Annotated in this window: 52 protein-coding genes, 1 tRNA gene, 4 pseudogenes and 2 riboswitches (2 of these 59 only partly in view); of the genes and pseudogenes, 31 read left to right on the forward strand and 26 right to left on the reverse strand. The window is 64.1% G+C overall.

What is annotated here, in order from left to right; all coding sequences use genetic code 11:
- Positions 1–1,495, forward strand: partial view of an ABC transporter substrate-binding protein gene (locus WDM24_RS26265; protein ID WP_338827709.1) — the 3' portion only. It extends 116 nt beyond the left edge of the window; only the last 1,495 of its 1,611 coding nucleotides appear in the window; its start codon lies beyond the left edge, outside the window; it ends in the stop codon at positions 1,493–1,495.
- A 192-nt stretch (positions 1,496–1,687) separates the two neighbouring features.
- Here WDM24_RS26265 and WDM24_RS26270 read toward each other — a convergent pair.
- A pseudogene (locus WDM24_RS26270) lies at positions 1,688–3,696 on the reverse strand (SPFH domain-containing protein).
- Positions 3,697–4,184: 488 nt separating this feature from the next.
- Between WDM24_RS26270 and WDM24_RS26275 the strand changes: the two are divergent.
- Positions 4,185–5,405 carry an ABC transporter substrate-binding protein gene (locus WDM24_RS26275; protein WP_338827711.1) on the forward strand — a complete coding sequence of 407 codons (1,221 nt, stop codon included), beginning with the start codon at positions 4,185–4,187 and terminating at the stop codon, positions 5,403–5,405.
- On the opposite strand, the pseudogene WDM24_RS26280 reads toward WDM24_RS26275, so the two are convergent.
- From WDM24_RS26280 to WDM24_RS26310, 7 genes and pseudogenes are all read right to left on the reverse strand, one after another.
- Positions 5,402–5,539: pseudogene (locus tag WDM24_RS26280) on the reverse strand (IS5/IS1182 family transposase); the annotation flags it as partial. The gene WDM24_RS26275 and the pseudogene WDM24_RS26280 sit on opposite strands and share 4 nt — an antisense overlap.
- Before the next feature lie 28 nt (positions 5,540–5,567).
- On the reverse strand, positions 5,568–6,299 hold the full coding sequence (locus WDM24_RS26285; RefSeq protein ID WP_166297698.1) for a phosphotransferase enzyme family protein: 732 nt from the start codon (positions 6,297–6,299) through the stop codon (positions 5,568–5,570).
- A 1,013-nt stretch (positions 6,300–7,312) separates the two neighbouring features.
- A pseudogene (locus tag WDM24_RS26290) lies at positions 7,313–7,768 on the reverse strand (amidohydrolase family protein); the annotation flags it as partial.
- Positions 7,762–8,610 carry an SDR family NAD(P)-dependent oxidoreductase gene (locus tag WDM24_RS26295; protein ID WP_338690341.1) on the reverse strand — a complete coding sequence of 283 codons (849 nt, stop codon included), beginning with the start codon at positions 8,608–8,610 and terminating at the stop codon, positions 7,762–7,764. The gene WDM24_RS26295 and the pseudogene WDM24_RS26290, both read right to left, overlap by 7 nt.
- Before the next feature lie 211 nt (positions 8,611–8,821).
- Positions 8,822–9,961 carry an amidohydrolase/deacetylase family metallohydrolase gene (locus tag WDM24_RS26300; RefSeq protein ID WP_338827713.1) on the reverse strand — a complete coding sequence of 380 codons (1,140 nt, stop codon included), beginning with the start codon at positions 9,959–9,961 and terminating at the stop codon, positions 8,822–8,824.
- Positions 9,962–10,020: 59 nt separating this feature from the next.
- Positions 10,021–11,904, reverse strand: a complete 1,884-nt coding sequence (locus WDM24_RS26305) for a cyclic nucleotide-binding and patatin-like phospholipase domain-containing protein (RefSeq protein WP_338827714.1) — start codon at positions 11,902–11,904, stop codon at positions 10,021–10,023.
- 168 nt (positions 11,905–12,072) lie between these two features.
- Positions 12,073–13,224: a zinc-binding dehydrogenase gene (locus WDM24_RS26310; RefSeq protein WP_338690349.1), complete on the reverse strand. Its 1,152-nt coding sequence runs from the start codon at positions 13,222–13,224 to the stop codon at positions 12,073–12,075.
- Between the two features lie 139 nt (positions 13,225–13,363).
- Between WDM24_RS26310 and WDM24_RS26315 the strand changes: the two genes are divergently transcribed.
- A complete protein-coding gene (locus WDM24_RS26315; protein WP_338690351.1) occupies positions 13,364–13,846 on the forward strand; it encodes a hypothetical protein in 483 nt (160 codons plus the stop codon).
- A gap of 90 nt (positions 13,847–13,936) precedes the next feature.
- Here the strand turns inward: WDM24_RS26315 and WDM24_RS26320 are convergent, their stop codons facing one another.
- Positions 13,937–15,037, reverse strand: a complete 1,101-nt coding sequence (locus tag WDM24_RS26320; RefSeq protein WP_338827715.1) for a hypothetical protein — start codon at positions 15,035–15,037, stop codon at positions 13,937–13,939.
- A gap of 76 nt (positions 15,038–15,113) precedes the next feature.
- Here WDM24_RS26320 and WDM24_RS26325 point away from each other — a divergent pair, with 76 nt between their 5' ends.
- From WDM24_RS26325 to WDM24_RS26350, 6 genes are all read left to right on the forward strand, one after another.
- The gene (locus WDM24_RS26325; RefSeq protein WP_338827716.1) at positions 15,114–15,800 is read left to right on the forward strand and encodes an SGNH/GDSL hydrolase family protein; all 687 of its coding nucleotides are present in this window, start codon (positions 15,114–15,116) and stop codon (positions 15,798–15,800) included.
- 256 nt (positions 15,801–16,056) lie between these two features.
- On the forward strand, positions 16,057–16,770 hold the full coding sequence (locus WDM24_RS26330) for an acyl-CoA desaturase (protein ID WP_338827717.1): 714 nt from the start codon (positions 16,057–16,059) through the stop codon (positions 16,768–16,770).
- A 5-nt stretch (positions 16,771–16,775) separates the two neighbouring features.
- Positions 16,776–16,991, forward strand: coding sequence for a hypothetical protein (locus tag WDM24_RS26335; RefSeq protein WP_338827718.1), 216 nt, complete (start codon positions 16,776–16,778; stop codon positions 16,989–16,991).
- Between the two features lie 278 nt (positions 16,992–17,269).
- On the forward strand, positions 17,270–18,832 hold the full coding sequence (locus WDM24_RS26340; protein ID WP_338827720.1) for an FAD-dependent monooxygenase: 1,563 nt from the start codon (positions 17,270–17,272) through the stop codon (positions 18,830–18,832).
- A gap of 133 nt (positions 18,833–18,965) precedes the next feature.
- Entirely contained in the window at positions 18,966–19,583 is a 618-nt protein-coding gene (locus WDM24_RS26345) for a PilZ domain-containing protein (protein ID WP_029081516.1), read from the forward strand.
- Between the two features lie 333 nt (positions 19,584–19,916).
- The gene (locus tag WDM24_RS26350; protein WP_166297714.1) at positions 19,917–20,531 is read left to right on the forward strand and encodes a transglutaminase-like cysteine peptidase; all 615 of its coding nucleotides are present in this window, start codon (positions 19,917–19,919) and stop codon (positions 20,529–20,531) included.
- A 173-nt stretch (positions 20,532–20,704) separates the two neighbouring features.
- Here WDM24_RS26350 and WDM24_RS26355 read toward each other — a convergent pair whose 3' ends face one another.
- Both WDM24_RS26355 and WDM24_RS26360 read right to left on the reverse strand, forming a co-directional pair.
- Positions 20,705–21,091 (reverse strand): hypothetical protein, encoded by a 387-nt coding sequence (locus tag WDM24_RS26355; protein WP_338827722.1) that lies wholly within the window; start codon positions 21,089–21,091, stop codon positions 20,705–20,707.
- A 164-nt stretch (positions 21,092–21,255) separates the two neighbouring features.
- Positions 21,256–21,381 carry a hypothetical protein gene (locus tag WDM24_RS26360; RefSeq protein ID WP_283843185.1) on the reverse strand — a complete coding sequence of 42 codons (126 nt, stop codon included), beginning with the start codon at positions 21,379–21,381 and terminating at the stop codon, positions 21,256–21,258.
- A gap of 317 nt (positions 21,382–21,698) precedes the next feature.
- Here WDM24_RS26360 and WDM24_RS26365 point away from each other — a divergent pair, with 317 nt between their 5' ends.
- The 3 genes from WDM24_RS26365 (at position 21,699) to WDM24_RS26375 (ending at position 23,468) form a co-directional block, all read left to right on the forward strand.
- The gene (locus WDM24_RS26365) at positions 21,699–22,256 is read left to right on the forward strand and encodes a TetR/AcrR family transcriptional regulator (protein WP_338827724.1); all 558 of its coding nucleotides are present in this window, start codon (positions 21,699–21,701) and stop codon (positions 22,254–22,256) included.
- Between the two features lie 11 nt (positions 22,257–22,267).
- Positions 22,268–22,807: a bifunctional 3-hydroxydecanoyl-ACP dehydratase/trans-2-decenoyl-ACP isomerase gene (fabA, locus tag WDM24_RS26370; protein ID WP_414645628.1), complete on the forward strand. Its 540-nt coding sequence runs from the start codon at positions 22,268–22,270 to the stop codon at positions 22,805–22,807.
- A 169-nt stretch (positions 22,808–22,976) separates the two neighbouring features.
- On the forward strand, positions 22,977–23,468 hold the full coding sequence (locus WDM24_RS26375; protein WP_338690376.1) for a hypothetical protein: 492 nt from the start codon (positions 22,977–22,979) through the stop codon (positions 23,466–23,468).
- Positions 23,469–23,839: 371 nt separating this feature from the next.
- Here the strand turns inward: WDM24_RS26375 and WDM24_RS26380 are convergent, their stop codons facing one another.
- Positions 23,840–23,989 carry a hypothetical protein gene (locus tag WDM24_RS26380; RefSeq protein WP_166206607.1) on the reverse strand — a complete coding sequence of 50 codons (150 nt, stop codon included), beginning with the start codon at positions 23,987–23,989 and terminating at the stop codon, positions 23,840–23,842.
- 211 nt (positions 23,990–24,200) lie between these two features.
- A complete protein-coding gene (locus WDM24_RS26385; RefSeq protein WP_338827725.1) occupies positions 24,201–24,710 on the reverse strand; it encodes a hypothetical protein in 510 nt (169 codons plus the stop codon).
- Between the two features lie 174 nt (positions 24,711–24,884).
- On the opposite strand from WDM24_RS26385, the gene WDM24_RS26390 reads away from it, so the two are divergent.
- Together WDM24_RS26390 and WDM24_RS26395 are read left to right on the forward strand one after the other, a co-directional pair.
- The gene (locus WDM24_RS26390; RefSeq protein WP_338690380.1) at positions 24,885–25,097 is read left to right on the forward strand and encodes a hypothetical protein; all 213 of its coding nucleotides are present in this window, start codon (positions 24,885–24,887) and stop codon (positions 25,095–25,097) included.
- A 157-nt stretch (positions 25,098–25,254) separates the two neighbouring features.
- On the forward strand, positions 25,255–25,509 hold the full coding sequence (locus tag WDM24_RS26395) for a hypothetical protein (protein WP_338690382.1): 255 nt from the start codon (positions 25,255–25,257) through the stop codon (positions 25,507–25,509).
- 128 nt (positions 25,510–25,637) lie between these two features.
- On the opposite strand, the gene WDM24_RS26400 is transcribed toward WDM24_RS26395, so the two are convergent.
- Both WDM24_RS26400 and WDM24_RS26405 read right to left on the reverse strand, forming a co-directional pair.
- The gene (locus WDM24_RS26400) at positions 25,638–26,168 is read right to left on the reverse strand and encodes a gamma carbonic anhydrase family protein (RefSeq protein ID WP_029081524.1); all 531 of its coding nucleotides are present in this window, start codon (positions 26,166–26,168) and stop codon (positions 25,638–25,640) included.
- A gap of 190 nt (positions 26,169–26,358) precedes the next feature.
- Positions 26,359–26,688, reverse strand: coding sequence for a DUF6949 family protein (locus WDM24_RS26405; RefSeq protein ID WP_338690384.1), 330 nt, complete (start codon positions 26,686–26,688; stop codon positions 26,359–26,361).
- Between the two features lie 219 nt (positions 26,689–26,907).
- Between WDM24_RS26405 and WDM24_RS26410 the strand changes: the two genes are divergently transcribed.
- Positions 26,908–27,618 carry a hypothetical protein gene (locus tag WDM24_RS26410; protein WP_338827727.1) on the forward strand — a complete coding sequence of 237 codons (711 nt, stop codon included), beginning with the start codon at positions 26,908–26,910 and terminating at the stop codon, positions 27,616–27,618.
- Between the two features lie 95 nt (positions 27,619–27,713).
- Here WDM24_RS26410 and WDM24_RS26415 read toward each other — a convergent pair whose 3' ends face one another.
- Both WDM24_RS26415 and cysE read right to left on the reverse strand, forming a co-directional pair.
- Complete coding sequence (locus tag WDM24_RS26415) at positions 27,714–27,926, reverse strand: DUF3126 family protein (RefSeq protein WP_024582483.1); 213 nt, start codon at positions 27,924–27,926, stop codon at positions 27,714–27,716.
- Positions 27,927–28,112: 186 nt separating this feature from the next.
- Positions 28,113–28,940, reverse strand: coding sequence for a serine O-acetyltransferase (cysE, locus tag WDM24_RS26420; protein ID WP_029081529.1), 828 nt, complete (start codon positions 28,938–28,940; stop codon positions 28,113–28,115).
- Positions 28,941–29,168: 228 nt separating this feature from the next.
- Here cysE and WDM24_RS26425 point away from each other — a divergent pair.
- Positions 29,169–30,515, forward strand: a pseudogene (locus tag WDM24_RS26425) (hypothetical protein); the annotation flags it as partial.
- Between the two features lie 15 nt (positions 30,516–30,530).
- On the opposite strand, the gene WDM24_RS26430 reads toward WDM24_RS26425, so the two are convergent.
- Positions 30,531–31,283: an alpha/beta fold hydrolase gene (locus WDM24_RS26430; RefSeq protein WP_338827728.1), complete on the reverse strand. Its 753-nt coding sequence runs from the start codon at positions 31,281–31,283 to the stop codon at positions 30,531–30,533.
- 58 nt (positions 31,284–31,341) lie between these two features.
- Complete coding sequence (locus WDM24_RS26435) at positions 31,342–32,475, reverse strand: hypothetical protein (protein ID WP_338827730.1); 1,134 nt, start codon at positions 32,473–32,475, stop codon at positions 31,342–31,344.
- Between the two features lie 249 nt (positions 32,476–32,724).
- Between WDM24_RS26435 and WDM24_RS26440 the strand changes: the two genes are divergently transcribed.
- Positions 32,725–32,970, forward strand: a complete 246-nt coding sequence (locus WDM24_RS26440; protein WP_092115185.1) for a zinc-finger domain-containing protein — start codon at positions 32,725–32,727, stop codon at positions 32,968–32,970.
- Between the two features lie 7 nt (positions 32,971–32,977).
- Positions 32,978–34,180, forward strand: a complete 1,203-nt coding sequence (locus WDM24_RS26445) for an FAD-dependent monooxygenase (protein WP_338827732.1) — start codon at positions 32,978–32,980, stop codon at positions 34,178–34,180.
- A gap of 54 nt (positions 34,181–34,234) precedes the next feature.
- Here the strand turns inward: WDM24_RS26445 and WDM24_RS26450 are convergent, their stop codons facing one another.
- On the reverse strand, positions 34,235–34,672 hold the full coding sequence (locus WDM24_RS26450; RefSeq protein WP_338827733.1) for a twin-arginine translocation pathway signal: 438 nt from the start codon (positions 34,670–34,672) through the stop codon (positions 34,235–34,237).
- 224 nt (positions 34,673–34,896) lie between these two features.
- Between WDM24_RS26450 and WDM24_RS26455 the strand changes: the two genes are divergently transcribed.
- Positions 34,897–34,983 (forward strand) — tRNA-Leu (locus WDM24_RS26455).
- A gap of 92 nt (positions 34,984–35,075) precedes the next feature.
- Here WDM24_RS26455 and WDM24_RS26460 read toward each other — a convergent pair.
- Positions 35,076–35,363, reverse strand: a complete 288-nt coding sequence (locus WDM24_RS26460; RefSeq protein WP_338827734.1) for a PilZ domain-containing protein — start codon at positions 35,361–35,363, stop codon at positions 35,076–35,078.
- Between the two features lie 308 nt (positions 35,364–35,671).
- Between WDM24_RS26460 and WDM24_RS26465 the strand changes: the two genes are divergently transcribed.
- Positions 35,672–35,974, forward strand: coding sequence for a hypothetical protein (locus WDM24_RS26465; protein WP_338827735.1), 303 nt, complete (start codon positions 35,672–35,674; stop codon positions 35,972–35,974).
- A 166-nt stretch (positions 35,975–36,140) separates the two neighbouring features.
- On the opposite strand, the gene WDM24_RS26470 is transcribed toward WDM24_RS26465, so the two are convergent.
- Complete coding sequence (locus WDM24_RS26470) at positions 36,141–37,760, reverse strand: ABC transporter substrate-binding protein (RefSeq protein WP_338827737.1); 1,620 nt, start codon at positions 37,758–37,760, stop codon at positions 36,141–36,143.
- Between the two features lie 265 nt (positions 37,761–38,025).
- Between WDM24_RS26470 and WDM24_RS26475 the strand changes: the two genes are divergently transcribed.
- The 11 genes from WDM24_RS26475 to WDM24_RS26525 all read left to right on the forward strand — a co-directional run bounded on the left by WDM24_RS26475 (position 38,026) and on the right by WDM24_RS26525 (position 52,381).
- Complete coding sequence (locus tag WDM24_RS26475; RefSeq protein ID WP_338827739.1) at positions 38,026–39,156, forward strand: M20/M25/M40 family metallo-hydrolase; 1,131 nt, start codon at positions 38,026–38,028, stop codon at positions 39,154–39,156.
- A 92-nt stretch (positions 39,157–39,248) separates the two neighbouring features.
- Positions 39,249–39,355, forward strand: a riboswitch (glycine riboswitch).
- A gap of 3 nt (positions 39,356–39,358) precedes the next feature.
- A riboswitch (glycine riboswitch) is annotated at positions 39,359–39,474 on the forward strand.
- Between the two features lie 65 nt (positions 39,475–39,539).
- Positions 39,540–40,847 carry a D-amino acid dehydrogenase gene (locus tag WDM24_RS26480; protein ID WP_338827741.1) on the forward strand — a complete coding sequence of 436 codons (1,308 nt, stop codon included), beginning with the start codon at positions 39,540–39,542 and terminating at the stop codon, positions 40,845–40,847.
- 235 nt (positions 40,848–41,082) lie between these two features.
- Positions 41,083–42,381: an ArgE/DapE family deacylase gene (locus WDM24_RS26485; RefSeq protein WP_338827743.1), complete on the forward strand. Its 1,299-nt coding sequence runs from the start codon at positions 41,083–41,085 to the stop codon at positions 42,379–42,381.
- A gap of 263 nt (positions 42,382–42,644) precedes the next feature.
- Complete coding sequence (locus WDM24_RS26490) at positions 42,645–43,586, forward strand: ABC transporter permease (RefSeq protein ID WP_029081540.1); 942 nt, start codon at positions 42,645–42,647, stop codon at positions 43,584–43,586.
- 3 nt (positions 43,587–43,589) lie between these two features.
- On the forward strand, positions 43,590–44,477 hold the full coding sequence (locus WDM24_RS26495) for an ABC transporter permease (RefSeq protein ID WP_338827745.1): 888 nt from the start codon (positions 43,590–43,592) through the stop codon (positions 44,475–44,477).
- Positions 44,478–44,633: 156 nt separating this feature from the next.
- The gene (locus WDM24_RS26500) at positions 44,634–46,283 is read left to right on the forward strand and encodes an ABC transporter ATP-binding protein (RefSeq protein WP_338827746.1); all 1,650 of its coding nucleotides are present in this window, start codon (positions 44,634–44,636) and stop codon (positions 46,281–46,283) included.
- Between the two features lie 268 nt (positions 46,284–46,551).
- Positions 46,552–48,072 carry a M81 family metallopeptidase gene (locus tag WDM24_RS26505; protein ID WP_338827748.1) on the forward strand — a complete coding sequence of 507 codons (1,521 nt, stop codon included), beginning with the start codon at positions 46,552–46,554 and terminating at the stop codon, positions 48,070–48,072.
- A gap of 5 nt (positions 48,073–48,077) precedes the next feature.
- Positions 48,078–49,250 (forward strand): M20 aminoacylase family protein, encoded by a 1,173-nt coding sequence (locus WDM24_RS26510; RefSeq protein WP_166306327.1) that lies wholly within the window; start codon positions 48,078–48,080, stop codon positions 49,248–49,250.
- A complete protein-coding gene (locus WDM24_RS26515; protein ID WP_338827750.1) occupies positions 49,243–50,661 on the forward strand; it encodes an amidase in 1,419 nt (472 codons plus the stop codon). Before WDM24_RS26510 ends, WDM24_RS26515 begins: the two co-directional genes overlap by 8 nt.
- A 140-nt stretch (positions 50,662–50,801) precedes the next feature.
- Entirely contained in the window at positions 50,802–51,692 is an 891-nt protein-coding gene (locus WDM24_RS26520) for a crotonase/enoyl-CoA hydratase family protein (protein ID WP_166306321.1), read from the forward strand.
- Positions 51,689–52,381 (forward strand): esterase/lipase family protein, encoded by a 693-nt coding sequence (locus tag WDM24_RS26525; RefSeq protein WP_338690466.1) that lies wholly within the window; start codon positions 51,689–51,691, stop codon positions 52,379–52,381. The genes WDM24_RS26520 and WDM24_RS26525 overlap by 4 nt, the downstream gene beginning before the upstream one ends.
- Here the strand turns inward: WDM24_RS26525 and WDM24_RS26530 are convergent.
- From WDM24_RS26530 to WDM24_RS26545, 4 genes are all read right to left on the reverse strand, one after another.
- A complete protein-coding gene (locus WDM24_RS26530) occupies positions 52,368–54,413 on the reverse strand; it encodes a methyl-accepting chemotaxis protein (protein WP_338827753.1) in 2,046 nt (681 codons plus the stop codon). The two genes, WDM24_RS26525 and WDM24_RS26530, sit on opposite strands and share 14 nt — an antisense overlap.
- Before the next feature lie 112 nt (positions 54,414–54,525).
- Positions 54,526–55,500, reverse strand: a complete 975-nt coding sequence (locus WDM24_RS26535) for an NADPH:quinone oxidoreductase family protein (protein ID WP_338827755.1) — start codon at positions 55,498–55,500, stop codon at positions 54,526–54,528.
- Entirely contained in the window at positions 55,500–56,111 is a 612-nt protein-coding gene (locus WDM24_RS26540; protein ID WP_166306309.1) for a 2-hydroxychromene-2-carboxylate isomerase, read from the reverse strand. Before WDM24_RS26540 ends, WDM24_RS26535 begins: the two co-directional genes overlap by 1 nt.
- 173 nt (positions 56,112–56,284) lie before the next feature.
- Positions 56,285–56,541, reverse strand: the final stretch of a protein-coding gene (locus tag WDM24_RS26545; RefSeq protein ID WP_338827757.1) for a glutathione binding-like protein. Its footprint extends 448 nt past the window's final position; only the last 257 of its 705 coding nucleotides appear in the window; its start codon lies off the right edge, out of view; the stop codon is at positions 56,285–56,287.

Genomic DNA, 56,541 nt, shown 5'->3' on the forward strand with positions numbered 1-56,541 from the left:
CACCGCGGTGATGCATTCGGATTTGCGCATCATCGATCCCGGCTTCACCACCGCCTACATCACCCGCGACCATGGCTACATGGTCTACGACACGCTGCTCGGCATCGATGCGAGCTTCAAGGTCCGGCCGCAGATGGCGGAGTGGACGATCTCCGAGGACAAGCTCACCTACACCTTCACCTTGCGCGACGGACTGAAATGGCACGACGGCGCGCCTGTCACGGCGGAAGACTGCATCGCCTCGCTGAAGCGCTGGGCCACCAATGACGGCACGGGACAGAAGCTGATGGACTTCACGGCGTCGCTCGAGGCCGCCGGGCCCAGGACGATCGTGCTCAAGCTGAAGGAGCCCTATGGCCTGGTGCTGGAGAGCATCGCAAAGCCCTCCTCCTATGTCGCCTTCATGATGCCGAAGCGGCTTGCGGAGACGCCACCCGGCAAGCAGATCGCCGAACAGATCGGCTCCGGCCCGTTCAAGTTCTTGACCGCCGAATTCCAGCCGGGCGTCAAGGCGGTCTATGAGCGCAACGCCGATTACGTGCCGCGCAAGGAGAAGCCGGAATGGACCTCCGGCGGCAAGGTGGCGAAGGTCGATCGCATCGAATGGATCACGATGCCCGACGCACAGACCGCGATCAACGCGCTGCAATCCGGCGACATCGATTTCCTGGAGCAGCCCTCGATCGACATGGTGCCGGTGCTCGAGACCAATCCCGATCTGACCGTGGCCGTGCTGAACAAGTTCGGCTTCCAGATCGAAGGCCGGATGAATTTCCTGCACCCGCCGTTCGACAACCCCAAGATCCGCCGCGCCGCGTTCCTGGCGATGAACCAGAAGGACGTGCTCGACGCCACCGTCGGCAATTCCAAATATTACGAGATCTGCGGCGCCTTTTTCGCCTGCGACACGCCGCTCGCCAGCGACGCCGGCGCGGAGACGCTGATCAAGGGCAACGGCATGGCCGAGGCCAAAAAGGCGCTGGCCGCCTCGGGCTATGACGGCACGCCGGTCGTGATCATGATCCCCGGCGACGTGCAGACGTTGAAGGGACCGCCGACCGTCGCGGCGCAGCTGTTGCGCGCGGCCGGCTTCAATGTCGACGCGCAGGTGACGGACTGGCAGACCGTGGTCAGCCGGCGCGCCAGCCAGAAGCCGCCGAAGGAAGGCGGCTGGAACATGTTCTTCACCTTCACGGGCGCCACCGAAACGATGAACCCGATCGTCAACAACCAGATCGCCGCGAACGGCAAGCGTGCCTGGTTCGGCTGGCCGGAGAACGCCAAGATCGAGCAGATGCGCGACGCCTTTGCGCGCGCGACCGCCCCCGACGCGCAGAAGCAGCTCGCAGTCGACATCCAGACGGAGGCCTATAAGCAGGTGATCTATATCCCGCTCGGCCAGTTCCGGATGCCGAGCGCCTGGCGCAAATCGCTGAGCGGCGTGCTGGACGGCCCCGCGCCACCGGTGTTCTGGAACGTCGACAAGACCGAATAGGATCGGTCTGCCCGCAGACTCGCTTCGCCTCTCCCGCTCGCGGGGGAGGCCGGATCGCATCGCAGATGCGATCCGGGTGGGGGCTCTCTCCTCGATAGGACTCGTGGAGAGACCCCCACCCCGGCCCTCCCCCGCAAGCGGGAGAGGGAGCGCACTTCCTTCGCGGCTATCGTTCGCCGTACTGCCGCCGCCCTACTGGCCGTTGATCCGGCGCGCGGCCTTTGGCGCCTCGTCCTTCAGCCTCTCCAGCGCGCCGGGCATCATCTGTCCGAACATCGAGCTCAGCATCGCGGTCGGGATCAACCCCGCATTGCTGTTCTCCTGCGCGGCACCGCCCGACATCAGGAATTGCGGCACCAGCGGCTGGTTGATCCGGGTCAGCGCGTCCGCAAACTTCGCGAAGTTCTGCTCGGCCAGCCGGTACTCCGGCCCGCCATAGGCATCGACCGACAGCTTGGTCGCCTGCGCGTTGGCGGTGCCGACCGCGAGCACCCGGTCAGCCTCGCCCTGGCCTTCGAGCCGCGACTGCTCGCCGACCGCGGCCGCCGTGACCTTCCTCGTTTCAGCATCCTTCTGCGCGCGGGCGAGCGCCGCCGCGCCCTCGTTCTCGTTGACCTTGACCTGGATCAGCGACTGCGTGAGCGCCGACTGCGCCGCCGCCGTCGCCTTGGCCTCGTTGAGCGCGCGCTCCTGCACCGCGGCCTTCTCCTGCTCCTGATAGGTCTCGATCTGCTCGCGCGCGATCTGGCGCGAGCGGAGCTGGATCAGGATATTCTCGATGGTGTGGTCGCCGGTCGCAGCCCGCGGCGTGCCGATCAGGACCTCCTGGAGGTCGAGCGAATAGCCCTCGAACTTCGCCTTCATCACCCGCGCCGATTCCTCCTGGATCGCGGCGCGGTTCTGCAAGAGTTCGATCAGCGTCATCTTCTGCGCGATGTTCTTGAAGAACGCGCTGACCATCGGGTCGAGCGTCTGCTCGACCAGCTTCTTCACGTCGCCGAAGCGCTGGATGATCATCGGCGCCTTCTTGTAGTCGATATGCATCACCACCGAGAGCGGCAGCGTCGGCTCGAACGCGTCCTTGGTGATCAGCGAGATCTCCGACAGGTTCTCGTCGAGCTTCATCGAGCCGACCTCACCGCGCACCCATTTCAGGATGAAGTTGACGGTCGGGATGATCTCGATCTTGCCGGCATAGGTGTTGAAGGCGTACTTGCCGGGCAGCAACGGGTCCTTCCAGACGCCGCGGCCGCCATTGAGCACCAGCTCGCCGTGGCGATACTGCTCGCCCGAGACGTCGTCGGTGCGTGGGCCGGTGTAGAAGATCACGACGCCGACATTGCCGACCGGGATCACCGTCTTCGGCACCGCCTCGACGGTCGCGAACAGGCGGTTGATGTACCAGGTGCCCTCGACGATGACCTGCAGCTGCCGGCCGCGATAGCCGCCGCCGCTCAGGAATTTCTCGGGCTCCTGGAAGTTGTTGTGGAACGTCTCACCGTCGCGCAGAACGGTGCCGACCTCGGGCGCGATGATCTCGCCCGGAGGCAGCGACGGGCCGTCATGCACGGTGACGATGCCGACCAGATCGTGATCGGCCGCCAGCACGACAGGCGCAAAGCCCCAACGCTCGGTGATCGTGAGCTGCATACCCTCGAGCACGCCGCGTTCACGCTCGCTCAGCGCATGACCATAGACGCGCTCGTCGGTGATAACAGCGAACTGCGTGGTGTTGATCGCATAGGTGCCCTCGCGCAGCACCTTGCGCTGCGGGCCCTTCTGGCCGCCACCAAGCAGGAAGCGGCGCGCGTCCTGGAAGTCCGACTTCTCCTCGGTATCGTTGGCACCGAGCACCTGCGACGACTCCAGCGCCGCGCCGTCGCGCGCGAACACATAGGCGATCTTGCCCTGGCCGACGGTCACGAGATCCGAGCGGTGAATCCGGTACATGAAGGGAAACAGCAATGCAGGCCGCCGCGCAGCACTTCAGGCTCGTAGCCGGCCTCGCCGTTCAGTGCGATGAAGCCGTCATCGATCGAGCCCTTCAGCGACCACAACTTTTCGACGATTCCGACCTGATTGTTGGGAATGTAGCGAAACACGTTTGATACGCGCAGCAGGATCACACATGCGACCGCTGCGGCTATCCAAATGGCAGGCTGGGTTAAACCTGAACCATTAAGAAAACCGAGGAAGTCCATAGTCCATCTCCACAATTCGCAACTGGGCGGTTTGGGAGCCCAAATCTGCACCCAAGAATTGCGGTGCGGAGATGTGGTGCGCGGCCTTGTCCGCGCAAGGCGGTGAATATTGTTCTCTCGGCCAATCTTTTTTTGATGACAGGATGAACCGCCGATCGAGTCGCGTGACATCGATTGGCGCGATCAACTTGCTGCGATTGCGCACCATTCGCAGCACCTGGTCAGCCGGGAATATTTCCGCGCCGCTTCGGGCAAAACGCCTGATCACATTGCGAGACCGCATGCGCGCGCCAATGCTATGGAGTCCGTTTGCTGAACCGGCGCGTCGCGAGAACCGGCATGGAAGCACGCAGATTCTACCACGAGGGAATGCTTGCGCGGCAGCAGGCAGCCGAGAGCCGGCGCCTGGTCAACGGTCGTACCACTCCTGCCACAAGCCGATGCGCGGGACGTCCCGTCGACAACATCGACGGCCGTGGAGCCGCGTGATGCGTAAGAGCTGGTACAAACCGGCAGCCGGAGCCGCAATCATCAGCCTCAGTCTGTTCGCTGCGGCCGACCTCTGCGCCGAAGGCCGCAAATATGATCCCGGCGCCAGCGATGTCGAGATCAAGGTCGGACAGACGATGCCCTATAGCGGCCCGGTGTCGGCCTTGTCCGTCATCGGCAAGGTGCAGGCCGCCTACTTCCGGATGATCAACGACGGCGGCGGCATCAACGGCCGCCGGATCAACCTGATCTCCTATGACGATGCGGCAACGCCGGCCAAGACGGTCGAGCAGGTTCGCAAACTGGTCGAGCGCGACGAGGTCCTGTTCACGTTCCAGGGCGTCGGTAACGCCTCAAACATCGCGGTGCAGAAGTATCTCAACGACCGCCATGTCCCCCAGCTGTTCGCGGGTGGGCGCGCCACGCGGCTCGAGGATCCGGTCGGCTTTCCCTGGACCATGGGATTCGCGCCGAACCTGCGGACCGAGATCCGCGTCTATGCGCGGTTCATTCTCGACAATTATCCGAACGCCAGGATCGGCCTGCTCTACCAAAATGACGAGAGCGGCAAGGAATATCTCGCGGGGCTCAAGGACGCGCTCGGCGCGCGGGCGCCGGACATGCTTGCGTCCGAAGCCCCGTATGATGCGACGGACCCGACCATCGACTCGCAGGTGGTCCGGCTCAAGGCGGCAGCGGTCGACGTGCTGATCGACATGGCCGCGCCGAAATTCGCCGCCCAGGCCATCCGCAAAGCGGCCGAGCTCGGCTGGCAACCGCTGCATTTGCTCGGCGTCGGCTCGTCCTCGATCGACGCGGTGCTGGTGCCGGCGGGAACAGAGAATGCCAAAGGGCTGATCTCGGCGAGCTCGTTCAAGGAGGCCGCCGACCCGACCTGGGCTGACGATGCGGGCATGAAGAAATGGCGCGCGTTTATGGACTCCTATTATCCGGACGGCGACAGGAAGAGCCTGTTCACGGTCTACGGCTATAGCGCCGCCGAGCTGCTGGTGCATGTGCTGCAGCAATGCGGCGACGATGTCTCGCGCGACAACATCATGCGCCAGGCCGCCAGCCTGAAGAATGTGAAGCTCGATCTGCTGCTGCCGGGTCTTGCCATCAACACCAGCCGCACCGACTATCGCGTGATCAAGGAGTTCCGGATGATGCGCTTCAGCGGCGAACGATGGGAGCCGTTCGGGCCGATCGTCGCCGACTAGGGCGCGGACTCATTGAGGCGCAGCCATAGCCTGATTGATGCGAGTTGAACGAAGGCTGGATAGTTGGCGGCAAGCCTATCGCAACGCGTCGCCACCCGACGGCATTGTTTGATCCTGTTGAAGAATCGCTCGACATAGCGGTCGTCGAGCCGCTGCCGCTGTTCAGACCGCTCGAACTTGGGCAAGCCGCTTGATTGAGTACGCGTCGTCCCAGCAGACGGCGGCTTCCCATGCGGCCGATGCTTGCGCGGCGATGTCGTGCGCGCCGCCATCGAGACCGGCGGCGTTGTGGGGCAGCACCAGGTCGAGATCGGGGACGTCAACATGCGACTCGTCCCAGTCGATCAGCGCGACCCGATCTGCGGTCATGCGGATGTTGCGCGGGTTGGGGTCGCCGTGGACGACGCAGGTCTGACGTCCGACGAGCCGCGCCCACGCGGCTCGGCATCGAGCAACGCCCTCAGGCGGCATTGCGCCGAGGTCGATCTTCGTCCCGGTCTCGGTGTGCAGGAGGTCGGTCGACGATCGCCAGCCCGGACGCTGCGGCCACCCCGCCGTCAACCGATGCAGCCGGCGGAGAATGTCGGCCACGCGACGCCAGTCGGCCTCCGTCTCTGGCGGTCCGCCCTCCACGTATGTCATCACCACCAGACCGTCCGCGAACAGCCGGCCGTCTGTCGTCGGGATCGGCACCGGCACGGTCAGACCTTCACGGTCGAGGTGTCGGAGAAGCTCGGTCTCCCACCCGAGATCAGCGTCGCTCCTCGCACCGAGACGACCGACCGCGAGGTGCCCTCGGACGCGCACGCTCCACACGTCGTTGGCGACGCCGCCGGCGAGCGGCTCGATGCGAGCTGCGTCTTCACCCCACTGCCCGAGTGCCTCCCATCCCATTGGCGACATCAAGGGCACTCCTCGTCGAGTTGGCTGACAAACTCCGCTCGAAGACGTCTTAAAGCGCGATGAGATTGGGTTGAATCGTCACCGCGCTTTGGCTCATTGTTTAAGCATGATCTCCGCGCAAACGCGTTTCGCGTTTGTCGCGAGGGAAAGCCGCTTCGCACCTTTCCAGATCATGCTTTAGCGCGAATGTCTTGGTCGCTTGAGTTCGGCGACTCGAAACTTTCCGGCGGCGTCCAGGCTGCTGCAAACCCAGTAGGCTCTATTTCGGTAGTCGCCCAAGAACACTTTGGTCTCGACGCAGTCTACGTAAGATTTGTAGGTGAGGTTGTCTCTGCACGTTGACGAGAAAGGCCCATGTACTTGTCCGCCCGCCGACTCGCTACATCCAACCCAAGGGTCTTTGCCGTGTGGGAGGCTTGATTCACAACCACCGTTGCAATTGCTGGCGACTTTCTCCAGCCTGGCAATCCTCCCCAATATTGAATCTGGTGCAGGTGATGGCGTTCGAGCAGTTGACGATGACGTTTGAGCGGATGGCGTTCGACCGGTTGACGACGTCCGGCGAGATGCCCCTGTGTTTGCCGTCTGCTTCGGCCTGTTTGGCCTTGCTGCCTCCTTCGGCGCATCGACCGTGATGCCGGGAAGCGGGCTGGCGGAGCCTGTTGGGGTTTGCGACGCCGCCGGGCCGCACAGCAAGACAGTTGAGAAGAAAGCGACGGCTGAGTGCGCGACAAGCCTTGACGACAATCTCATGACCATGTCCTCTCGAGGAGGGACATCCCGTCCCAATTGCGTTACCACGCATACTCAACTAGCCGAAATATCCGAACTTGGCCACTGAGGGTCAAAGGAATTTCTGCCGATGGCCGCCATTGACATGGTTGCCGAGGATCATGCGGACACCTCGCTCAAAGCCGTTGCCATGTCTGATTGTATCTCACAGGCGACCGGCTTCGATGTTGTTTTCTTGAGAGCAAACGGACGCGGGTCTTTGAACAGGCGTCCTACCTTGGATGCCACCAGCGTCCGCCGATCACCACGCCTTCGGATGCGATCTTGCGATCGCCCGTCAGGTGCTCGCCGACGACGTCGACATAGTCGAACTGCCCTTCCCTGATCGAGATCAGCGTGGCGTCGCCGACGCTGCCGGGCTTGAGGCTGCCGAGCTCCGGACGCCGCAATGCCATCGCGGCATTGACGGTGGACGCCGCGATCACGTCCGGCAACGACATTCCCATGCAGAGGAACTTCGACATCGTCGTCACCTGGTCGAACGCCGGGCCGTCGATGCAGAGCTGGTGGATGTCGGAGGAGATGGTGTCGGGGTAAAAGCCGTCGGCGAGCATCGCACGCGCGGTCTTGAAGGCGAACGAGCCCTTGCCGTGGCCGATGTCGAACAGCACGCCGCGCTCGCGCGCCTCCAGCACCACCTTCTTCACCGTGCCTTGCGTGCTCAACGTTTCGGGTTGCGCCCGCGGATGTGGTCAAAGCCTTGCTTGATTGCGGCGAAGCGCGCTTCGATCATCGGCTCAAATTCGAGGTCGGTGAAGATATATGGCCAGTCGTTTTCGACGCCTTCGCGGACGAGTTCACCGACATACATGGGATCGATGCCCTGAGAGACGCGTTCCCGGATCAGATTGATCTGCTCGGCAAGTGGGCCCGAAGTCGGCAAGGCACGGACCGCCCCCTCGAAGCGCTTGGGGAGGTTGCGCCCTGAGTTCACGATTTGAGTGCGGATGAACCCGGGACACAGCACCGATACGCCAATCCCGCGGGGCGCGAGTTCACGCCGCAGGCCCTCGGACAGCGCGACTACGCCATACTTCGAAACGTTGTATGCAGTGCTCCCCCCTGAAATAAGGCCAGCGAGCGAGGCTGTGGAGACGATGTGTCCACCCTCGCCATGCTGCTCTATCAACGGCCCGAAAATCTCGATCCCCCAAATGGTCGCCATCAGGTTGACGCCCATGGTCCAATTCCACGACGCCTCGGTCCAGGTGCCATAGGGCCCACCGCCGCCGACGCCCGCGTTGTTGACGAGGATATGCACCTTGCCGTAGCGCGCAGTCGTGGCTTCGGCGGCCGCCACGAGTTCGGCTTTGAGCGAGACGTCCGCTTTCACTCCCTCGACATCAACGTTGGTGAGCCTCAGTTGCTTGAGCGCCGCGGACAGAGCCGCTTCCTCAATATCGCAAAGCATGACTTTCGCCCCCGCCTGGGCGAGAGCGGTCGCGATCCCCAATCCAATGCCCGACGCTGCACCGGTGACGAAGGCGGTCTTTCCAGCGAGTTCCTTCACGCGCATTCTCCCCCCTGCAAGCGGACACCCTTGCCCCGAAACGCCAAGTGTCAAACGTCCAAGTGTCACTGGACGCCATATGACCGCACTTTCAAGCGATTGGGAAGTGTGCAGGATGTCCGCTCTTTGCCCTTAGCCGACATTGATTGAGACCGCCTTCCATGTCGCCTTTATGAAGGTAAAGCGGACACGGGTTTTGTGAGTACGCGCCCTATCTCGGATGCCACCAGCGTCCGCCGATCACCACGCCTTCGGATGCGATCTTGCGATCGCCCGTCAGGTGCTCGCCGACGACGTCGACATAGTCGAACTGCCCTTCCCTGATCGAGATCAGCGTGGCGTCGCCGACGCTGCCGGGCTTGAGGCTGCCGAGCTCCGGACGCCGCAATGCCATCGCAGCATTGACCGTGGACGCAGCGATCACGTCCGGCAGCGACATGCCCATGCAGAGGAACTTCGACATCGTCGTCACCTGGTCGAACGCCGGGCCGTCGATGCAGAGCTGATGGATGTCGGAGGAGATGGTGTCGGGGTAAAAGCCGTTGGCTAGCATCGCGCGCGCGGTCTTGAAGGCGAACGAGCCCTTGCCATGGCCGATGTCGAACAGCACGCCGCGCTCGCGCGCCTCCAGCACTACCTTCTTCACCGTGCCCTGCGCGGTCGCGGGCGTGTTGGGGAACGGACGGAACGCATGGGTCAGCACGTCACCGGGGCGCAGGCGCGCCAGCACCTCCTCATAGCTCGGCGGCGGATGGTCGATATGCGCCATCAGCGGCATGCCGACCTGTTCCGCAACCTCCAGCGCGATCTCGAGCGGCACCAGCCCCGAAGTGCCCGAGGCGAACAGACCGACCCGCACCTTGATGCCGACGATCAGGTCGCGGTTCTCATCGGCGACGCGGGCGGCGTCGACCGGGTTCATCAGCCGCAGCTCCTCGCTCTCGCCGACCATCACCCGGTCCGAGAAGCCGAAAATGCCGGCATGCGAGACATGCAGATAGGCGAGGATGCGGACCTCGCTCGGCTGGATCACATGCTTGCGGAAGCCGGCAAAGTTGCCAGGGCCGGCGCTGCCGGTATCGACCGAGGTGGTGACGCCGGAGTTGCGGCAGAATTCCTCGGCGTCGATGCCGAGCGAGGTGCCGCCCCAATAGACATGGGTGTGCAGGTCGATGATCCCTGGGCTCACGATCAAGCCGGAGACATCACGCACCTGGGTCGCAGGATCGGCGACAAGCCGCTGACCAACCGCAGCAACCTTGCCGCCCGAGAACGCCACGTCAGTCACGGCATCGAGCTTTTGCGACGGGTCGATCACACGTCCGCCGCGCAGAATCAAATCGAAAGGCATCGTCATCTCCGGATTTCAGTCCGGCACGATGGTCGAGATCGCCTAAGCCTGCAAGCGGCTCAGCCGGCGCGGGCCTCATGGGAAAGCGGCGCGGTCACCGTCGCCTCGTCCGCGCTGTTGTCCGCACCCTCATCCGCCGCCTTGGCCGACGCGACGATGGCCGCAATAGCCGGGTTCTGCGCCGCCTCCGAGGCAGCAATGGTCTCGCGGGCCCAATGGTAGGAGGATTGGAAGATCTCCTGATGGCGGTCGAAATCGGTCACGTCGATGCCATCGGGCGTTGGCGGGCGCATCACCATGTCGAGCGGCGTGGTCGGCAATGTATCGTAGCGTTGATGGGCGACGAGGCTCCGCCACAATACGTTGACGGCGCTCGGCGCGGCCGGGAGCGATTTCCTCCGGAACGGCGTCAGCAGGGACGCAAGCAGTTCAAGACGTCCCGGCAGCTTGGCATAGTCGACGTCGAACATTTCACTGGCCGGGTCGCCGAAATGGACCACCAGATTCGGGCCGCTCTTCAGCTGATGCATTGGCGCCAGCGGAACGTTGTCGACCAGACATCCATCGACCAGCATCAAGCCGTCCCTTGTGTAAAACGGCGGCAGCAGACCGGGGATGGCGCTCGATGCGCGCACCGCCTGCCAGAGCAGGCCGGTCCGGATCAATTCGAGGCTGTGCGTCGAAAGATTGGTCGCAACCGCCGCGAACGGCCGCCAGCAGTCCTCGATCCGGCAGTGATGGCCGTACTGATCGGCAAGCGCGGAATCGAAGGCCTTGTGGTCCAGCAGTGCGTAGCGCGGCCAGGTCGGGCGGCGGAAGCTGCGGCTGGAGACGAAGATCTCATGCGTGCCGCGCTCGAGATGCTCGGCGTCGTAGTTCTTGGCAAAGCCCGCCGCCATCGCCGAACCGACGCTGGTGCCGACAAAGATATCGAACATCACGCCGCGCTCACGAAACGCCTTGTAGATTCCGACATGCGCCGTGCCGAGGCTGCCGCCGCCACCGGCGACAAATCCGACGGCGCGCCCGCAGAGAAAGCGGACCAGGCTGTCGATATCGATCATGTCCTCGAGCGCGACATGGTGGTGCATGAAGCAGGGCAGCCGCATCAGCCAGGCCGCGGTGCCGCTGACCTCGTTGCGCCTGATATCATGAACCCGAACGAGGCGTCGCGTTGACGCCGGATGCACCCCGCAGGCGAACCTTTCGATCTCCGTCAGATCAGGCGCAGGCGCATGGCCACGGCAGGCGAATACGACGAGGTCAGCCTGGCGAATGGTTTTTCGCGCCCACTCCGATGCGTCAGCTCCACCGAAATAGGCCACCAGCGGCGCGTCATACTCGATCCTGTTGAGCCAATCGGCCACTTCGGATGCGTCCAGCGGGCGGCCGGGAAACATGGCCTGAACCCGCGCGAGGTCGACGATCTCGGCACCGGCGGCGGCAAGGCTCTGACGCAAGCGCTGTTCAAAGGCCGCAGGCACCGGCTCCCGTCCGCCGGAGATCAGCGCGACGGTGCGTGCCTTCGGCGACGCCCGGGCGGGCAACAGGCGCGCGGTCTGGATGGCAAACCGCTGGGCAAGAGCGGCAAGCAGCGCCTCGACGATCTCAGGCGTTTCCTGCACGAGCGTCGCATAGGCCGCACGCGTCAACACCAGCACGCTGCTATCGCGGATCGCGATCACATTGGCCGTACGCGGGATATTCGCAAAGAAGCCGATCTCGCCGACCAGTTCGCCGGCGCGGAGCTCCGCAATCGGTTCAGGATGATCGGTCCTGTACACGGCGAGCGCGCCGTGCAGCACCAGAAACAATGCGTCCGAGGGGCCGCCCTGCTCGACCAGCAGCTGGCCACGCACGAGATCTTGTCGGGTCATTGCGCCGACGGCGATCAGCCGCTGCTCCGCGCTGAGCGTTCTGAACAGCGGGAAGTCCTCGGACACGTTTCCCCACGCAGACGTTGCACTCGGCGGCACTCGGTTCGATTGCATGCGCCGATGTTAGCCCCGGGCCGCCGTCCCGGCGAGTGATATCAGGGCCATACCGGCCTCACCCTCGCCACTATTGTTGGGGGCACTGCAACAGGATTTGCAGCACCGCATTCGCCGGGCTCACTCCACCAATTCCGGCCACGGCACGATGGTCGACTTCACCGTCTTCATGGCCATCGCGTCCGCGACCGCCTGTCCGACGCCCTCCTCGGTGAACGGATAGATCGTCTGCATGTCGAGCCAGGGATATTTGTTGCGGGTGCGGTAGAGCATGTCGACGCCGAGCGGCAGGTCGTTGCCGGTGAAGCCCCAGGAGCCGAGCACGTTGAGATCCTTGGTGCAGATGCGGTGCCACGACGTATCGATCGAGCCGGCATCGGTGAACTGGCCCATCTCGACATAGGTGCCGCCGTCGCGCAGCATCTCGATGCCTTCGGGGCCGGCGGTCGGATGGCCCGAGCAATCCATCACGAGGTCGGCGCCGAAACCGCCGACGATGTCGCGCACCGCCTTGATCCTCTCCTCCGGCGTCTTGAGCTGCTCGATATCGACGGTCGCCTCGGCGCCGAACTTGCGCGCCAGCGCCAGCCGCGGCGTCTCCGGCGCACCGATGCAGATCACGCGCCCTGCCCCCATCTCCTGCGCGGCGGCGACCGCAAGGATGCCGATCGGGCCCGAGCCCTGGATCACCACCGTGTCGCCCCAGCTGAAACCGCCGGCGCGGGTAGCGCGGTTGAAGGCGCGGATGCAGGAGGTCAACGGCTCCGAGAGCGCCCCCAGCCGCAGCGACATGTCGTTGGGCAATTTGTAGATCTTGGTGCCGGGCAGCATGTCGAGATCGACATAGACATATTCGGCCCAGCCGCCCCACATGTGCGGCGGCTTGTCGAAGCCGAGGTAGCGGCCGTAATACACCGGCGTCAGGCACTTGTTGGCGCTTTGCGGGTAGTGAATGCAGTAATAGCAGCGGCCGCACGGCATCAAGGGCGGGATCATCACCTTCGATCCCACCTGCAGCGGCTTGCTCATGAAATCCTCTGAAAACTCCGGGCCGCATTCGACGATCACGCCGCCGAGCTCATGGCCGAGCGTGAACGGCCATGGCAGCGGCTTCGGCCAGTGCCCTTTCAGGATATGCAGGTCGGTGCCGCAGACGCCGCAGGCGCCGACCTTGATTAGAGCCGCCTTTTTGCTGACATCAGGCCATGGCACGGTGCGGATCACCGGCTTGGCGCCCGGCCCCTCATGCGTGCAGACGCGAATCTGCTCCATCGGTTCGTCCTCCCTGTCCTTGTCGTTGGGCCGGGTTCGGCCGTGCCGACTTTAGGTCAGGACGATCGGGATGTCATGAAGGCAGCTTAAAGCGGCAGCCCAAAGCGGATAGGCTTGTAGCATCGCGGGGAAAGGCACGATGAATCCAGGTATCGAAGGTATCGTTGGCATGTACGTCAAGTTGGGCGAACTGGACACGCTCGAACGGATGAAGGAGCATCGGCAGGGCTTGCTGGAGCAATGCGTCGATACCGAGCATTTCAGCTTCGATGTGACGCGATCGATCTACAGGAGCGACCTCGATGTGATCGAAGCCGGCATCGAGAGCCTCTCGGGCGAGATCACCGGCCATGTCGACGCCTTCAACGAAAACAGGATCGCCGGTTGGGCCCTTTACGACCAGCACCCCGACAAGCGGGTGAAGATCGATATCTACTTCAACGGCGACCACGTTGCCGAAGTCGTCGCCGATCAGTTCCGCAATGATCTTCTCAAGCTCAACAAGGGTGACGGGCACCATGCCTTTGTGTTCGTGCCGCCAAGCGGGTCGTTTCAGCTGCCCCTGCAGCTCGAGGTCCGCGCAGCGAACCGGAAAGTCCTGAAAGCGGTGACTGTTGAATAGGAAGTGAACGCCGCGATCAATCGGCGCCGAGATCAGATGACGGTGCGGTCCGACAACTGTCGAGCCGCTTTTTCGGACACACCCCAGTCATCATTCCCAAATAACCTGCGCGAGCTTGTTTGCGCTTTTGGGCGTCCAACGGGTCATGTGCCCATTTGCCGGGCGCCTCGACCTGTAAGTGAAGAGGTCATAGCCCCTCTCCACGATGATTTCCGACGCCTCGACGAAGCCCAGATCGTCTTCCGGCGTCTTGACGCTGTGAAAGGTCGTGTCGCTTTCAATTGGGGCGCCATCGGCAACCGTCAACGCAATCGCTCCCTCTCCGTCCCGGAGGGGCTGGCAGATCGGAACCAAGCGCGCCTCAAAATTCGTTGGATGGTAAGCCCGCAGCCGCAGGTTCTTGTAAAATTTCCTGTCGCCCTCGATTTCAAGAACGCCCTTGCACGCCGCGGAATTGAGCAGCATGCCACTTAATGCACTGATGCTGCCGACCTTCAGCTCATAGGTTTTCCCGCGTTCAAGACGCACGCCTCTGAATTCGATCAGGGATGTCTTGTAATTTGCCGGGGGAGCCGCAAGCCGATCCTGCAGGTTGATCACCTCGAACCGGGCGATCGGGAACATCCTGTCCACCTCGATCATCGGCATCGCGCGAATTGCGCTGATCAGTTCCTTCAGGCTGTCGGCGATGAGTTCCGAAAGTTCCACGCCTGGATGGCTCGGATCCTTGTAGAGGCTTTCCGGACGTCTGGTTCCGTCTTCAAGAAGGTGGGTGATGCAATCCCGCACATCCAGATAGAACCATTCGTTTCGTTCAAACACCGAGATGCAGTTCGAGATCAAATGCTTGGATAGCTCCACGGTGCTGACCGGGATGCAGACGAAGATCGGCTCGCATCCATTCTTCTTGGCGCTGTGCCCGATCCATTCGATCCATTTCACCACGTCGTAAAGCCCGATCGCACCGGCCGACAGCAGCGAGTAATCGATCGCGCACATGTCAATGATGCAAAATTCCGCGTTCCGAAAGAACGAGCGGCCAGCAAAATAGGGGCCAAGCAGCGAAGGACTCGCGCCGACGCGTCCCATCGACACCACTTCAACCGGCTGATGACGATCTAAAAATTTGTTGAAGAAACCTTCCTTGAGAATGCTGTTGGATTGACCCAAAATCGCGATCCTAGTCGTCATCCCACTCCCCAACGGCTGTCAGCATATGCTCAGACTTCGACTTCGAACCATCCCGCTTGCATTGTCAATCGTTGCAATGGCCACGATCTCATCAGCGACTGCCGCGCCATTGAGCGGACCCGCATGCGATGAGGCGGACCAGCAGATCGCGTCGACGCCGACGATCCCCGACTCCGCAAATGCGCTTCGGCGCGATCTGAAGAACGTCAGCTCGCTGCCTGCCCAGGCCTCGATCGTGATGCTTGGCGACTCGCTGGTCGAAGCCTGGCCGGAAGACCTCGCTTCCTCGCTCGTTGCGGGACATCCCGTCCTGAATCTCGGGGTCGGTCGAGATCGCATCCAGAATACGCTGTGGCTACTGACCTCATTCGAACAACAGCTCAAGCGCATCCAACCTCAGTCCGTGATCCTGCTGCTTGGCACGAACAACATCTACCTGGACAAGCCGTGCGGCGTCCGGCTTGCCTTTGACCATCTGTTTGACCGCATCAGCCGGATCTGGCCAAAGGCTCATCTGGTCCAGATTCTCATCTTGCCGCGCGGCCCGAATATGACGGGCGCAAAGGAAAACATTTCAGCCGTCAACGCATCGCTCTCGTCGCGAGAGAAGTCGGTGCAGAAGTACCGCGTTCTCGATGCGTCGGCGATCGCCTGCCAGAACAGCACGCCCTGTGCCAACTACCGCGAAGACCTGCTGCACCTGACAAGGACAGGGTATGAGCAGTTGACGCAGATCGTCAGGACAAACCTCAGCAGCAACTGAGCCGCTTCACGGGCCCCGGACTTCCAAGGCGAGGCGATCTCGAGCGGGAGTATCGACGCCGGACGGGTGCAAGGAGCGCAAACCAGAGTCTCAGTCGCATGATCGAACGTCTCCGCCCCGTGAGCTGACTAAATCACGACAGGCCAGGTGAAGCCGCCGGACATGCCAATACCGGCTGCGACATGACGGACGTGCGCGGCCAATTGACAGCGACGATCGCTTCACCGCAACCTGCGACACAACCTCAGGTGATGGAATGAAGCTGCAGCCCGGCTCCGAACGAATTCTCGCGGATAGCAGCACCGACCCGCTGGACGGACAGGTGCGATGGGCGCCAGCGAAATCGCTGTGGCTCGGCACCATGACCGCGGTCGCGATCATGTTTGGACCAATGACGTTTTCGTGGAGTGCATTCGCGCTGTTCATCGTGACCAGCGCGATCACCCTGTGCTTCGGGCATTCGGTCGGCATGCACCGCCGCCTGATCCATGCGAGCTTCGACTGCCCGCTGTGGCTCGAACGGCTCTGCGTCTATCTCGGCACGCTGGTCGGCATGGCCGGCCCCTACGGCATGGTACGGCTGCATGATTTCCGCGACTGGGCGCAGCGCCAGGCCGCGTGTCACGACTACTCCTGCCATCGCGCCGGCTTCTGGCGCGATGCCTGGTGGCAGCTACATTGCACGCTGGTGCTGAAACACCCGCCGGTCTTCCGGCTCGAGCCGCGGCTCGCCAATGATCGCTTCTATGTCTTGGTCGAGCGAACCTGGATGTGGCAGCAACTGCCCTGGGCGCTGCTGTTCCTTGCGATCGGCTCATGGAGCTGGCTGGTCTGGGGGATCTGCGTCCGCGTCGCCGTCTGCGTCACCGGTCATTGGCTGATCGGTCATTACTCGCATCGCAAGGGCGGACAGACCTGGATCATCGAGGGAGTCGCGGCTCAGGGCTACAATGTCGGATCGCCGGGCTGATCAGCATGGGCGAAAGCTGGCACAACAACCACCATGCGTATCCGAGCTCCGCGAAGCTCGGGCTGCTGCCGGGTCAGATCGATCTCGGCTGGTGGCTGATCAAGACGTTCGAGGCCGCAGGACTGGCGAGCAACATCAAGACACCGGACAATCTTGCGCCGCGCCCGGGCGCGCGCCGCGTCGACGACCTGGGCACAGCTGACGCGGTCGCCGGGACATAGCGGCCGTGTATTGGTCCGCACGCCAGTTGCAGATCGATCGCCATGCCGCTATATGGCCCGTGTCGGAAAAGGCAGACTTGGTTTGGTAAGCCCAAGTCCTCTCGAAGACGAAGTCCCTTCGAAAACGAAGTCACTTCGAAAACGAAAGCTCTGGTCTTCTGCCTCGTGCATGAGATCCCCACGACGAACACCGGACGCCATCGAAGCGTCCAATGTTCGTCCGTGTGGTTCTCAACCCGACGAACCGCTCCGGTCGAACATCGACACAGGAGTAGTTCATGCACAACGGTCACCCCCTTCCCCATGATGTCGTGATCGCCGGCGCCGGCCCCGTCGGCCTGCTTCTTGCCTGTGAGCTGCGGCTCGCGGAGCTCTCGGTGCTGGTGCTGGAGCAGGCCGCGGAGGCGCGCTCGCCGTTGAAGCGGCTGCCGTTCGGCATGCGCGGCCTGTCGGCGCCCACCATCGAAGCCTTCTATCGCCGCGGGATGCTGGCCGACATCGCGCCGCCGCAGCGCGCGAAGGTTGACGCGGACAGCAACGCATCGAATGAAGCGCACCGGATGCAACAGCCGCGCCGCCCGGCCGGCCATTTCGCGGGCATCCAGTTTTACCACGACAAGATCGACAGCTCGGCGTGGCCGTTTCGCCTGCCGGGTCCGGCCAGCACCAGCATGGCGGTCGATATGGAGTCGCTCGAATCCGCGCTCGCCGCTCGCGCAACCGCGATGGGGGTAGAGATCAGGCGCGGCCTGGCCGTCGAGGCGCTCGAACAGTCGAACGACGGCGTGACCATTCGCGCCAGTGGCGAGATCTTCGACGGACGCTGGCTGGTCAGTTGTGACGGCGGCCGCAGCGCGGTGCGCAAGGCCGGCGGCTTCGCATTCGTCGGCACCGATCCCGAATTCACCGGCTATTCGGTCGAGGTCGCGATCGCCGATCCGGAAAGACTCCGCGCGGGCCGCCACTACACGCCGACGGGCATGTACACCTACGCACGGCCCGGCACGATCGCGATGGTCGAATTCGACGGCGGCGCCTTCCACCGCACCCAGGAGATCACGCTTGAGCATGTGGAGGCGGTGTTGCGTCATGTCTCCGGCACCGACGTCACCTTGACTGCGCTCCGGCTTGCCACCACCTGGACCGATCGCGCCTGTCAGGCGACGGCTTACCGAAGCGGGCGCGTGCTGCTCGCCGGCGACGCAGCGCACATCCATTCGCCGCTCGGCGGCCAAGGCCTCAACCTCGGGCTTGGCGATGCGATGAATCTCGGCTGGAAGCTCGCCGCCACGATCCGCGGCGACGCGCCGGCCGATCTGCTCGACAGCTATTTCAATGAGCGGCATCCGGTGGGCGCGCAGATTCTCGACTGGTCGCGCGCCCAGGTCGCGCTGATGCGGCCGAGCCGGAGTTCGCGCGCGCTCGAAGCCATCATCCGCGATCTGATCGAGACGCCCGACGGCACGACCTACTTTGCCGAGCGCGTGTGGGGTGTTTCGCTGCGCTACGATCTTGGCGACAGCCATCCGCTGGTCGGCCGCAGCGCGCCCGACTTCGAGCTCGCCTGCGGGAGCAGGCTCGGCGAGTGGCTCAGGAATGGGCGCGGACTGCTGCTCGACTTTGACGCGTGCGCTTCCCTGCAGGCCGTTGCAGTTCGCTGGAGCAAGCGGATCACCTATGTCGCAAGCGACGCCCGGGATCGACTGGGCTTGCGCGCGGTGCTGGTGCGCCCCGATGGCTTCGTCGCCTGGGCCACCAACGCTGCCGCTGACCTCGAGGACGCCGCTCAAGCCATGGCACGATGGTTCGGCGAAGCTGACGCGGCGCATGAACGCGCCTAAGTCCTCGGGCACGGCGCGCGTGAAACTCTCTCGCTCCGTGTCCGGGTTCCCTGCCACAACCGTAACGCCCCGTTAACCCTATCAGCCTTAGGGTCATCGGGGCTCCGAATGGACGGCGGCCGGGTTTGTTGTGATGTCGTTTGCACAGAAGAAAACTACCGTCGTCCCCGTAGCCGAGGAGCGGCGGCGCTTCCAGCGCGTCAAGGTGCACCTGCTCGGCCGCTACATGCTGCCCGACCGGCGCGAGTTTCCCTGCCAGATTATCAACATGTCCCCGGGTGGCCTCGCGCTGCTGGCGCCGGGCATCGGCAATGTCGGCGACCGCGTGATCGCCTATCTCGACCATATCGGCCGGGTCGAAGGCCGCATCACCCGTATCATCGACAACGGCTTTGCGATGACGATCGGCGCCACCGCGCGCAAGCGCGACAAGCTCGCCGCCCAGCTCACCTGGCTCGCCAACCGCGATATCCTCAATCTGCCCGAGGATCGCCGCCACGACCGTATCGTGCCGCGCAACCCGATCGCCCTGCTCACCCAGGAGGACGGCACGCGGATGACCTGCCGCATCATCGACCTTTCGTTGTCCGGTGCCGCGATTGCCGCGGAGAACCGTCCGCCGCTGAAGTCGCTCGTGATGCTCGGCAAGGTGCAGTCCCGCGTGGTGCGAAATCTCGAGGAAGGCTTCGCGCTCGAGTTCGTCCACGAGCAGTCCGCGGAAACGCTCGAAGAGAGCGTTACCGCGAGGTAAAGCGAAAAGCCGCTCAAGCCCCCCGTTTTCAGCCCGCGAAGGCGGCCTCCGGTGTACCGGTGGCCGCCTTCGCCGCGTTTGGGCTGGTGAAATCGGCGGTTAACGGCCGGCGCGTTTGGCGCAACAAACCGCACAGGCGCAGCGCGCGCCGAGTTAATGCATAAAATTTGAATCAATTGCAGTTGTTTCAAATTTTATGCGAATTCGATTCAAGTATAGATCGAATTAGCGGCGGATTTTACGAGTATTCGCGTCAAATCTACTTTGCGTACTTAGCGGCGGCGAAAAAGCTTTGTGCGAAACGTGGTCCCAACAAGAAGAACGGGGGCCACAATGTTTGGGTTCAGGGGACAGGGGAAAGGTTTGGCAGTTGCCGCCATCCTGTTTGCGACGTGCGTGTCGGCCAAGGCCGGCGACGTGGTCTACGCCAGCCTGGGTGACGTCGCGCGTTCGCCGATCGGCTGGGTCGAATTCTGCGCCGACAATCCGGGCGAATGCCGCGGCAGCGCGACGCAACCACGCGACATCGTGTTGTCGCAGACCGCCTGGCGCGACCTGGTGCGGGTCAACAAGTGGGTCAATGAGTCAATCAAGCCGATGACCGACATGGATCATTGGGGCGTGATCGAGAAATGGTCGTTGCCATCCGACGGTTACGGCGACTGCGAGGACTACGTGCTCCTGAAGCGCAAGATGCTGATGGATGCCGGCTGGCCGCGCGAGGCGCTGTTGATCACGGTTGTCCGCGACAAGAAGGGCGAAGGCCACGCGGTGCTGACGGTGAAGACCGACAAGGGCGAGTTCGTGCTCGATAACCAGAACGAGAGCATCGTCGCCTGGACGGAGACCGGCTACCGCTTCGTCAAGCGGCAATCGCAGAGCGATCCCAATGTGTGGGTCTCGCTCGGCGACAACCGCCCGGCAGTCTCAACGGCAAGCTCGCGCTGAGCAGAACAGGAATTTCGAGTTCGCGACCCGGTCACATCCCCACCCCTCCCCGTCCCAGACCGGTTCGCGCGCGCCCACCCTTCCCCCAAAGGGTGGGCGCAACCTTTTTGGGGGCTGGAAAGCCTTGACGGATGAAGGTGATCGAGGCTTGCAACGCAGGCAGGCGCGCGTCGCTACGCGAATTGCGTAACCAGCCAGGTCACATAGACGAAGTTCAGCGGTGGAAAGAACATCGCGGTGCTCTTCAAAAGCACTCCGCTGCAGGCAACAGCGCCGCCGCAATCGCCCCAACTGCTCGACAGGCAGTGACCGGCAGCGAAAAGCCCCAGCGCAAACGAGATGCTCTTCCTGCCATCCGTCGCCGTCACGGCATTATCGATGGCATCGAGCATCGGCCCGAAACCGTTCGCGACCGGCCACCAGATCGGCCAGATGAGGGTGCAAATGATCTGCTTGACGCCGATCGGGCGCTCGCGATCGCGGTAGAAGGCGCCGATCGTGAAGATGCAGCCCAATGCGTAGACAACGAAAATTGGCAACAGAACCTTGTCGGCGCCCATCGCTTCCCCCAGCGTGCTAACAGAACGTAGCAGGGCCCGCTTTGCAGAAGGCCTGCTTAAAAACCTGATCGAAAAAGGTATTAACTGGCCAATATTCTAACTCCGGGCGGGGCCTCCTGCAATCAGTAGGACCTCGGGTAACGCCCGGTTCCCGACCGCAGGCCTCAGAAGAAGCGATCGAGAAAGGACGCAGCCTCGTCCGTGATGCCGACGATCTTGTTGGTGGCCTGGCGATAGAATTTAAAGTTGAGCTCGCGGCCGACCTCATTCTCGCTGGCAAACAGGACCACGATGTCGTCTGTGGCGACGTGCCCGCCGCTTATGCATGGTTTTCTGGGCGGTGAAGCTGAACGCCTTCGCCCGTGGATCGGGGATCTCGGTCTTGATCGCAAACGCCATCGCAGGCCCTCCACCGGTTCACTGCGCCTTCAGGCATCGGAGGCTTGACATGCTGGCAGCAGCGATATTGAATTGAATTCAGTTCAGCGGATGACCAAGCGATGAGCAACCAATGAGCGCGGCGAGTAGCACGACGAGTCCTGGGACACGGGAACGGCTGCTCGCGGCGGCGCAAGAGGAGCTCATCGAGGGCCATGGGCACCTGGAGATGCAGGCCGTCGCCAGGCGGGCGCAGGTGTCGGTGGGGCTCTCCTATCATCACTTCGGCTCCAAGGCCGGCCTGATCGCCGCCGTGGTCGAGGAGTTCTACGACCGGCTGGATCAGGCGGCATTCGCCGGTGCCAGGCTGTCAGCCGAGAGCTGGGCGGACCGGGAAAGGCAGCGGATCGGGGCCTACGTCGCCTTCCACTACGATCATCCGTTTGCGCCGCTGGTCATTGGACCGCTGAGCCGCGCGTCCGAGGTCCTCGATGTCGAGACCGCCTTCACCCGCCGCCAGCTCGCAGCCGGTGCCCGGATGCTTGAAGCCGCCCGGCGCGACGGGATCGTATCCGGCGACATCGACGCTCACCTCACCATCGCGCTGATGATCGGCGGCATCCGCCAGGCGCTGATTGGCGCACTCACCGGCGAACGGCGGCCCGATCCGGCTCAGCTGACCGACGACATCTGGGCCTTCATGGCGGCCGCGCTGCGGCTGCCTGCGGAGGCTCAATCCGGGCCGTCAAACACCATGCGGCGAAGCCGCCCTAACGTTCAACAATAACCGCAATTTCAATGGCCAGCTTGTTCAACCCGCACGATTTTCACACACCGCAATCGTCCTACACAAGGCCGGATCTGCTGCGATCGAGCGAGGGCGGCTATTTCGGCCCCGGCAACGCCCAGCTGCCGGCGCCACCGATGCTGATGATGGACCGCATCACCGAAATCAGCCTCGACGGCGGCGCCTTCGGCAAGGGCCATGTCGCCGCCGAGCTCGACATTGCACCCGGCCACTGGTTCTTCGCCTGTCACTTTGCCGGCGATCCCGTGATGCCGGGATGTCTCGGTCTCGATGCGATGTGGCAGATCATCGGCTTCTGGCTCGGATGGTCGGGCTCGCCGGGCAAAGGCCGGGCGCTTGGGGTCGGCGAGGTCAAGTTCAGGGGCCACATCACGCCGGACGTCCGGCTGGTCCGCTATGAGGTCGACATCCGCCAGGTCAGGCGCGGCCGGCTGGTGCTCGGCATCGCCGATGGCCGCGTGCTTGCCGACGGCGGCTGCGTCTATGTCGCGAAGGACATGCGGGTTGGCCTCGTCGCGCCCGCGACCTGACCTGCGGCGGCAGGCCCGTCGGCCGGTCGGAAGCCGTCCCGTTTTGGGGCAGCGCGTGCAGTTGTCGGCAAATTTCGCTGTCGCCGCATGGGTCTAGCGGACCCCGGGTTTTGCCCGCGCCGCGGTTGTGCTAATCAAAATCTTTCAATTGATGTCCGGTTCTGGTCGCATGGTCGAACTTGCCCCCCGGAATTCACCAGTCGGCAGCCTGATTGGCGTGCAGCCGATCGCGATCGGCGCCGTGGCGCTTGTGCTCGTGCTGTTCGGAATTGGCTCGATCGCGCTGTGGCGCAGCTTCACCGGCAACGTGCCCGAGACCGACCGCATGGTCGCCACCCGTCTGTTGCAGGCTAGGACCGCACAGGTCTCCGAGGCCCTGGTGGAGAAGACCAAGGGAATCGAGGAGACCCAGCAGGAAGCGATCGACCAATTGCAACTGGTCCAGGACGAGCTGCAGACCATGCGCAAGCAGTTCGCGGCGCAGCAGGCCGACGCCAAGAAGCTGTCCGATCAGGTCGCCCAATTGACCGAACAGGTCGAGGGCCTGCGCCAGTCACTGGCGAGCGCACAGGCCAACGAGCCGGCCGCCGAGCCCTCCCCGCGCAAGCGCTCGAAGGCCAGCCGCAGCGCCAGCCGGAAGCGCCACCGATCGCGCGGTTGATCCCTCGCGAGGTCTCCACGGCGCTCCCCAATCGGCCGGCCCGTAAAATTCCGCGAAACCGATCAAGTGCCCGTTAGCGGGAATTAATCCTGACTTTGTGAACTGGTTCACATATCGGACTTCGAATCCGAGTCATCTTCAAATAACCGGATGGCGTGAGCCGATTTCAATATCCGGGGCTGGCAAGGTCGTTGACGGTATACTACGTCGACGGCCTTGTTCTTTTGAGGGCCTTGGAATGCGGCCCACCCTTCCCGACTATCATTGGCGCGCTCGGGACAGCTGCACCCGCGCAGCGATGCGCAAAGAAGAGCGAAACCGCGGCGCGGCGGGCTCGAGCTGATCGAAACCCCGCGTGCAGCGTTGCGGACTTAACCGATGCGTTCGCGGCGGGCGCGATCAACTCGCAGCCTCAGCCGGGCAAGCTTCGGCTCGAGCTGATGGAGCATGTAGATCAACGCAACGGCGAGACTCGACACAACGACCATGAACAGCAATGTCAGATCAGGAATGGTCAGCATCTCTATTGTCCTCTGAGGCCCGGCTCAAATCGCAGCCGGGCCTTTTGTTTTCGCGACGCGTTCACGCATCAACTGCCGAAATGCGAAGCAAGCCGCATACCAGTGCACGACCGCCAACGTAGCCCTCGCATCGCAACATCGAGGCCGCGCCAACCATTCCAAAACCATCACCATGGCAATCGAATGGACTGGCCATGCGTCAGTGGATGGCTCAGTTGCAAACCTGCACGGGGCGGATCTGCCAGCCGTACGGCGTCAGCATGCGACGACGAACGACGTAGCAGCCGCCATCACTGTAGCCATAGCCGTAGCCGTCGTCGTAGCCATAGCCCGCGTAATACGGATTGCCATAGTAGCCGTCATAGTAATCGTAAGCGCCGTACCAGAGTCCGAACCCAACCGCTGCAGCAGCGAACGGATAGCCCCAGCCGCGCCGGAATCCGCCACCGTGCCAGCCTCCGCCGTGCCAACCGCGGCCAGCCCAACCGCGGCCAGCCCAACCGCCGCCGCCGATTGCAGCCGAGCGGAAGCCGCCGCCTCCGCCCATCGCGCGGAAAGCGCCGCCATGGAAGCCGCCGAAACCGCCGCCGCCGCGGAAGCCGCCACCACCACCACCGTGGAAACCGCCGCCGCCAAAACCGCCGCGCGCCGACGCGGCGTCGGCCGTGAACAGGCCGACCGATGCCGCAGCCAACAAGGCAATCATCGTTTTACGCAACATCACCCGTTACTCCTTCTTTCCAAGGCTTTTCTTTTCAAGCCTCCTCCGCCGCGTCCTGCGCATGCTAACTCAATGTAGGACCGCAGCTTCCGCCGCGCGCTTTTGTCGCACTCACTTCTACGCGACCGTCGTTCATCGAAGACGCAGCCGTCGAAAAGCTAACAGCCGCGGCAGATGCCGTTCATCCGGCGATCGACCATCCTGTTCTCGTCGGCGATTGCCTTGTCGATGCTTTCGGTCGACGCCGATCCGGTGGTGACGCCTATACCGCTGTTCAGCCGGCCGGAGGATTGCGCCGTGCCGGCGCTGGTGGTGCCGGGCGGCGGCGACGTGACCTGCGGTGGCGTCGGGGTGGCCAACGAGGGGCTGCCGCTCCCGGTGCTTTGAGCGACGGTAACCGCTGGCGCCAGCAGAATGGCGATTGTCGCTAACGCGGCGGTGGCGGATAATTTGCGCACGGAATTCTCCCTTGCGGACATCAACGAGTCCGCAAAACCCCGGTTCCGGCAGGCGTTGGAGCAATACAGTTTGGGAGCAATGCAATTTGCGCAAGCTGATCGAGTTTGACGACGACACGTTCGACAAGCTGAAGCAGCTTGGCCGCGACCGGATGGCGACCCTGCAGGAGCTCGCGGACGAGGCCTTCGCCGACCTCTTCAAGAAGCACGGTATTCCGATCGACCTGAAGGATGCGCTGCGCAAGAGCGCAAGACTTCAGGGGGCAGCAAGACTGCAGGAGACAGCAAAGCCAGGCGGCGCAGCACCGAAGCGCGCACGCAGGCAGGGCCGGAAGCGCTGAGGGCTAAAGCGCGATGAGATTGGGTTGAATCATCATCGCGCTTCTGGTTCTTGCTTAAGCATGATCTCCACGCAAACGCTTCGCGTTTGTCGCAGGGAAAACCGCTTCGCACTTTTCCGGATCATGCCTTAGCCGATCTTCTTCAGCCCGGCTTTGTACTGCGGGCCCCTGATCGCGTAGGACTTCGCCGGCCGCGACAACGCCTCGATCTGGGCAGCGTCGAGCGTGCGCACCACGCGTGCGGGCGCACCGATGATCAGGGAGTATTCCGGAAATTCCTTGCCCTCGGTGATGACGGAGCCGGCGCCGACGACACTGCCGCGCCGGATGCGCGCGCCGTTCATCACGATCGATCCCATCCCGATCAGCACGCCGTCTTCCAGCGTGCAGCCGTGCACGATCGCGTTGTGGCCGATGGTGACGTGGTTGCCGATGGTCAGGGGGAAGCCGGGATCGACATGCAGGGTCGAATTGTCCTGGACGTTGGAGCCCTCGCCGATCTCGATCCACTCGTTGTCGCCGCGCAGCACGGCGCCGAACCAGACGCTCGCCGCGGACTTGAGGCGCACCTTGCCGATCACAACGGCATTGTCGGCGATGAAGTAGCTGCCGTCAGCGGGAAGATCGGGCCCCTGCCCGTCGAGTTCGTAGATCGCCATGAAGGTCTCCCTGGAGCGTTTTCGAGCGAAGTGGACACCGGTTCGCGTGAAGAAAACGCGTCAAAATGACAATCCGGCGCTTTCGGTTCCGATTAATCAGAACCGAAGCTCTGGTGGGGGCGACATTGGCACAGCGACTGATGTGGTTTCAAGCAACCGCAGTCATTGATCCGCGCGGATCGCGACCGGATCAGGCGAGCACGCCGGCGGCGCGCAGCGTCATCATGAAGAAGGTGCCCGACATCAGGCTCCAGAAGCCGGAGATCACGGTTGCCATCATCACGAATTCGAAACGGCGGCGCTCGATGCGGGCGCCGCGCAGCGTGTTGCGCATGATGATGAACGGTGCGGCGAAGACGAGGAACGGGACCGCGGCAAAGGTCCTCGGCGCCACGCCCTCCTGCAGCAGGCCGAAGCCGGCCGGGCGCTCGGCCATGGCCTGATAACCGCTGGCCAATGCGCCGGCGAGCGCGAAGCCAATGAAGAGCGAGAACAGGGAATTCAGGGTATCGGGCGACATCGGCACTTCCGCTACGTAACAGGCCACTCACCCTGCTTCGCAGAATTGGCGGACGGCCGCCACATCATCCTTAAGGAAAGGTTAACCGGACCACTCCGGCGCGGCGTTTGCGCATGGCCAATCAATTTGGGATTCCATTGGAATCGTACGGAAATTCCTCGCCTCGTGGCATATTCGGCAGGTGATTCGGCCACTCCCGGCCTGCTCTCAGCTTCGCCCATGACGCTTCTTTCGACGGCCCAGCATCTCGCCCGCGACACCCGCCGCAACCCGCGCGCGCATCTCGTTCCGGTCATCGCCTCGGCAGTGATCGCAGCCGGCGCGATCACGCTGGTCGCCTATCTGTTGTGGCCGACCTACACCACCGCCCCGCCGAGCGATCCGTCGCGGCTGCCGGTGAGCGTCGGCGGCACGCTGTTCAACGTGCCGACCATGGCCGTGCGCATGAAGATCCAGCGCCATTCCGGGCCGCAGGAGCGTGTCGATCTGAGCTTCCTCTATCCGTCGCTGGAGGCACCTGCCGCGCCGAAGCACTACAGTGCCGACACCGTCGAGGACAAGGTGCAGCCGATCGACCGGATCTTCGTGTCGATCGCGGCGCACCACGATTCACTCGCACCCGAGATGCGGCTACGCACGATCTATCCGCGCTATCTGGACGAGCGCGCGACGACCGATGACGGCTTGACGACGCGCGCATTCCGCGACGGCACGCCCTATGGCGGCGAGGACCTGTTCACCGCGAGCGAGCCGCAGCTGACCGCGCGCTGCACGCGCGATAGCTCGACGCCCGGCATGTGCCTGAGTGAGCAGCGCATCGAGGGCGCCGATCTGACCTTCCGCTTTCCGCGCGGCTGGCTCGCGCAATGGCGCGACATCGCCACCGCGATGAACCGCCTCTCCGCACAGATGCACAGCGCGAAGGGGTAGCCTCCTCGTCATTGCGAGCAGAGAGAAGCCCGATATCGGGCGCGCATTCGCGCGCCCCGTCGTGACAGCGTGGCAGGCAGCGAGGCCGTTCGGCCTTACTCGCTCAGATCTTCTTCCAGGATGGCCATCTGGAACTGGAACGAGCGATCATCGTCCTCGTCGTCGACGAACAGCACGCCGATGAACTCCTCGCCGATATAGACCTCGGCCGAGTCGTCCTTCTTGGGCCGCGGCACCACGCGGATCTTGGGATTGCTGAACACGCGTTTGAGATACGCGTCGAGCTTCCTGACTTCCTGAACGTCCACGGCCGTCTCCAATCGGGTCGATGATTTTCGGGGGAGTTTTAGGACGAGACGGCAAAGATCGCCAGAGCCTTTTCGGGCTTTGGCGACGTGATGTTGCGCACGCAATTCTTGTTTTGACGCGTTTTCCTGACGCGAACCGGTGCCCACTTCGCTGAAAAACGCGCCGCGGTCAGAAAACGAGTGAAATCAAAGACCGATCGCGTTGAGCATCTGGTCCATGGTGCGTGACGGCTCCGCACATCCGGCTTCGCCGACGATTTTTGCCGGCACGCCCGCAACCGTGACGTTGTGCGGCACGGGCTTGACCACGACGGAGCCTGCCGCGATGCGCGCGCAATGACCGATCTCGATATTGCCAAGGATCTTGGCGCCGGCACCGATCAGCACGCCGTGGCGGATCTTCGGATGGCGGTCCTCGTTCTCCTTGCCGGTGCCGCCGAGCGTGACGCCATGCAGGATCGAGACATCGTCCTCGATGACAGCGGTCTCGCCGCAGACGAAACCGGTGGCGTGATCGAGGAAGATGCCGCGGCCGATCCTGGCGGCCGGGTTGATGTCGGTCTGGAACACCGCCGACGAGCGGCTCTGCAGGTAGAACGCAAAATCCTTGCGGCCCTTCTGATGCAGCCAGTGCGCGAGACGATGGGTCTGCAGCGCGTGAAAGCCCTTGAAGTAGAGCAAGGGATCGATGAAGCGCGAGGTCGCGGGGTCGCGATCATAGACGGCGACGAGGTCGGCGCGGAAGGCGTTGCCGATATCGGGCGCATCGCGCAACGCCTCGTCATAGGTCTGGCGGATCAGGTCGCCCGACAGCGCCGCGTGATCGAGCCGCTCGGCGATGCGATGGACCACCGAATCTTCCAGGCGCTCATGATGCAGCACGGTCGCATAGATGAAGGATGCGAGTTCCGGCTCGCGCCGCAGGATGTCTTCCGCTTCGCCGCGGATTCGATCCCAGATCGGATCGAGCGCCGCCAGCTTTCCCCCCTGCGGATTGACCTGATGAACTGCCATGGCTGCTCTCGCAATTCGGTTGTTCTGATGTGCGTTATAGCACGATGGACCCAGCGCGTCCCGGGATGGCTCGGTACGGTAAACCTCAGCCGAACACCCCCGGGCCGACGTCTAGGGGAGTTGGTCGGGATTTTGCCGAAATCAAGCCGTGCTTCTGCAACTATTGACGGATTTCGTCGCGAGTGTGGTTTTGGGCATGGTCGGCCCCAATAAAAAGGGGGCAACATCATCAATACCCGGAGTTTACGCGCCCGCCTGACCGACGCGCGGTCGGTCTGGATCGCCACCATTGCCATCCCCCTGCTCCTGCTCGCCCCTGCCTTCTGGAACGGCTATCCGCTGCTCCAATGGGATACCAGCGGCTATCTGGCGCGCTGGTACGAGGGCTATCTGGTGCCGAGCCGGTCCACGGTGTTCGGCATCTACCTCCATGCCGGCGAGGCGTCTGGCTTCTGGCTCAACCTCGGCATCCAGACCCTGGCGACGCTGTGGATCCTGCAGCTGACGCTGCGCGTGCTCGACCTCGCCCGGCCGGTCAGGCTGATCGCGATCAGCCTCGCGCTGGTCGCAACCACCGCCCTGCCCTGGCTCGCCAGCATGCTGCTGACCGACATCTTTGCCGGCCTCGCGGTGCTCGCGCTCTTCATCCTCATCCTGCGCGGCGAACGGATTTCGGCGCTGGAGAAGGCGGTGCTGTTTGCGTTCACGGCGTTCTCGGCCGCAACGCACAGCGCGACGCTGGCCGTGCTGCTCGGCCTGTGCTGCGTCGGCTGGATGCTGCGTCCATGGCTTGGCCGGCGCATCCCGATCGCGGGCCTCGTGCAGGGCAACCTGACCGCCGTTGCCGGCGCGGCGATGCTGCTGGCGGCGAATTTCGCGCTGTCAGGGCAGCTTGCCTGGACGCCCGGCGGAGTAGGCGTCGCCTTCGGCCGCATGCTGCAGGATGGCATCGTGGCGCAATATCTGCGCGACCATTGCGCGAAAGAGAACCTGAAGCTCTGCCCCTATCGCAACGAACTGCCGCCGACCGCCGACGACTTCCTGTGGGGCCACAGCATGTTCAACACGCTCGGCCGCTTCCAGGGACTGAATGACGAGATGGGCTACATCGTGGAGCGTTCGCTGGCCGAATATCCGGGATGGCAGGCCAAGGCGGCGCTGGAAGCCACCGTCGACCAACTGATGCATGTCGCAACCGGCGAAGGCTCTTCGGGCTGGATCCCGCACACCTACGGCATCATCGAGCGCTACATTCCCGAACAGGTCGCGCCGATGCGCGCAGCGCGGCAGCAGCGCTGGCGCCTCGACTTCACCGCCATCAACCGCATCCATGTGCCGGTCGCACTGGCCTCGATGCTTGTGGTCGTGATCCTGTTCGGCCGCGGGCTGTGGCAGCAGCGGCTCGACGACCTCACGCTGCTCGCCGGCACCGTCACGCTCGCGCTGCTCGGCAATGCCGTGATCTGTGGCGTGATCTCGGGTCCGCACGACCGCTACGGCGCGCGCATGGTGTGGGTTGCGACCTTCGTCGTGCTGATCGCGGCGGCGCGCGCCTTCGCCAAAGACGATGCGGAGAACGAAGCCGACGAGCTATCTTCGCCGCGACAGGAAGTCGATGACGCCGCTCTTGTAGACCTTGTCGCCGACCGCCCGCATATGATCGCGGTTCGGGATGTCGAGCACCTCCGAACCCGGAATGATCCTGCCGAGCGCCGCCGCTGAGCCGGCGATCTCGTCCTTGCTGCCGACTGCGATCAGAACCGGCACGCGGATGCCGGCCGCCTCCTCGCGCGTCATCAGCCGGCGCGAGCCGCGCAGGCAGGCGGCGAGTGCGCGGCGGTCGGAGCGGGTCTGATCGGCAAAGGCGCGGAAGGTGCGGCCGACCGGATCGGTGACATCGTCGAGCGACGGCGCCTCCAGCGCGAGGGCTACGGTCTCGCCGGGGCCGCCGCCCTCGATCAGCCCGATGCCGATGCCTCCCAGGATCGCCGAGCGCACCCGATCGGAATTTTCGAGCGCCAGGATCGCTGTCATCCGCGAGCCCAGCGAATAGCCCATGATGTCGGCGCGCGCGATCCCAAGATGATCCATCAGCGCGATCACGTCGCTTGCCATGATCGCGATCTCGTACTGCGCGGCATTGTAGAGCTTGGCGGATTCGCCGTGGCCGCGATTGTCGAGCGCGATGACGCGCCGGCCGGCCTTGACGAGATCCGACACCCAGGTCGGATAGATCCAGTTGACGTTCTTGCTCGAGGCGAAGCCGTGCACGAGCACGATCGGCTCGCCCTCGCCTTCGTCGATATAGGCAATTTCAACGTCGCCGTGATGGAAACTCGGCATCATCCATTCCGTTGTTTTTTTGGGATTGGGTTTGGCGATCGAAAAGCCGACCGCGAGCTTAGCCTTGGGCAGCGGAACCCGCCAGCGCAACCTGAGCGGACATCTGCCGCTGCAGGCGCCGCGCCTTGCTCCGCCTGAGCCACCACGCGGTAGCCCGTTCGGTGGTCGCCTTGATCGAGGACAGGAAGCCGAACAGCGCAAGCAGCGCGCCGAACAGCCACATGGTGAGATTGAACGTGCCGGCCGCGAGCAGCAGCGCGCCGCGGCCGAGCAGCTTCAGGATCGCGCGGGTCTGGCCGCCCTTCGCCTCCGCGATGCGGGCCGCACGCGCAATCTCCTGCGGGTTCTCCGCGACCTTCAGCGTGTCCCGCGCGGCACGAATCCCGGCGGCCTCGCCGACGCGTCCGACGTCCTTGGCGACGCGCACCAGCGCCCCGGCCTTCTCGGCGCGGAACGCCGCGCGGATCGCGGTTGCGGTCTCTGCCGGGCGAAGCACCGAGCCGGAGGCGACCGCCTCGCGCAGCGCCGGCTGGTCGACGACCTCGCGGGTCGAACGCCCGGCCCATTCGATCAGCCCTTCGCTCAGCCGTCCCGCCTTGCGCGTATCTTTGACCAGCGTCAGCCCGGCGCGCAGCGGCCCGGCGCCGCCGACCGACACATAGGTCGCCGCCGTCACCGCGAGCCCGGCGGCCGCAAGCCCAAGCACCAGCTGGTCGGTGTCCTCGCCCATCACGAGATGCTTGCCCTCGCGCACGACGTCCCTGACATCGCCGAACACGAACAGGTCGCCCGCAACCGTGCCGGACAGGCTTGCGACATCGTCGGCGTTGCCGGTCACGAGGCCAGTGGCGAACCCCTTGGCGAAATGCGTGGTGGACGATTGCTCGGCGCGCGCCTCGTCGACCCGCCTTGTGAGCTCATCGCCGAGCGCGATGTCCTTCTCGGCGGCGAGCGCGACAAAGCTCGTCGCAAGGTCGGCATCCCCCGCGGCCAGTGCCGCCTCGATATTGTCCGAAATCAACGCCGGGTTGTTGCGCACCACGGAATTGATCCTGAGGTCAGCGAGCTCGGCGGGATCGTCCCGCGCGGCGAGGATCGTGCCAGCATCATGGGCATGCGGCCAAATGACCGCGCCGATGGCAGCGCTCGTTGCCAGGCCGGCCACCGCAAGACTGAGGCGAACCCCGTTCATTCCGCTTGAAACCTCAAGTTTAATTCGCCTCGTTCAGTTCGCCTTGGAAATAGTGTGCCGTTTTTGCGACACAACGGCTCCGACCAAAGAAGGGCTTCTCTGGGACGACAAGATTGTGTCGAATTTGCATGAGCAAATGAGCCGTCGGGGCTCTAGGAATCAACTGTTCCCGCCAGTATGGTGCGCGGCATTTCGCGATGCCGCATGCTGTCGATTGCGTCTGCCCATCGTTGCCACCAAGGTGAGAATATGTCCGACCACGTCGTCCCGCACTTCCATAACGATGCCGGTGTCTCGGTGATCGAAATCGGATCGCAGGAGTTCATGTGCGTGGGCGCCAACCCGCCGTTCGACCACCCGCACGTGTTCCTCGACCTCGGCAACGACAGCGAGATCATCTGCCCGTACTGCTCGACGCTTTATCGCTTCGCGTCCGACCTCGCTGCCGGCGAAGCGCGGCCGCCGGAATGCGTGCTGAAAGACAAGGTCGCCTGACCGCTCCGTGGCGCTGACGCGAACCGTCATCGTTGCAGGCGCCGGGATCGGAGGACTGACGGCGTCGCTGACACTGGCGGCACAAGGCTTTCGCGTCGTCGTGCTGGAGAAGGCCGAGCGGCTCGAGGAAGCCGGCGCCGGCATCCAGCTCTCTCCCAATGCCAGCCGCATCCTGGTCGGGCTCGGGCTCAAGGAACCGCTTGCGCGGCGCGCGGTCACGCCTGAATCCGTCAACATCCTGAGCGCGCGGGCCGGCGGCGAGATCGCGCGGATGCCGCTCGGCCAGGCGGCCGAGTTCCGCGCCGGCGCCCCCTATTGGGTGATCCACCGCGCCGACCTGCAGGCCGCACTGCAGGCCGCGGTCAGCGACCACCCCGATATTGACCTGCGGCTCGGCTGCCAGTTCGAGGATGTGACAAAGCACGCCAAGGGGCTGACGGTGGTGCAGCGCCGCGGCAACGCACGGCAGGAGGAATTGGCGGTTGCGCTGATCGGCGCCGACGGCATCTGGTCCGCCGTGCGCGGGCATTTGTTTCCGGATATACAGCCGCAATTCTCCGGCCTGATTGCCTGGCGCGGCACGCTGGAGGCAACTGCCCTGCCGCGTGAATACACCGCGCCGCGCGTCCAGCTCTGGATGGGGCCGGACGCCCATCTCGTGGCCTATCCAATCTCGGGTGGGCGCCAGATCAACGTGGTCGCGATCGTCGCAGGCACCTGGAACCGGCCGGGCTGGAGCGCGCCCGGCGACATCAACGAGATCAAGGGCGCGTTCGCCACGGCGCGCTGGCCAGCGACTGCGCGGATGCTGATCGGCGCCGTCGATGGCTGGCGCAAATGGGCGCTGTTCACCCTGCCCGACATCGGCCGCTGGAGCGAAGGCGCGGTGACGCTGCTCGGCGATGCCGCGCATGCGATGTTGCCGTTCGCCGCACAGGGCGCCGGCATGGCAATCGAGGATGCCGCCGTCCTCGCCAAGGCGCTCGGCGACTGCACCGGGGAAAACACCTCAGGCATTCCCGCCGCGCTGAAGCGCTACGCCGAGATGCGGCGCAGGCGCGTACTGAAGGTCCAGCGCCTGGCCCGGCAGCAGGGCCGCATCTATCACCTGCGCGGGCCGCTCGCGATCGCGCGCGATCTCGCGATCCGCGCCATCGGTCCAGAGCGCATGCTGGCGCGACAGGACTGGATCTACGACTGGCGCGTTTGAGCCATCAGCTGAACGCGCGCGAACAGCGATCGGCTTCGCTCGAACGCGCTGAGTTTAGTGGACGACGCCCCGCGGGGCGCGTGCCCCCTTCGCGGCTGCCGCCGGCGCGGCGGGCGCTGCGGCCGCAGCGGTCTCGTCCGGCGGGCTTTCATGGCACTTGTTGCTGCGCCAGGCCTGATCGGCAAGCTTCTGCTGGGCGTGGATCGAGATCAGCTCGTTACGATAGACCATCTCGGAGACCACGGTACCGCCGACGCCGGTCTCCGCCTTGGCCATCAGCTTCTCCTGATCGGCCGCGCGGGTCGCGAGGTTCTTGCGCTCGGTCTCAAGCTGCTTGCAATCATAAAGGTCGTATTTGGCGGGATCGGCGAACGCCGGCGACATGGTGTCGCCGATCTGTGCGCAGCCGGAAACGCCCGCGGCCGAGGCAAGCAGCACAATGACGGCCGCCGCGCGCGACAGCTTTGAGCGGCGTGGGAAACGAACAGACATTCGGCTTTCTTAATCAGACAGTGTTGAGATTGCCTAAAGCAGCCGCCGGTGTCCGGATTGAGGCTCAATCGCGGCGGCGCGCTGCTTATCCCAATGCGGGGCGGCCGAAGCAAATGGAATTGCTGGCCACTGTTTAAGTCTTTGAAACCGCACCTGTTAGCACCGGATAATGACAATTCCACTTCGCGCTCAAACGCGCTAGAAATCGGCGCGCCTGGCGCAATGCGGACGTGGCGGAACTGGTAGACGCAAGGGACTTAAAATCCCTCGATGGCAACGTCGTGTGGGTTCGACTCCCACCGCCCGCACCAGCCTTCGCTCGCGAAATGAGTAGCGTCGGCGCGACAGCCAGCCAGGCGAAGGCGATGCGGTTGCCGCGAGTTACGGCTCGGCAAGCCGAGCCTTACGCAAACCCCAGACCGATCCGCCGCTCCTTCTTCCAGATCACCCGGCAGGTGTGCCGCTGGCCGTCGACGGCGAGGACGAAGCGGTCGGGAAACCACAGCGGCGAATTGACTTCGATGCAGGCCCCCTGCGGAGAAAGATTTCGGACCGTGCAGGATATCGCTTCATTGCCGAACTCGATCGCCCCTGATTTGAGGACGCGGCGACGGGAGCCGCCACGCCGCTCATCGGTCGGCATCGGCTGTTGCCCGCCGGCTGGCGCGGGCCTGCTTTCGTCGTCGGCCATGAACCCGTCGCGGTCGGTACACAAGCTGGCGGTCAGGTTACGACGCGATTCTGACGGGAACCTTAAGACATCGCCAAACGCGTTGGCATGCCACGCGCGCGCCCGCGGCCTCGGCGGGCACGCGCGGTATCACGATGCTCGCATCACTTGATCGTGTTTCCGGGCTGTGGCGCGGCTCACAAGCCGGGATCGCGGCGTGTCGTAGTCGTGATGCGTCGTCTTGGCGCGTTGTCTTGGCGCATTGGAAATTCCGGCCGCATATTTCGCGGCCGTCGCATTTCGAAATCGATTTTGGTCGGAGATCGGTGATGGAGATTGCAAACTGCAATCGGATTGCTGGCGACAGGGCGCGCGATCAAGGCGCCTCCATTCTCGAGCATGGCGACGACGCGGCCCATTGCAGCAACGGGCTCAATGCCCAGAAATTCCGCGACGCGACGCCCAACGAGCGCGTGATCTACCGGCGATGGATTCGTGGCGCGATCATGCTGTACGGATTGCTGGCACTCGCCGCAGGAACGGCGGTCTGGATCAACGGCGCGGCGGTCGGGCCGACACAGCTCTCCAGCCTGTCGAGCGCGAGCGCCGCGAAATCGGGTCACTCACATTAGAGCGTTTTCGAGCGAAGTGGGCACCGGTTCGCGTGAAGAAAACGCGTCAAACAAGAAACTAGAGCTTCGGTTCTGATTCAATCAGAACCGAAGCTCTAGAGGCGACAGCTCAAACGAAAATGGCCGGGACAACGCCCGGCCATTCGTCGTGAGTAAGACCGCAAGCCTACTCGGACTTGTCGATATTCCAGAAGATCGGCGTCGCCGGACCGTCGAGCACACCGGTCAACGACTTCCGCCAGGCACTCGGAACCGTGTACTGGCCGAGCGGAATGTAGATCACCTGATCGTAGGCCTCGGTCTGGATGTCAGCGGCGATCTTCTTCTTTTCCTCGGCCGAGCCAGCGCGCGCGAACTTGTCGCGCAGCTCCTCGATCTTCGGATCCTCGGCCCAGCCGAACCAGCCGCCGTTCTTGCCACGGCCGGTGATCGACGCGTTGACGATCGGATCGGCGACGTCGGCTGCGACCCAGTTGGTGAAGAACATGTTCCAGCCGCCTTCCTTCGGCGACTTCTGGCTGGCGCGGCGGGTCACGACGGTCTGCCAATCGGTGGCCTGGAAATCCACCTTGAAGCCGGCATCGCGCAACTGCTGCGCCACGACGATCGGCTGGGCCTTCAGCGTGGTCACATCGCCCGGCCCCATGATCACGACGGGCGTGCCGTCATAGCCGGACGCGGCAAGCGCCTTCTTGGCTTCCGCCATGCCGCTGCCCTTCACCAGCGTTTCGGCACCGACGTCGGTCTCCAGCGGCGTGCCGCAGACGAAGAAAGCGCCGCAAATCTTCTGGTACTTGGCATTGCCGACCAGCGCGTCGAGCACGTCCTTCTGGTTCATCGCCAGGAACGCGGCGCGGCGCACCTTCGGATTGTCGAACGGCGGATAGAGGAAGTTCATGCGACCAAGGGTCTGGAAGCCGAACTTGTTCAGGACGTCGATCTTGAGATCCGGATTGGCTTCGAGCACCGGCAGCATGTCGAACGGGAGGTTCTCCATGAAATCGATGTCGCCGGACTGCAGCGCGTTCACCGCGGTCTGCGCGTCAGCCATCGTGACCCACTCGACGCGGTCGACCTTGACGACCTTGCCGCCTGCGGTCCAGCTCGCCGGCTCCTTGCGCGGCACGTAGTCCTTGTTCTTCTCGTACACCGCCTTCACGCCAGGCTGGAATTCCGCCTGCACGAATTTGAACGGTCCGGAGCCGATCTGTTCCGGGATCGGCTTGTCCGGCGGCGTCTCGGCGAGACGCTTCGGCATCATGAACGGCACGCGCGACGACGGCTTGCCGATCGATTCGAGCACGAGGCCGTAAGGCTCCTTCAGCTTCAGCGTGATGGTCTTGGCGTCGGTCGCCTCCAGGCTCGCGACGAAGTCCATCAGCTTCTGGCCCATGCCGTCGACCTTGCCCCAGCGCTGCAGCGAGGCGACGCAGTCTTCCGCGGTAACCGGCGCACCGTCATGCCACTTCAGACCGTCGCGCAGCGTGAACGTGTAGGTCAGCTTGTCGTCGGAAACCTTCCAGTCCGCCATCTGCGGCTGGATCTTGAAGTTGGAATCCGTCGCCAGCAGCGTGTCATAGACCATATAACCATGATCGCGGGTGATGTAGGCGGTGGTCATGATCGGATCGATGACACGCAGATCCGAGTGCATCACCGCGGTGATGGTCTTGCCCGCAGCCATCGCCTGCGGTGCAAATGACAATTCCTGCGGCGCGAACGACAGTGCAAGCGCCGTCAACGCAGCCGCAAGCGTGCGGTGCTTCCAACGCGAGATAGGGAACATGAAATCTCTCCTGACGTGAAACTGGTCAAAGCCGGCTTATTCGTTATGCATGAGGTTCGTTATTTAGGCGAACTAACATGCTGTATGGCTTGTGAAATCGAGACTTGCACCAAGCGCAATGCGCGTCAATCGGTTTCGGGCGGGATCGGACGTACACAAACGAATGAGGCCGCGCGCCAGATTTTGGCTTTACAAGTTCGTCGGCTGAGATTTTCGTAACGCGCGCGCGATGCCGGCGCGATCAAAACAACAAGAGAGAAAAACGATGAACCCAGCCAATCTTCCCTTTGATTCCGAAACAATGCTGCAGGGCCTGCGCGGCTGGGTGGAGTGCGAGAGCCCGACCTGGGATTCGGCGGCAGTCGAACGCATGCTCGACCTTGCCGCACGCGAGATGGCGATCATGGGTGCGACGATCGAGCGCATCGCCGGTCGCCAGGGCTTTGCCGGCTGCGTCCGCGCCCGTTTTCCCCATCCGAAGCAAGGCCAGCCCGGCATCCTGATCGCCGGCCATCTGGACACCGTGCACCCGGTCGGCACCATCGAGAAGCTGAAGTGGCGGCGCGAAGGCAACAAATGTTTCGGGCCCGGCATCTTCGACATGAAGGGCGGCAACTACCTGTCGATCGAGGCGATCAGGCAATTGGCGCGCGCGGCCTTCACGACACCGCTGCCGATCACGGTGCTGTTCACCCCCGATGAAGAGGTCGGCACGCCGTCGACGCGCGACATCATCGAGGCGGAAGCCGCGCGCAACAAATATGTGCTGGTGCCGGAGCCCGGCCGTCCGAACAACGGCGTCGTCACCGGTCGCTACGCGATCGCGCGCTTCAATCTGGAAGCAACAGGCAAGCCGAGCCACGCCGGCGCGACGCTGTCGTCGGGCCGCTCCGCGATCCGCGAGATGGCCCGGCAGATCATCGCCATCGACGGCATGACCACCGAGGACTGCACGTTCTCGGTCGGCATCGTGCATGGCGGCCAATGGGTCAATTGCGTTGCGACGACCTGCACCGGCGAAGCGCTCAGCATGGCCAAGCGCCAGGCCGATCTCGACCGCGGCGTCGAGCGCATGCTGGCGCTGTCCGGCACCGCCAACGACGTGACATTCAAGGTGACGCGCGGCGTCACCCGCCCGGTGTGGGAGCCGGATGCCGGCACCATGGCGCTCTATGAAAAGGCAAAGGGCCTCGCGGCGGCGATGGGCCTCGATCTGCCGCATGGCAGCGCCGGCGGCGGCTCGGACGGCAACTTCACCGGCGCGATGGGTATCCCCACGCTCGACGGCCTCGGCGTTCGCGGCGCAGACGCGCATACGCTCAACGAACATATCGAGGTCGACAGCCTCGCCGAACGCGGCCGCCTGATGGCGGCACTGCTGGCGACGCTGGACTGACATCGATTTGCACTGCACAACACGTTGGCACTGCCGGATCGAAATTTAGCCTTGTCCAATTTTCAGGCTTCGCCTACGGTCCGGCCGTCCAACACGACGATGCGGGAGAGATCGGAGCAACAACATGCGTGTTGTTGGCTTCGGCGCCGACGGAGCAACCGCCCCGGAAACTCTCAGGCAAAAGGACTGTATCGTCAGGACGATCTGGAGAGAGACGGACATGGCCGCACATCAAGGGCCATGACGTCCACCGAAGGGGATAGTTCGCTATTGGGCCTCGGCCCGATGCGGATCAAGCTCTCAGGTACCGTGACAGATGGGGCGCCGACGCCGGTTTCACCGGTGGTTCGGCGACTCTAACCCACGGGAGCCTGAAGGCCATCATGCCTCACATTGCGATCATTGGCGCCGGCATCACCGGCGTGACGACGGCCTATGCCCTGCTCGAACGCGGCTACCGGGTGACTGTCCTCGACAGGCATCGCTACGCCGCGATGGAAACCTCGTTCGCCAATGGCGGGCAGCTTTCCGCCAGCAACGCGGAAGTCTGGAACAGCGCCGCAACCATCCTCAAGGGTCTGCGCTGGATGCTCAGGAGCGACGCGCCGCTGCTGATGAACCCGAAGCCGAGCTGGCACAAATATTCCTGGATCGGAGAGTTCGTCGGCCACATCGGCCGCTATCGCAGCAACACCATCGAGACCACGCGGCTCGCAATCGAAGCGCGCAAGCATTTGTTCTCGATCGCGCAGCGCGAGAACATCGCCTTCGATCTCGAACGCCGCGGCATCCTGCACGTCTATCACGACAAGGCCGGCTTCGAAGCGGGCCTGCGGGTCAACACACTGCTGCAGCAAGGCGGGCTCGACCGCCGGCCGGTGACGGCGGACGAAATCCGCACCATCGAACCCGCGCTGCAGACGGCCTGCTATGGCGGCTTCTTCACGCCGTCGGACGCGACCGGCGATATCCACAAGTTCACCCGCGGGCTTGCCGACGCCTGCATCCGCCGCGGCGCGGCCTTCATCCACGAAGCCGATGTCGATGCGATCGCGCGCGGCGACGACGGCTTCCGGGTCAGTTGGAACGAAGCCGCTTCGCACGACGCTGACGTCGCGACGCGGCATGAGTTACAGGCGGACGGTTTGGTCATCTGCGCCGGGGTGGCGAGCCGTCACTTCGCTGGCATGCTCAACGACCGCGTCAACGTCTATCCGGTGAAGGGATATTCGATCACGGTGCAACTCGATGCGCCGCAGAGCCGGGACGCTGCGCCGACCGTCAGCCTGCTCGATGAAGCTGCGAAAATCGTCACCAGCCGGCTCGGCGCCGACCGCTTCCGCGTCGCCGGCACCGCCGAGTTCAACGGCTTCAACCGCGACATTCGCGCCGACCGGATCCAGCCGCTGGTGGACTGGGTGCGACTTCATTTCCCCGGGATCGACACCTCGAAGATCGTGCCATGGGCGGGCCTGCGCCCGATGATGCCGAACATGATGCCGGTGGTTCGCGCCGGACGGATTCCGGGCGTGTTTTACAATACGGGCCACGGTCATCTCGGCTGGACGCTCTCGGCCGCGACGGCGCAGATGGTAGCAGGGGCGATCGATGATTGGAGCGACCTCGACACGCCTTCAATGGTGCCGTCGCAGGTCGATACGACCGAGACCACACACGCAGCTTTCCCCTAATTATCCGGCCGAAGAGGAAGAATATGAGCGTATTTGCCAGTGCCGAAGTCGGAATTCGCTGAGAAACACCGCGTGATAGGAACTAGCGTCACAATGGGAAAAAGCGCTTCATCGCGAGAGGGGACAATGCGCATTGGGGTGGCGGGCACGCATGACATTGCGCCAACTCCGTGCGCCGTCTTTCCAAAACAGTCAACGCTCAGCCTTCTGCACAGGGCTCCACGAAAGGCGCGACATGACAACTGAGACGTTGACCAAGCCTGATCAGATTGCCGCAGAGCTGTGCGCGGCCGTCGATCGAAACTTCGACGATCAGATCGCGTTCCTGTCAAGCATGGTGCAGTTCCGCAGCTTGCGCGGACAGGAGGCGCCGCAACAACTTTGGCTGGCCGAGCAGTTCGCAAAGCGCCGCTACGACGTCGATGTGTTCAGCCTTGCGGACGTCAATCTGATGAGCCATCCGAAGGCTGCGCCAATGGACGGCATCGATCTTGCCGGATCGCAGCAGGTTGTTGCGACGAAGAACAGCAAAGGCAGCGGGCGCAGCCTGATCTTGCAAGGTCATATCGACGTGGTGCCGGAGGGGCCCGCTGACCTCTGGGACCAGCCGCCGTTCGCAGGCGCCGTGCGCGACGGCTGGATGTTCGGGCGTGGCGCGCAAGACATGAAGGCCGGTGTCTCGGCAATGATCTTCGCGCTCGATGCTATCAGAGACGCCGGCTATGCCCCGGGCGGGCGCGTCCATCTGCAGACCGTGACCGAGGAAGAGAGCACCGGCAACGGCGCATTGTCCACTCTGATGCGCGGCTATCGCGCCGACGCCTGCCTCATTCCCGAACCGACCGGACACACGCTGACGCGCGCCCAGGTCGGCGCCATCTGGTTTCGCCTGCGCGTGCGCGGCACGCCGGTGCATGTCGCCTATTCCGAGGCGGGTACGAGCGCCATCCTGTCGGCGATGCATCTGGTGCGCGTGTTCCAGGATTACACCAAAACGCTCAATGCCCGGGCGCTCGACAACAGCTGGTTCCGCACCGTCAAGAATCCGATCAAGTTCAACGTCGGGATCATCAAAGGCGGCGATTGGGCCAGTTCGACCGCGGCGTGGTGCGAGCTGGATTGCCGGCTCGGTCTGCTGCCGGGCGAGACACCGCGAGAGGCGATGCGTGGCATCGAGGAATGCCTGGCCGAGGCGCACAAGGCCGACGACTTCCTGTCCGACAATCCGGCTGAGCTCGTGTGGAGTGGTTTTCAGGCGGACCCGGCGGTGTGCGAGCCTGGCAGCGAAGCGGAAGCAGCTCTGTCTGCCGCCCATCACTCCGTCTTCCAGGCTCCAATGCACGAGCGCCTGTCTACCGCCGTCAACGACACCCGCTACTATTGCGTCGACTACGGCATCCCTGCCCTTTGCTACGGTCCTTACGGTATCGGCCCGCATGCGTTCAACGAACGCGTCGAGCTCGACAGCCTTCGCAAGACAACGCAGAGCATCGCATTGTTCGTCGCCAACTGGTGCGGCGCGATGAGAGCGTGAATCGACTTGTGGTTTCAGATCGGTGGCGCGTGACGAAATGTGCAATTCGAAATAGCAGCTTCAGACCAAGGGAGGCTTCCAACAGCCCGAACCGCGCCTTGATATAGCGTCGCCATTGGCACAGTATTTGCCTGCAAATTCATCACTTTCGCGCTAGCTTTGAGAGAAGACGCAGAAGCGCATGAGACACATCACGGGGACACCATGAGTATGATGCGGCCCAGCCTTCGCTTCACACCGTCTGACGGCAGGAGATAGCAGCGATGATCGGCTATCTCATCCGCCGCATCCTCGCCGCCGTACCCGTGATGGGCGTGGTGGCCCTGTTCGTGTTCCTGTTGCTGCGGCTGACGCCGGGCGACCCCGCCGCAATTCTCGCCGGCGACAATGCGACGCCGGAACAGCTCGAACGCATCAGGACCTCGCTTGGTCTCAACGAGCCGATCTACATCCAGTTCTACACCTGGGTCGCCAGACTGCTGCATGGCGACCTCGGCGTCTCCTTGATCTCGAACAAGCCGATCCTCGAGATGATCGGCCCGCGCCTCGAGCCCTCGATCTCGGTCGCGCTCGCCACCATCATCCTCTCGATCCTGGTCGCGGTGCCGCTCGGCGTGATCGCGGCGTGGAAGCACGGCACCTGGATCGATCGCTTCGTGATGGGGCTCTCGGTGCTTGGCTTCTCGGTGCCGGTGTTCGTGATCGGCTATGTGCTGATCCAGATCTTTGCGATCGATCTGCGCTGGGTGCCGGTGCAGGGCTTCAAGAGCATCTCGGCCGGCTTCGGTCCGTTCTTCGAGCGCATCATCCTGCCAACCTGTACGCTCTCCTTCATCTATGTCGCGCTGATCGCGCGTATGACGCGGGCCTCGATGCTCGATGTGCTGGGTGAGGATTACGTGCGCACGGCACGCGCCAAGGGTATCGGCGAGACCGGCGTGCTGCTGCGCCATGCGCTGCGCAACGCCGCGGTTCCGGTCATCACCGTGATCGGTTCCGGCTTCGCGCTCCTGATCTCCGGCGTCGTGGTCACCGAGAGCGTGTTCAACCTGCCCGGCATCGGCCGCCTCACCGTCGATGCGGTGCTGGCGCGCGATTATCCGGTGATCCAGGCGATGATCCTTCTGACGTCGGGTATCTATGTCGCGGTCAATCTGTTGATCGACCTCGCCTACACCCTGCTCGATCCTCGTATCCGGTACTGAGCAATGGCGATCGAAACCCTTCCCGAATCCACTATCCCCGTCACCCGGCCGTTCCGCGTCAAGCTCGGCTTCCTCACCTCGACGCCGATCATCGCGGTTGCGACGATCTGCCTCGCCCTCATCATCCTGATGGCGATCTTCGCGCCGCTGCTCGCGCCGCACGATCCGCTGCTGCTGACGCCGTCGCAGCGGCTGAAGCCGTCGAGCGCGCAATACCTGCTCGGCACCGACGCCTATGGACGCGACCTGTTGTCGCGCGTCATCTATGGCGCGCGGATCTCGCTGGTGATCGGGCTCGGTGCCGCCGTCTGCTCGATCGCCGTCGGGCTGCTGATCGGCCTCGTCGCCGGCTTCTTCCGCTGGGTCGATGCGGTGATGATGCGCGTGATGGATGGCTTGATGGCGATCCCCGCCATCCTGCTCGCGATCGCCGTGGTGTCGCTGTCGGGCGCCAGCATCTGGACCGTGATGATCGCGATCACCATCCCCGAGATCCCGCGCGTGGCGCGGCTGGTGCGCGCGGTGGTGCTGACCGCACGCGAAGAGCCCTATGTCGAGGCCGCGATCTCGCTCGGCTCCAGCCTGCCCAAGATCATGTGGCGGCATTTGATGCCGAACACGATCGCGCCGCTGATCGTGCAAGGCACTTATGTCTGTGCATCCGCGATCCTGACCGAGGCGATCCTGTCGTTCCTCGGCGCCGGCATCTCGCCGGAAACGCCGACCTGGGGCAACATCATGGCCGAGGGCCGCGCCTACTTCCAGGTCAAGCCGTCGCTGATCTTCTGGCCGGGGCTGTTGCTCTCGATCGCCATTCTCAGCATCAACCTGATCGGCGACGCCGCCCGCGACGCGCTCGATCCCCGCATGAAACAGCGTGAGGGCAAGTGACGGCTTCAATGCCAATTGAAGCCGTCATCCCGGGGCGGTGCGAAGCACCGAACCCGGGATCTCGAGATTCCGGGTCTGGTGCTGGCGCACCATCCCGGAATGACGCAAGACGAAACCTGTCGCTATCACTCGCAACGCCGGTGGAACCAGCCTGACATGACCAACGTCGTCCTCGACATCAACAACCTCGTCGTCGGCCTCGGCCGCAAGGCGGACGCGCACCGCATCATCGACGATCTCTCGCTGCAGGTGCACGAAGGCGAGACGCTCTGCCTGGTCGGCGAAAGCGGCTCGGGCAAGTCGGTAACCTCGCTCACCGTGATGGGTCTGCTGCAGAAGGGCACGCTGGTGCCCTCGGGCGGCAGCGTCAAACTGGTCGGCGAGGAACTGCTCACCGCCAGCGACCGGCGGCTGCGCCAGCTTCGCGCCACGAGGATGGCGATGATCTTCCAGGAGCCGATGACCGCGCTCAACCCGGTGGTGCCGGTCGGGCGCCAGATCGACGAGGTGCTGCGCGCCCATACCGATCTCGACGCCCGCGCGCGGCGCCAGAAGATTTTGGCAATGATGGAGCATGTGCGGCTGCCGGACGTAGAGCGCATCTTCTCCTCCTACCCGCACCGCCTGTCGGGCGGACAGCGCCAGCGCATCATGATCGCGATGGCGCTGGTGCTGGAACCGAAGCTCCTGATCGCGGACGAGCCGACCACCGCGCTCGACGTCACCACGCAGAAGCAGATCCTCACCCTGATCCGCGACCTGCAGCGCGATCACGGCACTGCGGTGCTGTTCATCACCCACGACATGGGCGTGGTGGCCGAGATCGCCGATCGCGTGTCGGTGATGCGGCACGGCCGGCTGGTCGAGACCGGCTCGCTCGAGGGCGTGCTGCGCAATCCGAAGATGGAGTACACCCGCAACCTGCTGTCCGCAGTGCCGAGCCTCGTGCCGCGCGCGCCGCGCCCGGAGACGAAGGAGCCGGTGGTGCTGGAGGCCAACGAGCTCAGCAAGGTCTACCGGGAGCGGTCGCTGTACGGCAAAGCCCGTGAAGTCGCGGCCGCCAGCAACGTCACGCTCACACTGCGCAAGGGCCGCACGCTCGGCATCGTCGGCGAGAGCGGCTCCGGCAAGTCGACGGTCGCGCGCTGCATCGTCCGCCTGATCGATCCGACCTCTGGCGGCGTGCGCCTCGCCGGCCGCGAGATCTCGGATCTGTCGCGGCGGCTGTTGCAGCCGCATCGCCAGAAGATCCAGATCATCTTCCAGGACCCCTACCGCTCGCTCAATCCGCGCGTCACCGTCGGCGAGAGCATTGCGGAGGGCCCGATCAATTACGGCATGCCGCGCAAGGACGCGCTGGCGCGAGCCCGCGAACTGCTGGAGCTGGTCCATTTGCCGCCCGACGCGATCTCACGCTACCCGCACCAGTTCTCCGGCGGCCAGCGCCAGCGCATCGCGATCGCGCGCGCACTGGCGCTCGACCCCGACGTTCTGGTGGCGGATGAAGCCGTGTCCGCACTCGACGTCTCGGTGCAGGCGCAGGTTTTGAACCTGCTTGACGAAATCCAGCAGCGTCTGGGCATCGCACTGTTGTTCATCACGCATGATCTGCGCGTCGCCGCGCAAATCTGCGACGACGTCGCCGTGATGCAGCGCGGCCGCGTCGTGGAACAGGGACCAGCGGCCGAGGTGTTGACCAATCCGCAGCAGGCCTATACCCGCGCGCTACTTGATGCCGCACCCGGCCGCGGCTGGGATTTTGCGAATTTCCGCCCGGTTTCGGAAGGCATTGTGGCGACGGCCTAGGTCTTTAGCCGCAGCCTTACGACCTAGCCTTGATGACCTGGCCTTATGACCTGGCCTTGGGCCTTTACGCCCATAGGGCATGCAAATCCGGTAGTGCTCCCCGGCTTGCGCTTGGCGCGACGACACGCTTAACGTCGCGCGCTAGAGCGTGAGCCGGAAGGTGGATACCGGCTTCTCCGAAAGATCGCGCTCCAACCAACGAGACGAGATCGTGGCGCGGGCCGTTCCATTCGCATCATGATCGAAGAAACGTATCGAGACCAACTTGATGACCCGCATTGCCGTTGGCGGCTTCCTGCACGAGACCAACACCTTCGCGCCGACGAAGGCAACTTATGATGACTTCGTGCACGGCGGCGGCTGGCCGTCGATGACGCATGGCGCCGATGTGCTCAAGGTCATGCGCAAGATCAATGTAGGCCTCGCCGGTTTTGTCGAGGCGGCGGAAGCCAATGGCTGGGAGCTGGTGCCGACGATTTTCGCGGCGGCAAGCCCGTCGGCGCATGTGAGCAAGGATGCGTATGAGCGGATCGTGACCGAAATGGTCGACGGCATTACCGCGGCCGGGCCGATCGATGCGGTCTATCTCGACCTGCACGGCGCCATGGTCGCCGAGCACTATGACGACGGTGAAGGCGAGGTCCTCGCCCGCGTGCGCAAGGTGATCGGCAACGACCTCCCCTTGGTCGTGAGCCTCGATCTGCATGCGAACGTCTCGCCCAAGATGATCGAGCATGCCGATGCGTTGATCGCCTACCGCACCTACCCGCATGTCGATATGGCCGACACCGGCCAAGCCTGCGCCAGGCATCTGGCGCTGCTGCTGAAAACAAAGCAAAGCTTCGCAAAGGCGTTCCGGCAATTGCCGTTCCTGATCCCGATCAGCTGGCAATGCACCAACGACCAGCCGACCAAGGGCATCTATCAACAGCTCGCGGCCCTCGAGAGCGACGCGGTGCCGACGCTGTCATTTGCGCCGGGCTTCCCGGCGGCCGATTTCCGGGATTGCGGGCCGAGCGTGTTCGCCTATGGCCGGACCCAGGCCGATGCGGATGCCGCCGCCGACAAGATCGTCGCGCTTGTCGAGAGCCATGAGGACGATTTCGACGGCCGGATCTATTCGCCCGACGAAGGCGTCCAGCTGGCGATGGAACTGGCGAAGTCGGCGAGCAAGCCGATCATCATCGCCGACACCCAGGACAATCCCGGCGCCGGCGGCGATTCCGACACCACAGGCATGCTGCGCGCGCTGGTGCGCAACAGAGCGAGCGCCGCGACCGGTGTGATCTACGACCCGCAATCGGCCAAGGCCGCGCACACCGCCGGGATCGGCGCGACCGTCACGCTCGAACTCGGCGGCAAGTCCGGCATTCCCGGTGACGCGCCATACCGGGAGAGTTTCGTGGTCGAAAAGCTCTCGGACGGCAAATTCGTCGCACCGGGCCCCTATTTCGGTGGCCGCGACATGGACATGGGACCTTCCGCCTGCCTGCGCATCGGCGACGTCCGCGTCGTGGTCGGCTCCTACAAGGCCCAGCTTGCCGACCAGTCGATGTACCGCTATGTCGGCATCGAGCCGACGGCGCAGAAGATCCTGGTCAACAAGAGCTCGGTGCATTTCCGCGCCGATTTCGAGCCGATCGCCGAAAAGCTGCTGATCTGCGCCGCGCCGGGCGCGATGCCCGCCGATACCGCCACGCTGCCGTGGAAACATTTGCGTCCCGGCATCCGTATCAAGCCAAACGGCCCGACTTTCACACCCACCTCCCCTTCACGCATAAACGGATAGAAACCATGCCGACCATTGAGCGCATCGACAGTTTTGCCGACGAACTCACTGCCATCAGACGGGATCTGCATGCGCATCCCGAGATCGGCTTCGAAGAGGTCCGCACCTCCGGCATCGTCGCCGACAAGCTGACGAGCTGGGGCATCGAGGTGCATCGCGGTCTCGGTGGCACCGGCGTGGTCGGTGTGCTCAAGGGCAAGGGCGGCGGCACCAAAAAGATCGGCCTGCGCGCCGATATGGACGCGCTGCCGATGGAGGAGAACACCAATCTGAAGTGGCGTTCGACCATTCCCGGCCGCTTCCACGGCTGCGGCCATGACGGCCACACCACGATGCTGCTCGGCTCGGCGCGCTATCTCGCCGAGACCCGCAATTTCGACGGCACCGTGCATTTCATCTTCCAGCCGGCCGAGGAAGGCCTCGGCGGCGCCCGCGCCATGATCAAGGACGGCCTGTTCAAGCAGTTCCCCTGCGACGAGGTCTATGGCCTGCACAATGCGCCCGACCTGAACCATGGCGAGATCGCGATCCTACCCGGCCCGGCGATGGCCGGCGCCGACTTCTTCGACATCAAGATCCACGGCTACGGCGCCCATGGCGCGATGCCGGAGCGCTCCAAGGATGCGGTGGTGATCGCGATGACGCTCGGACAGGCGATCCAGTCGATCGTCAGCCGCAATGTCGATCCGCTGCAGCCGGCGGTGGTCTCGATCACCCAGATTCACTCCGGCTCCGCCTACAACGTCATTCCGGGCGAAGCCTGGCTGTGCGGCACCGTGCGCGCCTTCGACGACGACACCCGCGCCCTGATCCGCAAGCGCATGCGCGCGATCTGCGCCGGCATGGCCGCGGCCTATGACGTCGAGATCGAGGCTGACATCCGCGACACGTTCAGCGTGCTGGTGAATCAGGAAGAGCAGTCCCGCGTGGTCGAGGAAGTTGCGCGCACCGTCGTCGATCCGGCCAAGGTGCTCACTCGCTCGACACCCAAGATGGGCAGCGAAGATTTCGCCGACATGATGCAGGCCATTCCCGGCGCGTATTTCTGGGTCGGTCATGACGGTTCAGTGCCCGTGCACAATCCCGGTTACGTTCTCGACGACAAGATCCTGCCGATCGGCGCCAGCATGTTTGCCCGCATCATCGAGAAACGCATGCCGGCAGGTGCCCATGCATAAGCCGAAACCGGACACCATCACCTCGCTGCACGATCTCACGGCCGTCGACCTGCTCGCCGGCTACCGTGCCAAGCAGTTCTCGCCCTCCGAGGTGCTCGAGGAGATCATCTCCCAGGTCGCGACTTGGGAGCCGCACATCAAGGCGCTGTATCTGTACGACCCTGACGGGGCGCGAAAGGTCGCCAAGACCGCAACCGAGCGCTGGCAACAAGGCGAGCCGGTCGGCACGCTCGATGGCGTGCCCGTCACCATCAAGGACAACGTCGCGACCAAGGGCCAGCCGGTGCCGCTGGGTGCCGCGAGCGTCAAGCTCGCGCCGGCGGAAAAGGATGCGCCGCCTGCCGCGCGGCTGCGCGAAGCCGGCTGCGTGATCTTCTCCAAGACCACGATGCCGGATTACGGCATGCTGTCGTCGGGACTGTCGTCGTTCCATCCCCTCACCCGCAATCCCTGGGATGTCAGCAAGAACCCGGGCGGCTCGAGCGCCGGCGCCGGCGCGGCCGGTGCCGCAGGCTATGGTCCCTTGCATCTCGGCACCGATATCGGCGGCTCGGTGCGGCTGCCGGCCTCCTGGTGCGGCCTCGTCGCCCTGAAGCCGAGCCTCGGCCGCGTGCCGATCGATCCGCCCTATGTCGGCCGCGTCGCCGGTCCGATGACCCGCACCGTCGACGACGCCGCGCTGATGATGAGCGTGCTGTCGCGCCCCGACCGCCGCGACGGCATGAGCCTGCCGGCGCTCGAGGTGAACTGGAAGGCGATCGAGAAGTCGCCGCGCAAGCTGCGCATCGGGCTGATGCTCGACGCCGGATCCGGCCAGAAGGTCGAGAAGGAGGTTCGCGAAATCGTCGTCAAGGCGGCGAAGGCGTTCGAATCCGCCGGCGCCGTCATCACCGAGATCGACGGCATCCTGACCCCGGAGATGCTCGAGGGCCTCGACAATTTCTGGCGGGCGCGGACCTGGGACGAGCTGTCGAAATTGCCGCAGGCCGACCGCGGCAAGACCCTGCCCTATATCCTCAGCTGGGCCGAGGCCGGCGCAAAGCTCTCCGGTGTCGACGTGATGCGCGGCTTCAACATGACGATGGCGATCCACGCGGCCGCCGCAAAACTGTTCTGCGAGTTCGACTATGTGATCTCGCCGGTGTCGCCGGTGGTGAACTTCCCGGCGGAGTTCGCAGCACCGCTCAACGACCCCGCAAAGCCGTTCGAGCACATCTGCTTTACCGTACCGTGGAATATGTCGGAGAACCCGGCGCTGTCGATCAACGGCGGCTACGACAAGAAGGGCTTTCCGATCGGCGTCCAGATCATCGGCCGCCGCTTCGACGATATCGGCGTGCTCGGCATGGGCAAGGCTTTCGAAGGCCTGCGCGGCCCGCAGAAGCCGTGGCCGACACCGCCGAAGAAGTAGCGCCTCAACGCAAGTCGCGATGCGCGGCGCGGAGCCACGCCTGCGCATCCGACTTCTTCACAAGGGATGATTGCCGGGTTAACTGGATGGAGACGCGCGTTGCGCCGCCCATTCAAGAAAACCGAGAGGAAATCATCCCCATGGCGTATGAGACGATCAAGTACGAGGTCGCCGAGCAGATCCTGACCATCACGCTGAACCGGCCCGACAAGCTCAACGCCTTCAACGCCACGATGCAGCAGGAGCTGATCGACGCGTTCGACAAAGCCGACAAGGACGACGACGTCAGGGCGATCATCGTCACCGGTGCCGGCCGCGGCTTCTGCGCCGGCGCCGACCTGTCCTCCGGCGCCAACACCTTCGATCGCGACGCGCGGCGCGGTCCGGTCAAGCGGCATGCCGACGGCAGCGTCGACTACAGCGATCCGCAGGTGCGCGACGGCGGCGGCCAGGTGACGCTGCGCATCTTCAAGTGCCTGAAGCCGGTGATCGCCGCGGTGAACGGTCCCGCGGTCGGTATCGGCGTCACCATGCAGCTCGCGATGGACATCCGCATTGCGTCGGAGGCGGCGCGCTTCGGCTTCGTGTTCTCCCAGCGCGGCATCGTGCCGGAGGCCGCCTCGAGCTGGTTCCTGCCGCGCATCGTCGGCATCTCGCAGGCGCTGGAGTGGTGCTATTCCGGCCGCGTCTTCCCGGCGCAGGAAGCGCTCGCCGGCCGCCTCGTCAGCAAGGTGGTGCCGCCGGACGATCTGTTGCCGACCGCGCGCGCGCTCGCCAAGGAGTTCGCGGCCAAGACCGCGCCGGTGTCGGTGGCGCTGATCCGCCAGATGATGTGGCGGATGATGGGCGCCGATGATCCGATGGAGGCGCACAAGGTCGACAGTCGCGGCATCTATGCCCGCGGCCGCTCCGACGACGTCAAGGAAGGCGTGGTGTCGTTCTTGGAAAAGCGCCCTGCGCAGTTCAAGAACAAGGTGTCGTCTGACATGCCCGACTATTTCCCGTGGTGGCAAGAGCGCGACTATAAGTGAGCGAGCGGCGTCCCGCGGCGTCTCCATCTGACGGCGTCGTCCTGCTGCACGGCATCAGCAGGACGGCGCGCTCGTTTCGCAGGATGGAGCTGGCGCTTGATGATGCCGGCTTTGCCACTCTCAATCTCGACTATGACAGCCGGCGCAAGCCGCTCGATGCGCTGGCCGAGGACATCCATCCGGCGCTCGATCGGTTCGCGCGCAGCCTCGAAGGCGCTGTGCATTTCGTCTGCCATTCGATGGGCGGGCTTCTGGCACGCGTCTATCTGGCACAACATCGCCCGGCGCGACTTGGCCGCGTCGTGATGCTGGGCACGCCGAATGGCGGCAGCGAGATCGCCGACCGCCTGAAAAACCTTGCTGCCTATCGCGCCTTCTTCGGCCCGGCCGGCCAGCAGCTCGTCACCCGCCGCGATGCCGCGACCAGCGCGCTGCTGCCGGCGATCGATTACCCGACCGGCATCATCGCCGGCAACCGCTCGGTCTATCCGATCACGTCCATCGGCCTGCCGCGACCGCATGACGGACGGGTGTCGGTCGCCAACACCAGGCTCGACGGCATGGCCGATCACATCGTGATCCGTACCTCGCACCCCTGGCTGGTGCGCAACGCGGACGCGATCGCGCAGACGATTGCGTTCCTGCAAACCGGGCAGTTCGCAAGAGACGCAGTGATCAGGCAGCCTTGATTCTGCCGATGAAGCTCTCGACCTGATTGCGCATCCGGGCCGACTGCCGCGACAGTTCTTCCGAAGCGCCGAGCACCTGACTCGCCGCTGCCCCGGACTCCTCGGCAGCACCGGTAACCGCACCGATATTGGCCGAGATATCGCCGGTTCCTTTTGCCGCGTGCTGGACGTTGCGCGCGATCTCCTGGGTCGCTGCGCCCTGCTCCTCGACCGCGCTGGCGATCGACGAGGCGATCTCGTTGATCTCGTCGATCGTGACGGTCATGCACCGGATCGCGGTCACAACATCGCCTGACGTAGCCTGGATCGCCCCAATCTGCGCCCGGATATCGTCGGTCGCCTTGGCGGTCTGTTCCGCAAGCGTCTTCACCTCGGCGGCGACCACGGCAAAGCCGCGGCCGGCATCGCCCGCGCGCGCTGCCTCGATGGTCGCATTGAGCGCCAGCAAATTGGTCTGGCTCGCGATCTCGCTGATCAGCTTGACGACGTCGCCGATCTTCTCCGCGGCGGCGGAGAGACCCTGCACCGTCTCATTGGTGCGCCGACCGTCGGCCGCCGCACGCTGCGCGATTTGCGCCGATTGCGTCACCTGACGCCCGATCTCGCCGACCGAGCCTGACAGTTCCTCGGTCGCAGCCGCGACAGTCTGCATGTTGCTGGACGCCGCCTGCGTCGCTTCGGCGACGTTCGCTGCCTGTTCGCTGGTCTTGCCGGCGCTCCTGTTCATCAGTGCAGCCGTTGCCTCGAGCTGTGATGACGCAGATATCACGGCGTCGATGACCGCGCCGATGTCGTCATGAAATTGATTGGTGAGTTCGCCGACGCGTGCGGCGCGGGCCGCACGCTGGTTGACGGCTTCGCTATCCTTCGCGGCAAGCTCGGCCGAGCGGATCATGCTCTCCTTGAAGAACCGGACTGCCCGCGCCATTACGCCGATCTCGTCGCCGTGATCGGTGGAGTCGACCTTGAGATCGAGATTCCCTTCGGCCAGCCTCGTCATATTGGACGCCAGCGTGTTGATCGGCCCGGTGATGCTGCTCGCCATCGCCAGCACCGCGAGCGATCCCACCAGTAGCGCCAGCAGCATCAGGCCGGCGATGATACCGAGGCTCATGGTCGCCTCTTCCTTCTTGTCGGCCATAAGGCGCGACAATTCAGCGGCGAGACCGTCCTCGACCATCTTGAGCATGTCGATCCGGACTGTGGCGGCATCGAACCATGATTTGCCGTCGAGCAACTTGAAGTCGCCCGCGAGCCCGCCCTGCTCCACCGTCTTGCGCATGGCGTTGAAGGTGTCGATGGCGCCGCCCGACATCGTCCGGCTGAACAGCTCGCGCGCCTCGCGCGACGCGGCTGCACGGAACGCGCTGAAGAAGCTCTCCTGGGCCGCTGCAAGTCCCACCGCGCGCACATAGAGCTGAGGTTCTAACCGGCCCGCCGCGATGCCGCCGGCGACGGTCGCGCGCTCCTGCCCTGCGCGCTCCTTGCCCTCGATCAAATTGGCGTAGGCGGCGATGGATTTCGAGATGTCGTCGTCGCTGCTGAGCTTGGCGATACCGGTGATCACGGTGATCAGACGGCCGATCGTATCGGTGAGATAGCCAATGGCGGCCGGCGGCGCGATCGCAAGCCCATCGATGTCGGTGCGACGCGGGTCAAGCTGGCCAAGGCCGTCCTGGGCAGCCTGCGCGGCCGCGGCAAGTTCCGCTGCTCCTGATTGCTTCAGGCCGGCGAGCACTGACGTGGCGACCGTCCGGTCTGCGTCGGTTCGCTTGCGCTGCTCGCCGAGCTCGCTTCGCATCTGGACGCCCTTGCTGCCGAGATAGGCCGACGACAAGCCGCGCTCGCGCTGCAGTTCGTGCACCAGCCGGCTGAGCTTGCCGACGCCTTCGGCAATCGGCTGGATGCGTGCGATATCTGTTCGAACCGACCACTTCGCCGAGATGTCGTAGATTGCCAGTGCTGCAAATGCGAACAGCGGCAGCAAGGCGGAGATAGCAATGCGATAAAGTATCTTGGTGTTCTTGAACATGACTCAACCCCCGGTTGGATCATGCCTACATTTGATTGGTAAAAAAGCCCTGCCGCAGCGCCGCTAAAGTTTTGAGCAGGCGCTGCGCAGAACGTGTGCAAGGCACGTAGTTCTACCGGGTGATCAACGCCACACGCCCGATGGCCTTACGTTCGACCAGCAGCCGCATCGCCTTCGCATAATCCTCCAGCGGCAGCCGGTGTGAGATATTTGGCCGCACCCGGCCCGCCTCGGCCCACTCGCTCAGCGCCTTGATCCTGACCTCGCCGAGCGCGGGGTTCTTCCGCACCGCTTCGCCGGCGCGGACGCCGAGCACGCTCGCGCCCTTGATCATCAACAGATTGGTGCGGGCGAGACCGATGCCGCCGGTGAAGCCGACGACGAGAATCCGCGCACCCCAGTTGATGCAGCGCATCGAGTTCTCGAACACCTCGCCGCCGACCGGATCGAACACCACATCGGCGCCACGGCCGTCGGTGAGACGCTTGACCGCGTCGCGGAACGGCTCGCGCGCATAGAGCACGAGATGATCCGCGCCGCGCGCCTTCGCGATCGCAAGCTTCTCCTCGCTGGAGGCCGCCGCGATCACGGTGGCGCCGAGCAGCTTGCCGATCTCGACCGCGGCAAGCCCGACGCCGCCGCCGGCACCGTGCACCAGCAGCACCTCTCCCGGCTGGATCTGCCCGCGATCGATCAGCGCGTGATACGCCGTGCCGTGCGCGGCAAGGAAGGTCGCACCTTCCGCATAGTCGAAGGTCGACGGCACCGGCACGAGCTGCGACGGCACAGCAACCGTCTCATCGCAATAGGCGCCGAAGCGCATCTTGACGATCACCTTGTCGCCGACGACGACGCCAGCGGCATCGTTGACCTCGACGACATCGCCGGCGGCTTCCGAGCCCGGCGTGAACGGCAGCGGCGGCTTGAGCTGGTACTCGCCCGCAGCCATCAGGATGTCGGGGAAATTGATCCCGGCGGCGCGGATCGCAACGCGCACCTCGCCCGGCTTCAGCGGCACCGAGGCGAAGTTTTCCAGCTGCAGGCGCTCGGGCGGCCCGAGCTCGCGGCAAACAACGGCTTTCGGCATCAGGCAGCTCGCGCCTTGAGACGTGCCAGCGCCTCGCGGATCAGCGGCAGGCGGTCGTTGCCGAAATACATGTCGGTCTTGTCGAGATAGATCGTGGGCGAGCCGAAGCCGCCGCGCGCCATCACCTCCTCGGTGTTGGCCTTGAGCTGGTCCTTGATCGCCTGATCGCCGATGCCGGCAAGGAATTTTGCGGGATCGATCCCGACCTTGGTGCAGATCTCGGCCAGCACCGCATCCTGCGAGATGTCCTTGTCATCGCCCCAATAGGCCTCGAACACGGCGCGCGCGAACGGCACCATCTTCTCGTTGCCGAGAAGGATGCAGCCGCGCATCGCCTTCACGCTGTTCACCGGGAACACGGTCGGCGGCATCTTGATCGCAAGGCCGGCCGAGCGCGCCCAGTCGGCGAGATCCTTCTTCATGTAGCGCGCTTTCAGCGGCACCGGCGTCTCGCGCTGCGCGTAGACCGACGGATTGACGGTGTTGAAGATGCCGCCGACCAGGATCGGCCGCCAGCTGATCGGAGCGTCGAACTCCTTCGCGATCGGCTGGATGTTGTGCCAGGCCAGATAGGTCCACGGGCTGGAACAGTCGAAGAAGAATTCGATCATGGCGTTTCCTTTTTATCATGCTTGTAGCGCTGTCTTTTCCCGTCATCCCCGCGCAAAGGCTTCGCCTTTGTCGCTGGAGGTGGCCGCTTCTTCAGCGGCCCTCGAAGGATGGAGGGCCTCCGGCTTCGCATCCTTCGAGGCTCGCAAGAGCTCGCACCTCAGGATGACGATACCTACTTCCTCTCGACTAGCTCCTTCGCACGCTGGCCGAACATATTCTTGCGTGATTCCTCGTCAAACGGCTCCTTGACGAATTTTCCGAGCGCCAGCCCCGCCTGCACCTGCGGGCGGGCGCGCACGGCCGCGTACCAGCGCTTGATGTTCGGGTAATCGTCGAGGGTAAAGCCCTGCGCCCTGTGGGTCATGGTCCAGGGGAAGCAGGCGATGTCGGCGATCGAATAGTCGTCGCCGGCGATATAGGCACCGGTCT

The sequence above is a fragment of the Bradyrhizobium sp. 27S5 genome (assembly GCF_037217225.1).
In the GTDB taxonomy this organism is placed as follows: domain Bacteria; phylum Pseudomonadota; class Alphaproteobacteria; order Rhizobiales; family Xanthobacteraceae; genus Bradyrhizobium; species Bradyrhizobium septentrionale.

Coding starts and splice junctions, on each gene's coding strand:
- WDM24_RS26505 (WP_338827748.1), top strand. CDS start 46,552: ATGACCCGCATTGCCGTTGGCGGCTTCCTGCACGAGACCAACACCTTC.
- fabA (WP_414645628.1), top strand. CDS start 22,268: ATGGCCAGCTTGTTCAACCCGCACGATTTTCACACACCGCAATCGTCC.
- WDM24_RS26345 (WP_029081516.1), top strand. CDS start 18,966: ATGTCGTTTGCACAGAAGAAAACTACCGTCGTCCCCGTAGCCGAGGAG.
- WDM24_RS26320 (WP_338827715.1), bottom strand. CDS start 15,037: ATGACGACTAGGATCGCGATTTTGGGTCAATCCAACAGCATTCTCAAG.
- WDM24_RS26510 (WP_166306327.1), top strand. CDS start 48,078: ATGCCGACCATTGAGCGCATCGACAGTTTTGCCGACGAACTCACTGCC.
- WDM24_RS26430 (WP_338827728.1), bottom strand. CDS start 31,283: ATGCCGAGTTTCCATCACGGCGACGTTGAAATTGCCTATATCGACGAA.
- WDM24_RS26515 (WP_338827750.1), top strand. CDS start 49,243: ATGCATAAGCCGAAACCGGACACCATCACCTCGCTGCACGATCTCACG.
- WDM24_RS26485 (WP_338827743.1), top strand. CDS start 41,083: ATGACAACTGAGACGTTGACCAAGCCTGATCAGATTGCCGCAGAGCTG.
- WDM24_RS26540 (WP_166306309.1), bottom strand. CDS start 56,111: ATGATCGAATTCTTCTTCGACTGTTCCAGCCCGTGGACCTATCTGGCC.
- WDM24_RS26450 (WP_338827733.1), bottom strand. CDS start 34,672: ATGTCTGTTCGTTTCCCACGCCGCTCAAAGCTGTCGCGCGCGGCGGCC.
- WDM24_RS26390 (WP_338690380.1), top strand. CDS start 24,885: ATGCCGTTCATCCGGCGATCGACCATCCTGTTCTCGTCGGCGATTGCC.
- cysE (WP_029081529.1), bottom strand. CDS start 28,940: ATGGCAGTTCATCAGGTCAATCCGCAGGGGGGAAAGCTGGCGGCGCTC.
- WDM24_RS26405 (WP_338690384.1), bottom strand. CDS start 26,688: ATGTCGCCCGATACCCTGAATTCCCTGTTCTCGCTCTTCATTGGCTTC.
- WDM24_RS26275 (WP_338827711.1), top strand. CDS start 4,185: ATGCGTAAGAGCTGGTACAAACCGGCAGCCGGAGCCGCAATCATCAGC.
- WDM24_RS26300 (WP_338827713.1), bottom strand. CDS start 9,961: ATGCCTTTCGATTTGATTCTGCGCGGCGGACGTGTGATCGACCCGTCG.
- WDM24_RS26480 (WP_338827741.1), top strand. CDS start 39,540: ATGCCTCACATTGCGATCATTGGCGCCGGCATCACCGGCGTGACGACG.
- WDM24_RS26285 (WP_166297698.1), bottom strand. CDS start 6,299: ATGGGATGGGAGGCACTCGGGCAGTGGGGTGAAGACGCAGCTCGCATC.
- WDM24_RS26380 (WP_166206607.1), bottom strand. CDS start 23,989: ATGCTGACCATTCCTGATCTGACATTGCTGTTCATGGTCGTTGTGTCG.
- WDM24_RS26520 (WP_166306321.1), top strand. CDS start 50,802: ATGGCGTATGAGACGATCAAGTACGAGGTCGCCGAGCAGATCCTGACC.
- WDM24_RS26475 (WP_338827739.1), top strand. CDS start 38,026: ATGAACCCAGCCAATCTTCCCTTTGATTCCGAAACAATGCTGCAGGGC.
- WDM24_RS26310 (WP_338690349.1), bottom strand. CDS start 13,224: ATGGAGCAGATTCGCGTCTGCACGCATGAGGGGCCGGGCGCCAAGCCG.
- WDM24_RS26535 (WP_338827755.1), bottom strand. CDS start 55,500: ATGCCGAAAGCCGTTGTTTGCCGCGAGCTCGGGCCGCCCGAGCGCCTG.
- WDM24_RS26335 (WP_338827718.1), top strand. CDS start 16,776: ATGGGCGAAAGCTGGCACAACAACCACCATGCGTATCCGAGCTCCGCG.
- WDM24_RS26350 (WP_166297714.1), top strand. CDS start 19,917: ATGTTTGGGTTCAGGGGACAGGGGAAAGGTTTGGCAGTTGCCGCCATC.
- WDM24_RS26435 (WP_338827730.1), bottom strand. CDS start 32,475: ATGAACGGGGTTCGCCTCAGTCTTGCGGTGGCCGGCCTGGCAACGAGC.
- WDM24_RS26375 (WP_338690376.1), top strand. CDS start 22,977: ATGGTCGAACTTGCCCCCCGGAATTCACCAGTCGGCAGCCTGATTGGC.
- WDM24_RS26465 (WP_338827735.1), top strand. CDS start 35,672: ATGGAGATTGCAAACTGCAATCGGATTGCTGGCGACAGGGCGCGCGAT.
- WDM24_RS26470 (WP_338827737.1), bottom strand. CDS start 37,760: ATGTTCCCTATCTCGCGTTGGAAGCACCGCACGCTTGCGGCTGCGTTG.
- WDM24_RS26325 (WP_338827716.1), top strand. CDS start 15,114: ATGGCCACGATCTCATCAGCGACTGCCGCGCCATTGAGCGGACCCGCA.
- WDM24_RS26490 (WP_029081540.1), top strand. CDS start 42,645: ATGATCGGCTATCTCATCCGCCGCATCCTCGCCGCCGTACCCGTGATG.
- WDM24_RS26440 (WP_092115185.1), top strand. CDS start 32,725: ATGTCCGACCACGTCGTCCCGCACTTCCATAACGATGCCGGTGTCTCG.
- WDM24_RS26315 (WP_338690351.1), top strand. CDS start 13,364: ATGAATCCAGGTATCGAAGGTATCGTTGGCATGTACGTCAAGTTGGGC.
- WDM24_RS26365 (WP_338827724.1), top strand. CDS start 21,699: ATGCAGGCCGTCGCCAGGCGGGCGCAGGTGTCGGTGGGGCTCTCCTAT.
- WDM24_RS26385 (WP_338827725.1), bottom strand. CDS start 24,710: ATGTTGCGTAAAACGATGATTGCCTTGTTGGCTGCGGCATCGGTCGGC.
- WDM24_RS26460 (WP_338827734.1), bottom strand. CDS start 35,363: ATGGCCGACGACGAAAGCAGGCCCGCGCCAGCCGGCGGGCAACAGCCG.
- WDM24_RS26355 (WP_338827722.1), bottom strand. CDS start 21,091: ATGGGCGCCGACAAGGTTCTGTTGCCAATTTTCGTTGTCTACGCATTG.
- WDM24_RS26330 (WP_338827717.1), top strand. CDS start 16,057: ATGAAGCTGCAGCCCGGCTCCGAACGAATTCTCGCGGATAGCAGCACC.
- WDM24_RS26340 (WP_338827720.1), top strand. CDS start 17,270: ATGCACAACGGTCACCCCCTTCCCCATGATGTCGTGATCGCCGGCGCC.
- WDM24_RS26495 (WP_338827745.1), top strand. CDS start 43,590: ATGGCGATCGAAACCCTTCCCGAATCCACTATCCCCGTCACCCGGCCG.
- WDM24_RS26500 (WP_338827746.1), top strand. CDS start 44,634: ATGACCAACGTCGTCCTCGACATCAACAACCTCGTCGTCGGCCTCGGC.
- WDM24_RS26400 (WP_029081524.1), bottom strand. CDS start 26,168: ATGGCGATCTACGAACTCGACGGGCAGGGGCCCGATCTTCCCGCTGAC.
- WDM24_RS26410 (WP_338827727.1), top strand. CDS start 26,908: ATGACGCTTCTTTCGACGGCCCAGCATCTCGCCCGCGACACCCGCCGC.
- WDM24_RS26530 (WP_338827753.1), bottom strand. CDS start 54,413: ATGTTCAAGAACACCAAGATACTTTATCGCATTGCTATCTCCGCCTTG.